This is a genomic window from Thalassospira sp. MCCC 1A01148 (assembly GCF_001613795.1).
Lineage (GTDB): Bacteria > Pseudomonadota > Alphaproteobacteria > Rhodospirillales > Thalassospiraceae > Thalassospira.
In genome coordinates this window covers 57672-115342 of sequence record NZ_LPVZ01000013.1, presented here as the reverse complement: position 1 = coordinate 115342, position 57671 = coordinate 57672, and the positions used below count along the sequence as shown (strand labels likewise).

Here is a 57671-nt window from a genome sequence, read left to right as displayed (position 1 = left end):
AGCGGCGCCAAACGCCAGCTCGCAAGCAACATGGTATAGGCATCGGACTGCGGATCGACATAGTGCAAAACGTCAAGTCCAAGCCCCGAAATCACCCGTGCGGAATGCAATGGATCAAGGGGCAAGGGCACGACAAGATCGGCATGTTCGTCAATACGTGCGGTAATATCATCTTCACCCGTGGGTGGGCGAATAATGGTCACATCAAAGCGGTCACGATCAATCGCATCGGCAAGACCGGCAATCCATCGCCCGATACCATTTTCACACATATTGGCAGACACAATGCCAAGGCGGGTTTTCCCGCCCGTACGCGATGCGCCCGCGCTGACTTCCGGGACATCGTAACCTGATACAAGGCGTTCCCAGTAATGCCCGACCGCACGCAACTGTTTGTCGCCTTCGGGACGCAATGCCGCGCGCCAGACCGGTGGGAACCGCGTCAGAACAATCGGATCAATCCGCTCAGAACCAACAAATTCAAGGTCGGGCTCCAAGGCGTCTTCATCAAGCGTATCATCCAGAAGATCGCGGACTACCTCGTCATTTTGGGCGGCCAGATCGGTCGGAACAGGCGCAAACAGCAATCTGCGCGCAGTACGGAACAAGGCGGTGTTTTCACCGGCAGCAATTTTGCGATCAATGCCGTTTTGCAGTACGGACTGGGCCGATCCGGTATCACCCTCTTCAGCCAGTTCAAGCGCAAGGCGGAAAACGGCATCATCACCCCCGCCCGCCCCGATAGCAGCGCCGAACCTTTCAACGGCTTCGCCATGGCGACCAACAAGGCTCAAGGCCTCGCCCATCATCAGCAGCAATTGCGGATCATCGGGCGATTGCGCCAAAAGCGGCTCTAGCGCGCCGATCGCTTCTGTGCCCTGCCCGACACGAAGATTGAGCAGCGCAAGTGTACGGCGCGCCTTGGCGTCGTCGGGATCAAGGGCAAGAACCTGCCGCAGACAGTGTTGCGCACCCGCAAACTGCCCCAATCGAAACAGGGCATCACCATAGGCGGTCAAGGCACGCGGGTTCCCCTGATCCAACGATAATGCACGGCGCAGCGGCTCACTTGCCGAAACAGTTCGTCCCTGATCCAATCTGATCTGGCCAATCAGGACCAGCGCATTAACGATGTCATCGCGCATCTTGAGCGCCGTCAAACAGGATGTTTCAGCCCCGTCAATATCACCCATCGCATACTGGCAGGCTGCATAATTGGCATGGATTTCGGCAACATCGGGTGCCAGTTCAAGCGCGTACTCGTAATTTTCGCGTGCGGCCTCAAGCTCGTCCAACTGACGATAAGTATTGGCAATATTGCAATAAAGGGCCGGCGCATCCGGACACAGCCGAATGGCGCGCTTGAAAGCCCCCACCGCATCACGCAGCTTGCCAATCGCCTTAAGCGCCTGCGCGTGGTCATGCTGAATTTCTGCACTATTGGCATCTGCAATTGCGGCCCGCCCCATGCGTTCTGCCGCCAATGTCTGGTTTCCGTGTGCCATTGCAACGAGCCCTGCCAGATGCATTGCCTCTGCGGCCTGCGGGAATGACCGGATCATTCTCTGACAGGTTTCTTCTGCCTCTGCGTACCGACCTGCTTCATACAGGTTCAATGCAGAATGGTAGATGTCAGCAAAATCAGACAAGAAATACCTATTACCCAAGAGAAACCGAATTTGATCCCACCATAAGAGCCAAGCGTTAACAAACCACGTCTTTGCCACAAATTTTCAGGGCAATCCACGTCTGCAAAAACATGACGTTTCTGATCCGCAAAGAGTGCCGCCTAATCTGAAAACTACGGTCAGGTTTCATCAGGTAATAGCTTGAAATAACGAAAAACCCTCTGAAGAAACGCCTCCAGAGGGTTTGATGTTCAAGACGTCATTCGGACTTGATCAGATGCGATCAGGCCGGCTTTCCGAAATATCGCCCGAAACGATTCTGCAAAAAGTCTTCCAATCGAACTTCTTCCTGCCGCACATATCCCTGGCTTGGCAGTTTTCCCGTAAGAACCATGTCCATCACGGCGCACAAGCCCGCAGACGTCGTGATTTGGATCGCTGACCAGTCAATCCCGCCGACTTGCGTACCGTGCACCTTGCGAATGAAACTTTCCTCACACAGTTCGCCACGTCTGGTCCCGATTGCATCGGCAAAGATGACGATGACGTCTTGCTTGGTGATCGGCAGGGCGTTTTCAAAGATTTCCTTCATCATATCCGGACGTTCCCCCAAACGCAGATCTTCAATCAGGATTTTCAGGATTTCCTGATGGCCCGGATATCGCACTGTTTTATAGTCAAGATTATCAACCTTGCCTTCAAGCATGTCGCACAATGCCCCGACACCACCGGAAGTGTTGAAGGCCTCATACTCTGTCCCGTCGATGGTAAACCGCTCATACCCCTCAAGCGGCAAAACCTCGACGCGTTTCCCATTAAGAATCGCCTCGCACGGGTTGAGATATTCGTTGATCAGTCCGTCTGTGGACCAGGTCAGATTGTATTTCAGGCGGTTGGTCGGGTTTTGCGGCAAGGCGCCGACGCGCAATCTCAGTTTGTTGACATGGTCAAACCGCTTAAACAGGTCATGTGCAGCGATTGAAATAAAGCCCGGCGCCAATCCGCATTGCGGGACAAATGCGCTGTCTGCGCCTTTGGATATTTCACGAATGGCGCGCGTCGTTTCGACGTCTTCTGTTACATCGAAATAAGATGCACCGACAGCGCGCGCCACACGCGCAATCGCAACATTCAAAAAGAACGGACAGGTCGACAGAATCGCATCATGCCCCTTGGCGACATCTTTCAGTGCGGCTTCATCGGTGACATCGACCTTTATCAGCGTTGCGGCATCGTCCTTGGCGCAGATTTCGAGCATATCCCCACTCGCATCCGCCAGAGTTACCGCGTAATCCCCACTTTCCTTAAGCATCACAGCAGCGATACGACCGATTTTCCCGGCCCCGAGGATCAAAATCTTTTTCATTTTCTCTAACTCCCAAACAAGCAGGCTCCATCACCGTCGATGTTGCACCTGCCCTGATCATGTTTTGTTGTTGCCTGATAATGCTCAGCCTCTGGACGAACGCTTACAACCCGGCAATACTGTCAAAAGGAAACAAAAACCCGTCATTTTAATGGGCTCAACCGATGAAACGTCATATTGATGAAGTTGACCGTCAACTGATCGCACGATTGCAGGAAAATGCGCGAATCCCGACAGCTGCCTTGGCCCGTGGTGTCGGACTATCTCGAAGTGCGGTTCAGGAACGCCTTGAACGGCTTGAAAAGTCCAACATTATAACGGGATACACCGTTCAACTGGGCGATTCCGCAAGGCCGGTATTGTTGGCCGAAGTCATGATTCAGCTTGAACAAAAGCAATCAGCCGGTGTGGTCGGTGCCTTGCAAAAAATCCCGCATTGCATCCGCTGTCTTGCTGTTTCGGGCGAGTATGACCTGATCGCTGAAGTCGCCGCCAACACGCCCGAGGAACTCGACGGGGTGCTGGACCGGATTGGCGAAATGTCTGGAATAAAACGCACATCAAGTTCGATCATACTTTCAACCAAATTCGATCGCCGTTAAGATGACTTCGGGGTTGGGGAAAACCTCTTTTCTGGAAGAAACCGCGTGACGAAGAAACGCAGATATTCGGTCCTTTCTGTCCTGCTTGCCGGTTTTATCGCGACCAGTGTTTTTGGTGTCGGACTATCCCTGTATGTCGGTCTTGGAGCCGCCTACGAGAACACCCGAAATCTGTGGGTAATGCTTGCTGATATTGACCTGACATCGGTTCAGCGCACCATGCAAGAACGCATGAACGAGGTCGACAAACGCTCTGACTGGGTGGCTGAACAGGTATCAACCGGTGCCCTTGACCCAAGCTTCCAATATGGCTGGCGAAACGCCATGCGCGCGTTGGCAGCGGCCGACATGGACGTCATGGCTTATGGGCTGGTTACGGGTGATCGCCAATTCATTGGGTTTAGCCCCGCAGATATGAGCGAAATTCGCAGAACTCTGCCAGCTGACGACATACTGTTTTCCGAACTGTCCCAGATTCGGGGTCCGACCAAGAACAAAACGGGCTATCCGCGCTGGGATCCCTATTTCAATCGTACCGTCCTGACAAGCTGGGTGCCCCTGTTTTATGAGGGCCACTATCTTGGCACCTTTATTCAGTATCTTTCACTGTCCAGCCTGTCGGAAAGCCTGATCCGCGGGCGCGAAGACCTGCCCGGAACACCGTTCATCCTGATCGGGGGCAACCGCGTCATGGCGCATCCGCAATTGCGCCACTGGGGCGAAAACACGGCAAATGAACTGATTAATGGCGCAGACATCGCGCGCAGCCCAATTCCGTTGCCGACAATCCATGATATCGGCGATCCGGTTCTGGCCAATATTGGCAAATCGGAAAACATCCCGCTTGATCCAAATGACGAGCGCCACAATAGCGGCATCCGGCTGGCGGGCCTTGACTACAATGATCGCTACCACCTGATTGTATCGCGCCAGATCCTGACCGCACCAATTTCGCCAGTCATTATCGGTATGTATTTTGACGAAGAACTGTTCAATGATGAATGGAACCGCCTGGTTCTGGCATCCGTTTTGGGCGGCGGCGTTTTCATTTTGTCGGTGATTGTGGCCATCATCCTTTCCCGACAATTCACCAAGCCCATCCGGCGGTTTGCCAGTGCAGCGCGCGCCTTTGAGGACGAAGACATTGCGTCAATCGACGTACCGCAACTCAAGGGCAGTCGTATTCGCGAATACGATGATGCCGCGCGTTCGTTCAATCACATGATGATGGCAGTCCATGACAGAGAACGCATCACCAGCTTGTTTGGTAAGTTCGTCCCGCAATCCATTGCCAAAAAGCTTCTGGCATCAGGCAATGATTCCGGCGTTCTGCCCCCGCAACAAACCGAGGCAACCGTTCTTTTCATTGATATTGTCGGCTTCACATCCATGTGTGAAAGCCTTGATCCCAAACAGATCATCGCGATGCTCAATGACTATTTCGACTGTGCCACCCAGATTATCGAACATCATGGCGGCATCATCACCCAGTTCCAGGGCGATGCGATCCTTGCGGTCTATAACGTGTTTGATGATCTGGCAGAGCACGCCGACGCGGCAGTGGACAGTGCCATTGCCCTGCAAAAGGAAGTCAAGAAACGCACGTTTGAGGGCCTTGAGTTAAAGGTGCGCTGTGGTGTCAATACCGGCTCTATGGTGGCGGGCAATGTCGGTGCAAAGGCGCGGCTGTCCTTTACGGTGCATGGGGATGCGGTCAATACGGCCTCTCGGCTGGAACAGGAGAACAAGATATTGGGAACCCACATCCTGATTTCGGAATCCACCCGTAAACTGATGGCCAACCCTGATCGCGTCAGCAAAGCCGGGGATGTTCTGTTACGGGGTCGTCACAGCAAGACAGAGCTGTTTACAACGCTAACCGACATTTAATCACAGATCGGCGAAGGCACGTCAGGTGCCTGAACACTAAACAACAAAAACGCCGCATTGGAATAACCAATGCGGCGTTTTGTAAAACCTTAGAACAAGGTACCGGGAATTAACCCTGGCGCGCCTTGAAACGCGGGTTCTTTTTATTGATCACGTATACGCGGCCACGGCGGCGCACGATACGGCAGCCTTTTTCCCGCAGCTTCGCGGATTTCAATGAGTTCCGGATCTTCATAATCTTAAACCTTAGAAACTTGGCCCCTTCGAGGAAGCCGGAAAATAGAAGTACGACATGCCCCTGTCAACACTTAAAACAGGTTGCGGCGACAGAAAGTGGCATAAACCCGCTCCATGTCGCCAGCAGCAGTCTCGCGTCAGGACCGAGGACCCGAGCGATCAGTTGATTGTTGCGTAGAACCGATAAAAGGCCAGGCTTCCATTTTCAAGCATTTTTACACGATTCATCCACATTTCCATCTCTGGCTCCAGATAATCCATCATATCGGTGTCCAAACCAGAGCTTTGAATGTCGGACAACATGGTCATCCATGCCAGCTTGATATGCTTGAGATGCGTTTCTGACTCATCCTTTGCAATGCGGATATCAAATTTCAACTCGCCCAGTCGCGATTTATATTCCTGCGCGGTCCAAGGGAACAGTTCTTCGTCCTCAAGCTTTGCCCAGTTTTCCAGTTCCTTGTCATCAAGGTCGCGTGTCAGAACATAATCCGTCACCAGAAGCTGACCATGTTCTCGAAGGGTTTCTGCCAGCGCCTGCAGGAACGTATTCTTTTCCGGAATCTTGAACAGTTCGCCATAGGAGTAGACGACGTTGAAATATCCCTTGCGGAAATCTGGCTGCAACGGATCAAATGCCTGTACAGGGACTTTCTTTTGCACACCGGCTTGAACGGATCGCTCCATGCCCAAAAGTGCAAGTTCGCCATCAGGCTCAAGGGCGGTAACCCAAACGCCAAGCCTGTCTGCAAGAACGCGTGCAACACCGCCAAGTCTTGCGCCGATTTCAAGGCAACTGAGCGTCTCGTCAAGCGCAAGCGGCTTGGCCAGTTCGAGCGCATATTCATGCCCGCCGGGCATCATGATGCCATGATCAAACAGCTTGTCGTAAAGACGGATACGATCTGGCGGCCAACGGCCGATTTCTTCATCAAGATCAAGCTCGGCGAGCTCCGGCTCGACAGGTCGCGACAGCCAGATCCGCATCTTGCGCAACCAGTCGGCATAGGCGTCAATCTCAAGCTGCAAAAGGTAGTATTCGACCGGATCGTCGTAACCTTCCCACTTGGCACGCAACCGTGTTCCAAGACCAAGATGATGCCCGGGCGGCATTTCGAATTCCGGCGCCTCCTCTTCGGCGACGCCCGCGGACATTGCGTCCTCATCGGACATATCGTCATCCGCTTTGGACTTGCGTTGCCAGAATTTCAGTTTCAAGGCGACTACCTGTTTGTTCGCATTCGGTGCTCAAGTGATTCTTGAAAATATGGCAATTAGTCAAAAGTGACAACGTGTTAAGATTTCACCCCTATGATTGCACCGCGAAATGTTATCGATAAAAATGTAATTTACTGAATTCCCGCGCCGGGAAGCATGTCTGACAGGAACTTTCTCGCATCATGAACACCGACCAGCTCGGCATCTATTATCGCATGCTGAACATTGCGCCCGGCGCGAGCGCAAAGGAAATCAAGCTCGCCTATCGCAAGCTGGCCTTTGAATTTCACCCTGACCGCAATACCGACCCGGACTCGGAAGACAAATTCAAGGACATCACCGAAGCCTATGAAATCCTGATTGGCGAACGCAAACCGCCAAAACAGACCGGCAGCACATCGAGCGCGCAAAAACCTGCGGGTGGCGCCAAGCAAAACGGCACCACCACATCAAATGCCTATGGTCCGAATGCCGCGGGTGCGCAAAATGCCAACCGCGAGAAACAGGGCTTTGCCGGTGCCGGACGCAAACAGGAAAAGGCCCGCGAAACGACGGAAGAAAAAGTTGCACGCGCCAATCAGGCCTACCGGGAACAACAGGCCAAAACCAATGCGCGAAAAAGCAATATTCATCCTGGTGCCCGTCGCCATAAAAACAAGAATACCGAATCCAATGCACAGGGGTTCATCCAGTGTGCGATTACCGGCGTTGTATCGGCCCAACCAAGGCAGGTTCAATTCAAAGTCGTCCGCGGCTTTCTGAATTCCTGCAACATCGAAACCATCACCGCAAATCTTGCCCCCAAGGGCGCGAAGCGCATGGCACTAAAAGCCAGTTTCAAAACATGGTTACGTGGATTCTGGAGCTGGAAGAGTTTCTTGCCAGCATGGAAAGCTATTCTTGGCAACATGCGCGGCGGCACCTTCCCGCCCGAAGGCAATGCCAAAATGCTGTTTACGCAGGCCAATGCCTTTGAGCGAACCGGAAACAAGCCGCTTGCACGCGCCGTATTGATACAGGCGCTTGATTTTATCGGCACCAACCGATCTGTCCTTGCCGAACAGGTGCGTGCAAGTCAGCGCCGCCTTGATGATGGGCAACCTGCAAGGCGCGTCCGGGATGAATGGAAACGTGCCGGGATGATGGATGCGCTGATGCATCTCAGCCCTCTGTTTTTAATCATCTTTCTTGGCCTGATTGCTTTTGGCCCCGGACAGGGTTTTGTGACGCGCGACATTCCGGAACTTGTTGCCAAACAAGGCTCCGAAATCACACGACAGGTCAAAGACCTTATTGGCGAAGAACGTGACCCTTATTATGTGGACCGTGAACTTCTGAACCTGCGGGATGGTCCAAGCGTGAATGACGACATCATTCGCCGCCTGACCCGCTTTGAAACGGTCTATGTCGCGGGCGACAGTCAGGGGTTCTGGATCGAAGTCGAAACCAGCATCGGCGAAACAGGTTTTGTGAATCTTGATGCACTGGTGCCCGGCAACGGGGCTGATGCCCGCGATGCTTGGTGTGCAGAAAACAAATGCGACTGACCGGTTCCCCGATCAGTCGCATCTGACGATCTTTATCTGGTGGCGATCTTACTTGGCGGGGATCGCCTTAAGCGCGGCAAGCAAATAATCCCAGAATCGCGCAACACTTGGCACATGAACACACTCATCCGGGCTGTGCGCACGTTTGATGGTCGGGCCAAACGACACCATATCCCAATGCGGGTATTTCGAGCCCAGCACACCACATTCAAGACCGGCGTGAATGACACGAATTTCCGGCTCCTTGCCAAACATGTCCTTGTGAACAGACTTCATCAGGCTGACCACTTCGCTGTTGGCATCAGGCTTCCACCCCGGATAGGCATCACCCCAGGCAACAGACGCCCCGATATTTTCAAACACGGCGGTCGCGACTTCGCGCATGGCATCACGGGCAGAATTGATCGAACTGCGCGCCGACAAAGTGACGTCGGCCTCACCATCTGCAAGTTTGATAATGGCAAGATTGATCGACGTCTCGACAACACCTTCAACCGATGTACTCATGGCCTGAACACCATTCGGTGCACCTACGCAAGCATTGTTGAACGCAGCAGAATCTTTTGCGCTCATGGCCTTTGCCGGAACTGCCGCGTCGGTTGCCCGGATGGCAAAGTTGGGTTCAATTGCACCGATTTCGTCTTTGACCTCGCTTGCAAATGCGTCAAGGGCGGCTTCAAATCCGGACACCTTGCCTTCCGGCAGAATGATCGTCGCAAACGACTCACGCGGGATGGCGTTGCGCGCAGTACCGGCATTGATCTGAACGATACGCGCATCAAAATCGCGGATTGCTGTGCGCAGGAAACGCGCCATCAGCTTGTTAGCATTGCCAAGGCCAAGGATAATATCAATGCCCGAATGACCCCCTTTCAAACCGGTCAGCGCAATATCACGGGCCACCTGCCCGGCGCCAACAGCTTCTTCGCTATATTTATAGCTTGCGACCAGATCACCACCGCCAGCACAACCAACACAAAGCTCGTACTCGTCTTCGGTATCAAGGTTCAGAAGGATTTCACCCTTAAGGCGGCCCGGCTCCAGATTCATGGCACCAGTCAGACCACGCTCTTCGTCAACGGTGAACAGAAGTTCAAGCGGACCGTGCTCAAGACCGTCTTCAGTCATGAAGCCCATCATGGCCGCTGCGCCAATACCGTTATCGGCACCAAGCGTGGTGTTATCGGCTGTAATCCATTCCCCATCCATCACCATGCGGATCGGGTCGGTATCGAAATCGTGGGTCGACCCGGAATTGGCCTGCGTAACCATGTCCACATGGGCCTGCAGAATGACCATCTTGCGGCCTTCAAATCCTGCCGTTGCCGGGATGGATATAACAAGGTTTCCGCCGCTATCGCGGAAATGTGCAGCCCCCTTGTCGTCGGCCATCTTTTCCAAAAGCTGCAAGACAGCTTCTTCCTTGTTTGACGGACGCGGGGTATCGCAAAGCTTCTGGAAATTCTCCCAGATTGCGACTGGCGCAATTTTACGGATCTCGTTCACGGTGGCGCTCCTGGCAAATTTTGGTCTACGGGTTCTCACTTACCCAGACCTGTTGATTACCCTATTGCCGCACGAATTTAAAGCATACCCGGGGTGATTTCGACCAAGCCACATGCAAATTCGAAAAAACAGCAGATCAAACGCAGTTATCGCGATCAAAGCCCCGATACGCGCAACATGATTTTACGTTAATCGACACCAACCACCTGACTGCGGCGTTGCAACAGCATGACATCACGCCACTGACCGGCCATCGGCCCATAGGCCATCCGCCCCAAGCCCCGCTTGCGACCGACCGTCTCGAAGCCCAGTGCATGATGCAGGGCCAGACTGGCTTCGTTTTCCGGAAAGATACCCGCTTCCAAAGACCAGATACCTTGCGCTTCACTGGCCTTGATCAACGCTGCCAGAAGCAGTCTTCCAACACCCTGCCCCTGACAATCCGGGTCGACATAGACCGATATCTCGGCAATGCCGCGATAGACGCAACGATTGGACACGCCCGACAAGCCGGCCCAACCAACGACGAAATCCTGATCGTCACACGCCACCAGTCGGCATTCGGCCAAATGCCCCTGATCCCAGCTTTCCCAAGTACCGGCATCTTCCTGAAAGGTCGCGTGGCCCGATTTGATTGCCTGACCATAGATTGCGATCACGCGACTGGCATCGGAATCGGTCATGGAACGCAAGCGCATTACGGCCTCATACAATATCTTGGCAAAGGTTTGCGGATGAACAACTCACCAACGGGAATTGGAAGGTGATAATAGTCAAAGATCAACCAATCAGCTATCGGCTTCTTGTCCCGGAAAACGGAAAACGAGCTGATCGCGTCCAGCATCCTTGGCGGCATACATTGCCTCGTCTGCGGCATTCATGGCGTCTGACAGTTCGATGAACTTCTGGCGCCCCTCTCCACCGACGGTCGCACCAAAACTCGCTGTGATCTGGACGTATTCCTCGCCAGCTTTATCGATGGGGACCTTGATTTCGCGGATCATATTTGCCAACCGCTCGCCGATGCGTTTCGTCACGGCGGCAGTCGCAGACGGCAGCAAGACAGCAAACTCCTCCCCCCCCAAACGGACAACGAGGTCATCATCACGCAATGCCTGACGCAAGGTATCGGCAACCTTTTCAAGAAGACGGTCCCCGACCGCATGCCCATGGGTGTCGTTGACCTTCTTGAAATAATCAAGATCAAGAACGATCAGACCGAAGACCCAGCTTTTATCCTTCAGATGGCGAATCTCGCGCAGCCTGCTCACGGCACTTTCAAAACCGCGGCGGTTCAGAGCCCGTGTCAACGCATCGGTCGATGCCAGCGTATCAAGCATCTGCTCCTTGCGCTTGTGGTCAGTGATATCAGTTGCCGACACCATCACCCCACCGTCATCCATCATGTTCATTCGGATATCGGCCAGACGGCCCGACGGGGTTTGCATTTCATCAATATTGGCGTGGCCATGGCCATTTCGCATCATTTCTGCGCAGCATTCATGTAACGCCGATATGTCAAATTCTGCTGCCGACCCTTGCGTTTTTTCGACACCAAACAGTCGTGAAAATTCGTGATTGAAATGAATGACTTCAAGCTCATCATTCAGCATTGCAACGGCGGACGGAACCATTCGGATGACTTCGGTCACAGCCTGTTCCAGACTGGCCTTGGCACGGACCAGTTGCTGATGCATTTCAACTTCATCACGGACATCATGTGCCGTTGTCAAAATGGCGGGCTTGCCATCATGCCATAGAATGCGTTCATCGGTCAGATCACGCCAGACGAAACTCCCGTCATCAAGGATATCACGCACACGATGGCGGTCCCCACGACGCTCCCCATTGAGGATGGCTGCAACATGCTTGATCGCGCGCGGTCGGTTCTCTTCGGGGATAAAGCGCAGAATATGGGGATTCTCCATGAATGCGCTGGCGCTTTCCGCACCCATTAGGCGGGCGAAGCTTTCATTGACGTAAAGCGCAGTCATATGGCGATGCACCATCACACCAATGAATGACCGGCCCAGCATATGATCGACTTGCATCGCAGTGGTGCCGTTGTCAATCATCTGGGCTGTGGTCAGGACGGCATTGCCATCCTCCCATTCGACGGTCTCGTCACTGATCTCCATCCAGACCGGGGTACCGTCGGTTCGGATGTTATAAACTTTTTTCCAACCGTGGAATCCGCTACTGTTTTGGTAGTTTTCCGCGAGCTTGTCTGCCTCGTGATGGAAGCTTGGCGGGATATACTGGTGCATGTCCGGGTCGCTCATGAAGTCCGACACATCGCGACGGCCCACCATTTTCGCATAGGCATCGTTGACATACACAGCTTCGAGATCCTTGTGTACAACAACCCCGACCCGTGATCGCCCATACAGACGTGCGATTTCCGTTGGTTCGAACCGCATCAACGCCCTGTATCCCCCGAGATACCTAAACCCTGAATTAAGGCACAGTCAGTTACGACCTAATTCTATTCGCGCCATATCCAAAAGGTTACACCAGTTCTAATATAATTGAAACCAGCGGATGCCAGTCCTATCCCGATACACGACGCTATCAAACAAAAGGCTGCATCATTAATCGAAAACCAATTAACCCCTTAATACATAATCATAATCAAATATTGACGGCAATGACAAACCCGCATCGCAGCGTAAAATCAACCCGGCCCAAGAGAAACACTGTGAAGAACATGAACTTTAAAATAATTGACCGAACCCGCACATGGGACGGCTACTGCAAGATTGACGTCTATCAGCTGCAACATGACAGATTTGATGGCACTCAAAGCACCATTGTCGAGCGCGAAATTCTGGAACGTGGTCACGCTGTTGCGGTTTTGCCCTATGACCCTGTCCGCGATGAAGTCGTCCTGATTGAACAGTTTCGCCCCGGCACCATATCAGTAAATGCAGATAATCCCGCCATGCCTGTCTGGCTGACAGAAATTGTCGCAGGGATCATTGAAGACGGTGAAAGTGCCGAAGACGTCGCGCGTCGCGAAACGATGGAGGAAGCCGGATGTAAAATCGTCGGACCACTCGAACTGATTTCGCATTACTACGTGACCCCGGGCTGTTCAAGCGAGACGGTCACGCTTTATTACGGGCAGGTTGACGCGGCCCATGCTGGCGGGTTGCATGGCCTTGACGAGGAAGGTGAAGATATTCGCGTCTTTACTGTGTCTGCCGAGGAATGCATTGCGATGTTGCAAAATGGACAACTCTGCAATGCAATGACCACCATAGCCGTTCAGTGGCTGATCCTTAACCGGGACCGACTGCGGCAGAACTGCGGGGTTTGAGCGAATTGGTTCGATATGCAGAAAAGACAATAATCACACAATATTTACGTTGTATATTTTAAACTGCCTTGACTTTTGTGTGCAAAAAGACCAATCAACAATCAATCTAATTGAAAACCACCATGTTTGGAGTCTGTCATGGACATTCGCAATGGCACCATCGAAGCCATTGGCCGCACCCCTCTCGTGAAGCTTAAAAAGGTTTCCGAGCTGACGGGCTGCACCATTCTTGGCAAGGCGGAATACGCAAACCCGGGCGGGTCGGTCAAGGACCGTGCTGCCCTTGCCATCATTCGCGACGCCGAAGCGCGCGGTCTGTTGAAGCCGGGCGGCGTTATCGTTGAAGGGACCGCTGGTAATACCGGCATCGGCCTTGCCACTGTCGGCAATGCTTTGGGCTATCGCACCGTGATTGTCATCCCGGAAACCCAGAGCCAGGAAAAGAAAGACCTGCTGCGTCTTCTCGGCGCGGATTTGCGCGAAGTACCTGCTGTTCCCTATCGCGATGAAAACAACTATGTGCATGTGTCGCGCCGTCTGGCCGAAGAACTTGCGCAGTCTGAACCCAATGGTGCGATCTGGGCCAACCAGTTTGACAACGTCGCCAACCGTCAGGGTCACATTGACACCACCGCACCCGAAATCTGGGAACAGACCGACGGGAAGGTTGACGGATTTATCTGTGCGGTTGGTACCGGCGGCACACTTGCCGGTGTTTCCATGGCGCTTAAGGATCGCAACAAAGACGTCCAGATCGGCCTTGCCGATCCGATGGGTGCGGCCCTTTACAGCCACTACAAATTCGGTGAACTGAAATCCGAAGGCAGCTCGATCTCAGAGGGGATCGGTCAGGGTCGTATCACCGCCAACCTTGAAGGTGTTGAGATCGATCACCCGTTCCAGATCTCGGACGAGGAAATGCTGCCGATCGTCTTTGACCTGCTCAAGGAAGAAGGTCTGTGCATGGGTGGCTCGACCGGTATCAACGTCGCCGGTGCCGTACGCCTTGCCCGTGAACTCGGTCCGGGCAAAACCATCGTCACCATTCTTTGTGACCTTGGCACCCGTTATCAGAGCAAGCTTTGGAACCCGGCCTTCCTCAAGGAAAAAGGCCTTCCGACGCCTGATTGGCTCTAGGCCGGACACAAAGCCATCCTAAAAGATAAAACCCCCGTCCATCATGGCGGGGGTTTTTGTTTTGATCAGGCCGTTCTGGCAACCCGGGTTTGTGACTGGCGCACAATCTTTACCGCACGCCCCCAAAGGTAAAGCCCGCATAACAGCGCGCAAAGCAACAGAGATCCGGCAAAGCCCGCAACCGCGTTCCATCCGCCCTGATCCCAGAACCAGCCACCCACCGATCCCATGATGCTTGATCCCAGATAATAGGCCAGAAGATACAGCGACGACGCATGGCCCTTGGCCGTTTCGGCAAGCCGCCCGACCCAGCCACTGGCAATCGAATGAGCAACGAAGAAACCGCTGGTCAGGATGACAATCCCGCCAATGATTACTGGCAGGCTGTCAAATACGGTCAGTCCGACACCAAGGGCGGCCAGGATCAGCCCCACGACCAGCACCGGACCACGCCCGATTTTGTCTGATAGCGCACCGGCGATGGATGACGTCACTGACCCACACAAATAGACAACAAAGATCAACCCAATCTGGCTTTGTGACAGGCCATAGGGCGCATCGGAAAGTCGGAAACCGACATAGTTGAACACCGTCACGAAGCAGCCCATGGCAAAAGCGCCAATCAGGAACACAAATGGCAAGCCTGCATTTTTCAGATGCCCGCCCCAGGCCCGCAGGTGATACCCAACCTGAAATCCCGGACGTCTTACAAAGTTCCGTGATGCCGGCAACAGAACAGCAAACCCAAGGGCAGCAATCAGACCCAAGCCCCCCATCGCGCCGAGCGCAACGTGCCAACCAAAAAGATCAGTCAGGAAACCGATCACGACACGACCACTCAAGCCGCCGATCGCGGTCCCGCTGATGTAGATGCCCATCGCCATACCAAGGCCCTTGGGATCTATTTCCTCGGCCAGATAGGCCATGGCAACAGCAGGAACCCCGCCGAGCACTAATCCTTCAAGCGCGCGGACAACAAGAAAGGCGTGCCAGTCGGACAGAAATGGCGCGATCAGATTCAAAACCGAAGCCACACAAATAGAAATCAGCATCAATTGCTTGCGCCCGACGGCCTCTGACACCGCACCTGCCAGCAAGATGGCAAAGGCCAAAAACCCTGTGGTCAAAGACAACGCAAGCGAGCTTTCAGCTGGCCCAACCACAAAGTGCCTTGAAAGTTCCGGCAACAGCGGCTGCACACAGTAAATCAGTGAAAAGGTCGCGTAGCCTGCCAAAAACAGTGCAATGCTGATACGGCGAAATGCGGCCGATCCCGGTTTGATCCAAACCGGATCGGCAGACGCATTTGCGTTGGTGGACGCGAGCGGGCTTTGCGAACGCATGGGGGGCGTTGCATCAGATGACGCCGTATCAGCAGCACGAACAGAATGTTGTTCTGGGTCATTGTCCCGGGGAACAGCCATTTGCGACCTCTTTTGGAATATCTCGTGGGGTGATGCTTATGATTGCACTATCGCATCTATCCGTCCAATATATGGAAGTGTCTTCTATGATATGTTTTAGGTATATCAACGATGGAACTGCGCCATATCCGCTACTTCCTTGCCGTCGCCCGCGAAGGCAACTTTACCCGTGCGGCAGCACGTATCGGCATCGGGCAACCCCCGCTTAGTCAGCAAATCCGCGATCTGGAAAATGAAATCGGCACGGCCCTGTTTCATCGCGTACCCCATGGCGCCGAACTGACCGAGGCAGGCACGGCGTTTCTTGAGGTGGTTGCGCCGTTCCCCGATCTGGCAGAGCGCGCCATTCGCGCCGCCCAGCGCGCCGGGCGCGGCGAAGTCGGATCGATCCGGGTGGGTTTCACGGCGTCCGCCGCCTTCAGCCCGTCTGTCCCGCGCGTATTCCGTGATTTCCGGCGCAGTTATCCCGGCGTTGAAATGACACTTGAAGAAGCCAACTCGGCCCAGCTTGTCGCCGGTCTGCGCGATGAACGTCTTGATGCTGTATTTCTGCGGCAAGATACGATTGCGGGCGATGGCATTCGCCTGCATGTGATTTCCAGCGAACCGATGGTGCTTGTGCTTCCATCCGGTCACCCCGCAGCACAACGTGAAAAAGTCGCCCTTTCCGAACTGCGCGACGAAGCCCTGATCCTGACCCCGCGCGCGGTCGGCCCAACCCATTACGACAAGGTCGTCAGCGCCTGTCGGGACAGCGGGTTTGAACCGCAAATGGGTCAGATCGCGCCACAGCTTGGGTCCGTGATCAATTTCGTTGCCGCCGAGCTTGGCTTTTCGCTGGTTCCCAAACCGATGACGCAGCTTCAGGCAAAGGGTGTCGCCTATCGCGAGATCGAAGGCGAAGTGCCGATTGCACAGCTTTCACTGGCTTATCGCAGCAATGATATCTCGACCGCATTGCGTAATTTCGTCAGCCGCACCCTTGCCGCCCATCAAAGCTGACAGGATCAACTGATCTGGTTCTCGGGGCTGGCATCCGGGCAATTTCACGCTAGATTAATGCCAACTGTGAAATCAGGCGCGCCGCAAACCTGTAACTTCTGTGATGTCCGCGCCAAATCGAAAGTCTGGCTATGCTAAGATATTCCCTTCTTGATCTTTGCCCGGTGAATGCAGGCGAACACCCCTCTGACGCATTGCGCAATACGCTTGCACTCGCCCAACATGCTGAAAAGCTTGGCTATCATCGCTATTGGCTGGCTGAACATCACAATATGCCTGGCATTGCCAGTGCCGCGACGTCTGTGGTTATGGCCCATGTGGCAGCGGGTACCAAAACCATTCGCGTTGGGTCAGGTGGCGTCATGCTGCCCAACCATGCACCGTTGGTAATTGCCGAACAGTTCGGCACCCTTGAAGCCCTTCATCCCGGTCGTATTGATCTGGGCATTGGCCGCGCACCAGGCACGGACCAACGCACCGCCGCCGCCCTTCGCCGTGACATGCATGGTTCCGAAGAACGCTTTATTCAGGACGTTCTGCAAGTGCAGGCATTCCTTGCCCCGCTTGAAGGCAATCCACCGATCCGGGCTGTACCGGGCTATGGATCGCAGGTTCCAATGTGGCTTCTGGGCAGCAGCCTGTTTTCTGCTGACCTTGCCGCACGCCTTGGCCTGCCCTTTGCCTTTGCATCGCACTTTGCACCCGACATGCTGATGGATGCGCTGACCCTTTATCGCAACCGGTTTGAGCCAAGCGAAGCGCTTGATAAGCCCTACGCGATTGCGGCGATGGGTTTCTTTGCCGCCGATACCGACGAGGAAGGTGAATATCTGGCAACCTCGATGCAACAGCAGTTCCTTAATTTGCGGCGCGGCACACCGGGCCAATTGCCAAAACCTGTCAAGGATATGAGCGAAGTCTGGAACCGGGTTGAAAAGGCCGGGGTTGACCACGCCATGCGCTATGCAGCCATCGGCGGCCGTGACACGGTGCGCAAGAAACTGCGCGAGTTTGCCTATATGACCAAGGCCGACGAAATCATGGTAACGGCCAACATTTTTGATCAGTCGGCACGCCTGAAGTCATTTGAAATTGCAGCCGAGCTATTTGGCGAAATGAACGCAAAGTCCGAGAACAAAGACTGCGCCTAAGGCCAAGCGACACCTTATTTTTTGCAAATGCCGGGTTCTTCGTGAATCCGGCATTTTGCTTTCATCATACGAAATACCAGAACACACCACTTGCGCTTGCATCATTGGTCGGACAATATGCGCTTCCCGTTGAAGACTTCAACGATAGCCCCTTGTTTCAAAAGGTTATGGTGCGCCCTTCATGACCGACTTCCTGCTGGCAGCCCTGCCAATCGCAAGCATTCTGTTTCTGATGATCAAGGCGAACTGGGGTGCCGCGCGCGCCGGTGCCGCCGCCTGGTTTGTTACGGTTATCCTTGCCGTCTTCTTCTTTGGCGCCCCCCCCGGCATGCTAATCATCGCCCAGGCCAAGGGCGTGATGCTGGCCCTTTATATCCTTTATATCGTCTGGGCGGCATTGATCCTTTATTTCGCGGCCGAAGAAGCAGGTGCAATCAAAACCATCGGGCGCGCCATTCGGTCGCTGACCGATGATCGCCCTCTACAGCTTCTGATACTGGGTTACGTCTTTGCCAGCTTCTTGCAGGGGGTCGCAGGCTTTGGCGTACCTATTGCCGTTGTTGCGCCGCTTCTGCTTGGCATGGGTTTCTCGCCAGTGCTGGCCGTTGCTGCCCCAATGATCGGTCATAGCTGGTCGGTTCTGTTTGGCAACATGGCAACATCGTTTGAAGCATTGATAGGTGTTACCGGCATTCCGGGGACTGAATTGACCCATTATTCCGCGATCCTTTTGGGTCTGTCGGGCTTCATGTGCGGGGCGGCGGTTTTGTGGCTGGATGGCGGGTTCCGCACCATTCGCCGCCGCGTGGCACCGCTGATCCTGATTTCCGGCGTGATGGGCGTCGTACAGTATTTCATGGCCAACTATGGTGTCTGGACACTGGGTGGCCTGACGGCGGGGATTGCCGGGCTTGTTACATCGATCATTGTGACCCGGTTCTGGAAACCCCATCCCGATGATGTTGCCGAACAGGTTGCCGATGATCATCACCACATGCCATTGATCGAAGCACTCACACCCTATCTGGTTTTCATCTTGCTGGTCACGCTTGCCACCTTTGTCCCGGCGATCGAGATGCTGCTTGGCAAGATCCGCTTCACGCTTGAGTTCCCGGAAACGGCCACCGCAAGCGGTTGGGTGATCGAAGCAGAAAGTGCCAAGGCCATCGCGATCTTTGGCCATCCGGGCGCACTGCTGCTTTACACGGCTGCCATCAGCTTTACCTTCTTCAAGCTGCGCGGTCATTACGATAACGGGATTGGCAAACGTATCTGGCAACGCACGCTTAAAAGCGGCCTTCCGACCAGCATCGGCATGGTGCCTGTGATCGGCCTTGCCATCATCATGGATCATGCAGGCATGACCTATGCCCTGGCCGAAGGCGGGGCTGCTGTCTTTTCCGGGGCGTTTGCCGTCGCCTATCCGGTGATTTCACCGGCGATTGGTGCGCTTGGCGCCTTCATGACCGGCAGCACGAACAATTCCAACGTCGTCTTTGGCATGTTCCAGCGTCACACCGCCGAACTTTCCGGCCTTTCAACCGCCCTTGTTCTGGCAGCACAGGCAACGGGCGCATCACTTGGCAGCATGCTGGCACCGTCGAAAATTCTGGTTGGCTGTTCCACAGTCGGTCTGTCGGGAAAGGAAGGACCAGTGCTGTCGGTTGTTCTTAAAACCGGTGTCATCCTGACCGCACTTTGCGGCTTCATGGCACTCGGGATACTTTTGATCACGACGATGAACGGGGGCGCATAAGATGAAACAGAAACTGTTTAACCCGGTCTTTCTCGTCCTGACCTCGATCATCCTGCCGATTGCCGCGTTTGAGGCACTGGTAACAGGCAATATCGCTGCAAGCGACATCCTGTTTGCCCTGTTTTGTGCCGTCATGGCCCTGATTGTGGTGCGAAAATGAAAAGCCCGCCGACCAATCTGGCCGACGGGCTTATCAGAATATCTTTGGCGGGATTTATGGGCGAAGGGCTGCCAGCTTGACGCCAAAGGCAATGAACACTGCCCCGGTGGTTGCCTTGAGCGCGCGTTGGAAACGACCACTCCCGGCAAGGCGCGTCAACCGTGCCATTAACATCACCATTGCCCCGAACCATACCGCGTTGATCGCCCCGTGCAGACACACCAGCATAAAGGCCGATGTCACCGCCCCCTCTCCTACCGGGATGAATTGCGGGAAGGCTGCCAAGTAAAACATCGACGTCTTGGGGTTAAGGGCATTGGTCAAGAACCCCTCGCCATAGGCATTGATTAACGTGCGTTTGCGCTTGGCCGGTGAAACTGCGCCAACCGTTTTCACCCCGCGCCACGCATCACGCAGCGCCTTGAACCCGATCCAGCACAAATAGGCCGCCCCCAAAAACTTCACGATCATGAAGGCCTGTGCGGATTGCACGAGGATGACCGAAATACCAAGGATCGACAAAGTCCCGTGCAGGTAAAAGGCCGTCACAAATCCGGCAACATTGGCCATACCGGCCAGACGTCCTGATGTCGGCACCGTCTTGGCAACCAGAACACCATTGGGCCCCGGCGACATGACAAGCAACGACGCAACCAGCGCAAAACTCAAAACCTGTGACCAATCCATGGGGCGATCCTTTGCAAATGATCAAACGGTGCGCATTGACTGATGACGTTTCGCACCTTGCCTTGACTATATCCCGCCTTAATCAACCAACAAGAAAATCATTGTGACCATACATTTTCCTTGCCCGGTCCGGTCAGCCTGCCGGGATCAGGAAAATGATAACTTCTGCCAAAATGATAAAGAATAGAAGTGGCCGTCAGGATCAGGCGGCACTACGGTCGTTACGACAAAATCAATATGGCAAAAGCCATGCGACGGCGGGGCACGAAACTCCCCACGAGCAAAATCTCCTGATGTCTTGGCAATGTGCCTGCCCGCGCAGGCGCAATGTGAGCCCTGCTGACTAGGTTAAACATGCACGTTACCCGATCCATCCGCTCCATCGCCCTTTGCGCCCCCTTCCTACTTGCCTCCACGCTTGGTAACGCCGAAACGGCTCCTACGGGACCGAAATGGGGTTCCCATATAGACCTGGAAGGCAAAGGCGGCACAGATCGTAACCTTGGCGAGACGGATCTGTTCATTCCGCTTTGGCAGGATGAGGACACATTGACCTTCACCAGCCTGCGCGCCCGGATGGATGACAATAACAGCCACGAAGGGAACTTCGGTCTTGGCATCCGTCAGATGCTTGATTCGGGATGGAACATTGGCGGCTATGGTTACTTTGACCGCCGCCACAGCCCCTATGGCAACAAATTCAACCAATTGACCTTCGGCGCAGAGGCCCTGTCACTTGATTGGGATTTTCGCGCCAATGCCTATGTCCCGATCGGCACGACACAATACTTCGAGGACAGTCTGAGTACTGTTGATGTAAGCGGTACCACCTTAATGTACAATCAGGGTGAAGAACGCGCATTACGTGGCTTTGACGGGGAAATTGGCTGGCGCATTCCGTTATTTGAGGCTGATGCCGGACAGCAACTCCGTGCCTATGCCGGTGGCTATCGCTTTACGGAAGACGATGTTGATACGGTACAGGGTCCGCGTGGGCGACTGGACCTGACCTTTGATGAAGTCCCCTTTTTGTGGGAAGGGTCGCGCTTTTCGCTCGGGGCGGAAATTCAGCATGACAGCCCACGGGGCACGCAGGGCTTTGCCAGCTTCCGCCTTCGTATCCCGTTGCAGGGCTTTGGCGATACTCCGAAACCCCGCCTGAGCGCGATGGAACGGCGCATGACCGATCCCATCATTCGCGACATTGATGTGGTCAGTCAGGCCGGACAGTTTTCAGAAGCAACTGAAATCACCCAGACTGCCGACGGGGAAACGATCACAGTTCTGAACAGCAACTCGACATCGGCGGCGAACTTTGCCACTGACATTGCCAATGCAGGTGCCAATTCAACCGTGATCCTGAGCGGCAATTACACCGCAATCAATTCCGTAACAACGGTTCAGAATGGACAAACAATTGTCGGGGGTGGCGAACTCGACATCAAAACCCCGACAGGACGGTCGGTTACGGTCACCATTCCGGATGCATCGATCTCGGGCACCGGCAGCAATGGCGGCGCCGGCGGTGGTGCACGTCTCTTTAACATGGCCGATAACAGCAGTCTGGTTGGTGTGACCGCGAACGTTAACACGACCGGGTCAGCATACATCGTCCACATCGAAGGAAAGCAAAATGTTACCATTCGGAACAACAACCTGACAACGCAGAACGGCACCTCAACCGCAGGCGCTATCATAATCAGAGACAGCCAGGATGTTACGATCAAGAATAATGTTTCATCCGTTACCTCCAATGCAAATGGTGCCCGATTCCTGGCGATTATCGGCAACAATTCCAACATCAGCATCGATGACAACAAGCTTTCCGTGAGCGGAGCAGGCTTCGACAAGCGATTTGTATTCTTCGCCAATTCATCAACCATAAACAACCTGTCAGGGACAGGTAACACCACCAATAACCTCAACCCATGTGGTGACGGCGGCGGAACCCTTCCCACCGTTACTGGCTCAGTCACGGTAGACGGCACCGCGGTAGACGGCAGCGCCTGTCCATAACGTGATGCTGTAAAAATTTGGACATATCGGCTTTGGCTTGAATGTTCTTCTTTTGTTCTTTATTGTGAGCGTATGAAGAACAATATCAGCCAACCCCATGCCCACGCCCACGCCCACGCCCGCGCTGTCATTTTTGATGATGGATGGTCAAACGCGAAATGTGATCTGAACATCTTGCCCGCCCGCGGACAAAAGGGACGCGGTGCGGTGTCCAATATTGACGGGCGATTTGAACGTCATATCCATCAGGCGGTTGATGATGGATGGTTGGGCACATTGATGGAAGATCAGGACGCCCCGCGCACCAAAACCACCCTTGGTATCGATGGGGCGCGTTCTGTGATCACCCGCAATCAAAGCCCGGATGTCCCGTTTGATCGGTCAATCAATCCCTATCGCGGGTGTGAACATGGCTGTGTGTATTGTTTTGCCCGCCCGACACATGCCTACCTGGGCTTGTCCCCCGGCCTTGATTTTGAAACCAGACTGTTCTGGAAACCGGAAGCCGCCGAGCTTTTGCGCAAGCAACTGTCATCCAAGGCATACCAACCCGCCCCGATCGTGATTGGCACAAGTACCGATCCCTATCAACCGGTCGACCGTGACAAGAAGCTGACGCGATCCATCATCGAAGTCCTGTCAGACTGTCAGCATCCCTTTTCGCTGATCACCAAAAGCGCGCTGGTCACCCGCGACATCGACCTGATTGCGCCGATGGCTGTCAAAAACAGGGCATCGGTGGCCGTATCCGTCACAAGCCTTGATCATCGCCTCTCTAACCTTCTGGAACCACGTGCCTCTGCCCCGCACCGTCGGCTTGACACCATCCGACAGCTTTCAGACGCAGGCATTCCGGTCACTGTCCTTTGTGCACCGATCATTCCGGGCCTCGATGACATGGAAATCGAAAAGATCGTGGCTGCCTGCAAGGAAGCCGGGGCGCAATCGATCAGTCATATTGTCTTGCGACTACCGCTCGAAATCGCGGACCTTTTCGAAGAATGGCTTGATGCCCATTACCCGGACCGCAAGGCCAAAGTGATGTCCCTGATCCGTCAGATGCGCGATGGTGAAACCTATCAATCGGAATTTGGCACCCGCATGCGTGGCACGGGGCCGATTGCCGATCTGATCGCCAAACGCTTTGATGCTGCCCGCAAAAAGCAGGGCCTGATCAACAGATCCCTCAACCTTGATTGCAGCGGCTTCAAACGCCCCAGCGCGAACGGGCAAATGTCGCTGTTCTGACATCACCAGCAACATCGCCCCTATCTCGCGACCGACACGCCATCTAGCTTAATCTGCGCGCCGGATCAGCATTGTGCTTTTGCCCCCAACGGTCAGGTGAAGCACCTCACCATCGTCAAAGGCGTAGCTCAGGATATGATGGTCGGGATCGGTAATCTGTTTGTCTTCGATCCGGACTGCGCCGCTTGCGACAAGCTCGCTTGCGGCCATACTGGTATCAGCAAAGCCTGCCATCAGAATAAGCGGCACCACCCCGACCCCGTCTTTCAGGGCGTTGGGTGTGAAATCAAGTGTCGGCATGCGATCGGCAATAGAGATATGGGTCATTTTCCGGTTTCCTTGTTGGTGGGGCCACCTCGGGCAAACCGGTTTATGGAAAAAACAAAGGCCGCCCTGGGGCAGCCGGTCTTGGTTTAATTTACAAACACATCAACAGGCGCCGCGCTATGTGCACGACGTAAAATAGGCGTTCTGATGTGTGACAATGTTTTCCATGCTTTTATGCATATGGCGCTTTTTTCGATTGGTCAAGCTGCTTGTTCGGCACACCTCCGGCAAAGCAAAACACCCGCCAGCAGAACGGGCGGGTGCAATGAATAACTGGTTGCGTGACTGGTCAGCTGAATGCCTTAGCTGACAACGCGATATCGCGCATGTGCTGCCGGTTCATTGATGATCACCGGATCAATCATGGCATTGATGGCATCCTGCGCTTCGCTGGCAGCGACACCTTCGCGGTCTTTGGAGGTTACATTGCCATCTTTGGAAAGGGCTCTGGCGCGTGCGTTTTCAAAGAAACGCAGACCGCGTTTTTCCATGACATAAAGGGTTTCGCCACCCCATTCACCGGTCCAGACAAGGCCCGACAAACCGGCCATTTCGGACTCAATCCGGGTCGGAGAAATCGGCATTCCAAGGCAGGTGGTCAGAAGGAATGAAAGTTCAGCTGCCGTTACGCCGTCTTCGCAGCATTCCTCTGCCAGAACCGACATCACGGCCATGGTTACAACCCGAAGCGAAACCTTATCGGTTTCAAGTCCGGGGAAACGGTTTTGCTTCAGCTCGACAATGTCATTGGCAATACGGTCAACGTCACCCCGAATGACATACCGCCCACGCCACACGCGGCAGCTGCTTCTGACTTCCCATTCGCTCATGATCCTGGTCCCACCCGTTTTTGTTTGTCCCTGCAAAAAGATACATTATACATACATTTCGTCAATATATTTTTCGACTATTTGTACTATTTTGTACACTCTTTGCGGAACCAGATGAAACCATCACTTGCAACGGTATATCCGTCCTCGTTCTCGACCTCTTCCAGGTAACCACGCGCCACGGCAGCATGGAAATCCCGGCTGAAATTTCGCGGCATTCGCAAATGAACCTGACGACGCAAAAGTCGACGGATATCGCCCCGTGTCACAAAGTTCCTGCCATCACGATATTGCAGCCAGATCGCAGCCAGCAATATTATTTCGGCAAACCCGCGTGGCTGCAAACGACCGACCAGATCCCCGAAACTGCCGACAAAGCCTGTAATGAACATCCCCGGATCGACCGCATTTGAACCGACAGCGATCCCTTCATCTGCAACGACATTGGCATTAGTCAGTCCTGCCGCAGTCAGTCCTGCCGCTCCCTGCGCCGACAAATCTTCCCCAGACGCGGTATCCGCACGGTGCACATCCTGACTGGCATTGGCAGATATTTCGGTGTTCCCGGCTACAGCCGCCCCTGCGGCCAAACGACCATGCGCCATAACTGCACCGGATTGGGCCGAACCGAACAGTGCCGCCATGACCACAGGCAAACGTGCGGGCGGGATCGCACATTCGAGATCCACCGGTCCGAAGTCCCCCTCACCGGAAAGTTTGACATGAATAACGGCTGGCACGGCTGCTGCACTCCTGAATTACACGGCACCAATACCATACATTTCGTAACTTTTTCAACATGTATATTACATTTATGTACACTTACATACAAAACGCGCATGAGTTCTTTGGCAATTTTGGCCTCGACAATCGCCCGGCCCCCACCGCACCATGCGCTCAACGAAACAGTTATCTGCACCTGTCGCAAACAGCCTGACAGCAAGGCGGATGACCAGACAAAGAACGCCACCACACGGGAAGGAAGAAAAATGACACGCCTAATGTTTCGCGAAGACGCCTATGCCCAAAACTGTGCCGCAACCGTCACCAGCGTTTCAGATCGCGGTATCGAGCTTGACCAGACGGTGTTTTACGCAACCGCAGGCGGTCAGTCAGGCGACATTGGCACGCTCACACTTGGCGATGGCACCTCCCTGCCCGTCGCCACGACAGTCAAGGACCGCGAAACAGGACGCATCCTGCACATCATTGCCGATGATCACCCCCTGCCTGCGGTTGGCGACACGGTCACGGCTGAGCTTGATTGGGACAATCGCCACAAGCTGATGCGCTTCCATACCTGCCTGCATCTTCTGTGCGCGGTCGTCGAGGGCGATGTAACCGGCGGCAACATCGCCGCCCACAAGGCGCGACTTGATTTCAATCTGCCCGACGCGACGCTTGATAAGGATGAGATCAGCGAGAAACTCAATGAACTGATCGCGCGCAACGCGGATGTTTATGACGGTGAGATCACGGTGGCCGAACTCAAAGCCAATCCAGAACTTGTTCGCACCATGTCCGTGCAGCCCCCGATGGACGGACATTCGATCCGGACCGTCACCATCGAAGGCATTGATTTCCAGCCATGCGGCGGCACACATGTGCGCACCACCGGCGAAATCGGCAAGGTCATGGTTTCGAAGATCGAAAAGAAAGGCCGCCAGAACCGGCGGATCAATATTGTCTTCGCGGACTAGGCAAGTTTGAAAGCATCACCAAGGCAGGCACGCGAATGCCCCACCATTCACACAGCCTGCCGGTTGCCAGAGAACGGCAGGACAGTTACAAATTTAGACTTAAACTCAGGACCAATTTAAAATGATCCCGGACCCAACCGGAATCCCACCATTGCCAATCGGAGCTTGTCCATGACCAACCCACTTTCCGACGCCCTTGTGTCCACCCAATGGCTTGCGGATCATCTTGATGCACCGGACGTGCGCGTCGTCGATGCCAGCTGGTATATGCCAGCCGAAAACAAGAATGCCCGCGAATTCTATGATGCCGAACACATTCCGGGCGCGGTTTTCTTTGATATCGATGATATTGCCGCCGATGACAGCGCACCGCTGCCGCACATGATGCCCGACGCGATCAAGTTTTCCGCCAAGGTCCGCAAGCTTGGCCTTGGCGATGGTGTGCGTGTGGTTGTCTATAGCCAAAAGGGCTCTGCCCTTGCGGCCTGCCGGGCATGGTGGATGCTGCGTCATTTTGGCCACCACGATGTCGTCGTTCTGGATGGCGGCCTGCCCAAATGGCTTGCCGAGGGGCGGCCAGTCACCGATGCGCCAACCCCGCCGCGCGAACGCCACTTCACCGCGCGCGCCAACAGCTTTTTGCTGCGCGAGTTTGATCAGGTTCTTTCAAACGTCAAAACCAAGCGCGAACAGCTGGTTGATGCCCGCGCAGGCGAACGGTTCCGTGGCGAGGTCGATGATCCCTGGGGCAAATCCGGCCACGTGCCGGGCTCTTATAACCTGCCCTTTACCGAACTTCTGAATTCGGATGGCACTTTCAAGTCTGCCACCGAGATCAAGACCGCATTTGATAGTGCCGGCGTGGATCTTACCAAACCAGTCGTCGCAAGCTGCGGCTCTGGCGTGACCGCCTGTGTGCTGGCGATGGGGGCCTATATTTGCGGCCACAAACAAGTCGCGGTCTATGACGGTTCATGGGCAGAATGGGCCACCACCGAAGACAGCCCGGTTGCCACCGGCCCGGCTTGACAGCCCGGCCCAGATACCCCTGCAACCCATGACATGAGAAATCCGATGCCCGCCCCATCTTCCTTTGGTCAAGGCTTGGCCAACAGCACCACCGATGGCGCGGGCATCAAACTTGAACAGCTTAAAGCACCCTCAAACGAAGACATCGCCGCGATCACCCGGCTTTGGATCGACACCGGCCTGATCCCTGCAATCCGCGATGCCCGGCAGGATATCGAAAATTGCATTACCGCGCGTAACGGCAGCCTCATCGTCGCCCGTATGCCCGAAGATCAACAGATCTTTGCCACGATGATGACCGGACATGACGATGTCTTTGGCTGGATTCATTATCTGGCAATTGCCGAACACGCTCAGGGGTCCGGCATTGGCAGTGAATTGGTGGCGCTGGCCGAAGATATCCTGCGCCTTTCCCGGCTTGGTGAAATCCGGGTCACAATTGAAAACGCCGCAGCGGGTGATTTTTACGCCAAACTCGGCTATGACTTTATTGGAAGCGTCACCGATCAGGATCAACCTGATCCGCCCCAAAACAAAATAATGCGCAAGAGTTTAGACCAATGACCCCATCAAATCCGCGCAAGCTGGAAGTTGTCATCAGCTTCCTTGAAATGCAAAGCCCGCCCGACCGCGCACCTGCCATCGTGCCGCCGGGCAAGGTTGCCATTGTCCGGGCCGAAGAGCCCACCCTGTCATTTTATCGCTACCTTTATAATACAGTTGGCGAGCCGTGGCTGTGGTGGGAACGCCGCCTGATGAGCGACGAGGAACTGGCCCCAATCCTTGCCAAGCCGGAAACCCATGTTTACGTGCTCTATGTCGCTGGCGTGCCTGCCGGTTTCGCCGAGCTTGAACTGGCGTCACTGGAATCCGATGGCGTAATCGATCTGCATTATATGGGTCTGATGCCCGAGTTCATCGGCAAGGGCCTTGGCAAATACCTGCTTGACTGGGCGATTGATACCGCCTGGAGCTTCAAACCCGCGCGCCTGACAGTAAATACCTGCACACTTGATCATCCAAGTGCACTTGGGGCTTATCAAAAGGCAGGTTTTGCGATATACGACCAGCGAACCGATATTGTTGACGATCCGCGCGATACAGGGCTGATCCCGCAAATTGATCATCATGTTGATCATGATGGTCATTCTGGTGGTGAAGCGCCAGATCGCAAAAGTGACACGGAAAATGCAAATAATGCAGATTCCGACACTTTGATCGTTGACTTTCCCGACCGCGCACGGTAACAAGCGCGCCTGAGTTTACCCAAGCCAGAGGATGATGACCCATGGCAGTGCCAAAGAAAAAAGTGACCAAGTCCCGTCAGGGCATGCGTCGCTCGCATGACAAGCTCGCCAAGGGCTCGTACCGCGAAGACAAAGAGACCGGCGAACTGCATCGCCCGCACCACATTGACCTGAACACCGGTATGTACCGTGGTCGTCAGGTGGTCGAGCCGAAGATGTAATTCCGCACCGGAGAGCTTTTGCTCTTTGGCGGTTTGCGACGCTATATATTTCCGCGCCAGTCCATTTGGACTGGCGTCTGGTTTAAAAAGGGATGAAACCGTTTGGTTTCATCCCTTTTTATTCACCCCTACTCAAATCCGTCCGTTCCAGTACCACAGACAATCACACCGACCCGCCCCGGGCTTTTTTCCCCAAGACGGTCGTTCATGACGGCTGCGATCCCGGCCGCCGCCGAAAGCTCGACGGAAATACCAAACTCCTTCCAAAGCCACTTGGCAGATTTTTGCATTTCCTCGTCACTGACAAGTGCAATGCGATCAACATTCTTGCCAATCAGATCGACATTAAGCGCGGATGACTGACGCGGAGCCAGACTGGTGGCTGCTGTATTCACACTCGGCAATGTCACGACTTCGTTGGCCTTGAGGCTTTCAAACAGGGTTGCCGCCCCGGTCGGCTCCACGCCGATCACCCGGATCGACGGGCGCAGCAACCGGGCTGCGGTCGCCACACCGGCAATCAGCCCGCCGCCACCAATCGCGACGACCAGCGTATCAAGGTCTGGTTGCTGTTCCAGAAGCTCAAGCGCGATGGTTCCCTGCCCCGCAATCACCTTCGGATCGGCGAACGGGTGGATATAGGCCATACCGCTTTCATGTGCGTGTTCCATCGCGGCACGGTTGGCATCATCCCAAACAGCTCCGACCAAAGCCACGTCGACACCCTGCGCACGCAGTTTTTTGACCTTGGGCTGCGGGGTATTGGTCGGCAGGAAGATTTTCACCGGCACACCCAGTGTGCGGGCCGCATTGATAACACCCATGCCGTGATTGCCACCCGATGCCGTGCACAGACCGGCAGATCTTTGTGCGGGATCAAGGGCAAGCGCGGCATTCATTGCCCCGCGCGCCTTGAAGGATCCGCTGACCTGCATGTTTTCAAGCTTAAGGAACATCTCGGGGATATGATCCCGGTTCGCAAAGCACGATGTGTCACCAAAATTGCTGACTTCGAAGAGCGGGGTTAGACGGACATGATCCGAAATGGCACGGCGTGCGGCACGAAAATCCTGAAGTTCAATCACAAGGCCCCCTTGATGTTTTCTTGATATTTTTTCGCGGTTATCGCTCGTAAGAAATAGCCCGATGACAGGGTTTGACAATGGCTTTGTCGCAAAAAGCCTTGAATGCATGCCGCCAAGGTGGTTTGTCTTTGAACCATAAGACGTCGCGCCCAAGGAGAACCGCCTGATATGTCATCTCAAAGCCCCAAACATACCGAAACCAAACTGGTCCACGCTGGCCGCCGTTCCAGCCAGTATCACGGCGTGGTCAACCCGCCGGTGTTGCATGCCTCGACCATCCTGTTTGACAGTCTGGCAGAGCTTGAAAAGGCTGGCGCCTCAACACCTGGCAAAGTGACCTATGGCCGCCACGGCACGCCGACCCGCTTTTTGCTGGAAGAAGCCGTTGCCGAACTTGAAGGCGGCTATGGCACGCTTTGCGTTTCCTCGGGCGTTTCGGCCATCACCAATGCCATCCTCGCCTTTCTGAAGCCCGGGGATCATATTCTCGTCACTGACAGCGCCTATTTCCCGACTCGCAACCTGTGCAATACCTTCCTCAAGAAGTTCGGGGTCGAGACGGAATATTATGACCCGACGCTTGGTGGCGATATTGCAGGCCTTATTCGCGATAATACCGCCCTTGTCTGGTGTGAAAGTCCGGGGTCGCTGACCTTTGAAATGCAGGATATCCCGGCAATCGCCAAGGCTGCGCACGCGCGTGATGTTAAGGTCTTGCTTGATAACACCTGGGCTTCCCCGATCCTGTGCCGCCCGTTTGAACTGGGTGTTGATGTGTCGGTCCAGGCGGGCACCAAATACATTGTCGGCCATTCGGACGTCATGCTGGGCACCATCACCACCGCGACCGAGGCAGACCTGCTCACCATCAAGAAGCAGATCCTGATTTCGGGAGACGCCGTTGGTCCGGATGATTGCTACCTTGCCCAGCGTGGCCTGCGCACCCTTGCCGTGCGCCTTAAACAACATCATGAAAGCGGGCTTAAGGTCGCGAAATGGCTGGAAACCCGATCAGAAGTCAAACGCGTGCTGCATCCCGGCCTGCCTGATGATCCGGGGCATGCCATCTGGAAACGCGATTTCAGCGGCGCAAGCGGCCTGTTTTCCTTTGTCATGGAGCCGGTCGAGAAAGCCCAACTCGCCAATATGGTCGATCACATGGAACTGTTTGGCATGGGCTTTAGCTGGGGCGGCTTTGAAAGCCTGATCCTGCCATCCGACCCGACCAAAATCCGCACCGCCACCAATTGGGACGAAGACGGCCAACTGATCCGCCTCCATGTCGGCCTTGAAGATCCCGATGACCTGATTGCGGATCTTGAAGCCGGGTTTGAGCGACTTAAAATGGCCTGAACCCGAAAAACATACCCGAAAAATTATTAAGGGCGCTAAGAGTTCAGCGCCCTTTTTCCGTTCAAACCTGCGAACCGGCGCGACGTCACAGCCACGCAAATAACAGCGATGCAATCACAATCACCGACAGAATGACCCGCAAGTTACCATACCATGATGGGAACTGCACGCTTTTGACAGTCTGCAAGTCAATCAGCAGCATGGCCGCAAAACATGCCGCCAGAACAGGCAAACCAATTGCCATGGGCACAAGCAGTGCCAACCATCCGAACAATGATGGCACCACACTGATGCCAAGCGAAACCCACAAGAACTTGTCGGCAAAAGCGCCCTTATCCAAGGCCGAGATCGCCCTTCCCCAATGCACACCACCCAGAAATGACAAAATCACCGCGCCATAGGCGACAAGGGTAAAATAGGCCAATGACTGATGCGCCGCGGACAAGAAGGCCCCGCCAATCGACAAAGCAACAAACGGGATCGCCCCCGTTAGTCCGAACCAACGCGCCGGCACTGGAATTGACGCAAAGAAATGCTCATCTCCATCAGGGCCAGACGCTGATTGCGGTTTGGTATCTGTTGGTGATTGCTGCTGCACGCCGATGTCCTCTGAAACGGTTCTATCTGCGCTTTACGGAATCGGGCGTCAGGCTGATCACTGTTTTTGATTACGAAAAGTCGCTATCCGCCGCCTTGCACGTGATCTTCCCCGGACATAAGCATACCAAGCAGAGTACATAAATGCTGAGCCGATTAAGCCGAGGCTGTACATAATCGGAATTGAAATCCGTAGATCAGAAAGCAGGAAAATTGCTGTTCCAGACAAAGTAATGCAGCCACCTATAAACATTTTGGCGGCATGCTCGAACCTTGACACCCGATAACCATAAATGGCGAGCGTGCCAATACCGACATATCGTCCAAAGCGATAGCCATGATATACACCGGCGACCCACAAAATCGTTGCAAGCGAATGAGCAAACTGACCGTCAAACACAAAGTAGCCATCAAAGCGTGCGTCAATAAGCCCCAGCAGTCCCGGCCCTATGAAGCCGAGAAAAAGCAGATGCGGTGTTAGCATCCACTTCTTTAACTGCCTCACACAGCTGCTCAAAGGTATGTGCATCTTACCTATATCACTGTTTCGGACTTAAATTGATGATCAAGCGCCCGATGTCAACTTTCGCATCACCGGCGCAAAGCCTGCGGACAGGATAAAGATCGCCGCAGCCGAAATCACGATGCTCGGCCCTGCGGGCGTATCAACGTGCCATGAGAGGGCAATCCCCGCCAGCACAGATGCCGCGCCAAACAGCCCGGCACCAATCGCCATTTGTTCAGGTGTCCGGGCAAAGAAGCGCGCACTGGCAGCCGGGACGATCAAAAGGGCTGTAATCAGCAAAACCCCGACAATCTTGATCGCCATGCCGATCACAAGCGCCATCAGCAGCATGAAAACAAGGCGCAACCGTTCGACCGGAATGCCTTCAGCAGCAGCAATTTCCGGGCTGACTGTCAGGGCAAGCAGTGGCCGCCACATCCAGGCCAGCACGCAAAAGGCAAAAGCCCCGCCGACAGCCAGAAGCAATATGTCCCCGGTATTGATCGCAAGAATATCACCAAACAGATAGGCCATCAGATCAACCGCGACCCCTTGCACGAAGGCCAGCGCGACCATGCCCAGCGCAAGGGTTGAATGGGCAAGCATACCGAGCACCGTGTCACTGCCGATGCGTGCCTGGCGCTGCCCATAGGATAAAAGCAGCGCCGCAACAAGACAGGTCGCGATCATACCGATCCGGATATCGACCCCGATCAACAGACCAAGAGCCACACCCAGCAATGCCGTATGGGCCAACATGTCGCCAAAGAACGCCATGCGCCGCCAGACAATAAAGGCCCCAAACGGCCCGCAGACAACGGCCAGCAAAACACCGCCCAAAATCGCACGGAACAGGAAATCGTCCATCATTGATTTGTTTCCGCCCCTTCTTTGACGGTCGTAACATGGTCATGTGCATGATGGTGATGGTCATGCGAATGATCGTGACCACATCCCGCCACAACATGACGCGACAGATCATGTTCGTGATCATGTTCGTGGGTGTAGATGCCAATCGCATCCGCCTCGCGCACGCCAAACAGCGACCGGTATTCCGGGTGCTGGCGCACGGTTTCGGGCTGTCCATGGCAACAGACATGCCGATTGAAACACACCACCTGATTGGTCTTGGCCATCACAAGATGCAAATCATGTGAAATCATCAGAACGGCGCAATCAAGTTCGTGACGGATTTCATCGATCAGACGATAAAGCTCTGCCTGCCCCGAAACATCCACGCCCTGTGTGGGTTCATCAAGCACAAGCAAATGCGGACGCAGCAAAAGGGTGCGCGCCAGCATGACGCGCTGTGTCTCGCCACCTGAAAGCTGGCTCATCTGCGCATCAATCACATGCCCTGCCCCGACCTGCGCCAGAACGCCTTCGCACTCCGCGCGGCTGACGGACCGGGTCAGGGTCAGGAATCGCTTTACGGTCATCGGCAAAACCTGATCAATGGCAAGCTTCTGGGGCACATAGCCGATCGTTAGTCCCTGCTTGCGCACGACTTCACCGCTGTCAGGCTTCTGCAACCCCAACAATGTTTTGACCAGTGTGGATTTGCCAGCCCCATTCGGCCCGATCAGGGTAATGATCTCGCCCGGATGAATGGCAAGCGACACCTGATCAAGAACTCGCTCATTGCCAAAGGAAAGAACAAGGTCACGGCCTTCAATGAGTGGCGCAGTCATGGCACAGCCCCTTGATCTCGACCGTGGTCGCCTGAATGGTAAAACCGACACTGCGGGCCGCCTTGCGCACCGCGTTGCTCATGTCCTCGTTCACGGCCTCGGCCACGCGGCCACAATCAGTACAGATGAAATACTGCCCCAGATGTTCGCAATCGGGCCGGTCACAGCCGAAATAGGCATTAAGCGACTCAATTCTGTGCACCAGTCCAAGCTCGGTCAGGAATTCCAGCGCGCGATAAACCGTTGGCGGCTGCACCCGCTGCCCCTCGGCAGTCAGCGCATCAAGCAGCTCATAGGCCGTGACCGCCTTGTGCGATTGCCAGATCAGGGTAAAAACCTTGCGGCGCATGTCGGTAAAGCGCGCATTTTCGCTGTCACAGACTTTCTCTGCCTGCGCAAGTGCGCTATGCACACATCTGTCGTGATCATGGCCCTTTTTGGGGAAAAGATCGCTCATAGCTGAATATCTCGTATCGACGGCGTTCTGATTTTGGCGGCTTTGGCCCAACCGATTTCAAAAAACCGTGGCATCTGATGAAATGTTATAATATATCATTTTCTGACGTGCGAAACGTTAAAAGTCAACCACCATCGACCGGAGCTTCCCCATGACGGGCTCAAATGCACAGATTGCCGACAAACTGAAATTCAACGAAAATGGCCTGATTCCGGCAATCGCCCAGCAACATGACAGTGGCGAAGTCCTGATGATGGCGTGGATGAACCGCGATGCGGTGCTTGAAACGCTTGAAACCGGCCGGGTATGCTATTTCTCGCGCTCGCGCGGGAAACTCTGGCGCAAGGGTGAAAGCTCCGGCCAGGTGCAGAAACTGGTCGATTTCCGCTATGACTGTGACATGGACACCATTCTGGTCGAAGTCGATCAGATCGGGGTGGCCTGCCACACCGGACGGCGCAACTGTTTCTATTTCGCCGCCCGTGATGGCAAGGAAGTCGCGATTTCCGAACCGGAAATATCGACCGAAGAACTTTACGGCAAGAAATAGCCCCCGCCCCAAATCCCACGCCCAGCGCAAAAGACCTGATTGATCATGGCCCTTTCCAACGAACAGTTTGACCGCATCGCCACCACCGTCATTACCGGCTTTCTGGGCAGTGGCAAGACCACGCTGCTGAATGCCCTGCTGACACAGGATGGCATGGATAAGACGGCGGTCCTGATCAACGAGTTCGGCGAAATCGGGCTGGATCATTTGCTGGTGCGTGAAGTTTCCGAAGATGTGGTGTTGCTCAATTCAGGCTGTATTTGCTGTTCGGTGCGCGGTGATCTGATTTCGGGTCTGCGTGACTTGTTTGTCAAACGCACGCGCGGTGAAATCCCGGAATTTGACCGGGTGATCATTGAAACCACCGGCCTTGCAGATCCGGCCCCGATCCTGCACACCCTGATGACCGACCCGCTTCTGACCACCAAGTTCCGCCTGGATAGCGTGGTGACCACGGTCGACGCGCTTCATGGTGCAGGCCAGCTTGATAATCACCCCGAAAGCGTCAAGCAGGCCGCTGTTGCCGACCGCATCCTGATGACCAAGGCCGATCTGGCCGATGACGCGACGCGCACCACACTTGAAAGCCGCCTGCGTGCCCTCAACCCCGCCGCCCCGATCTATCCGGTGATCAATGGCGATATTGCGGTTTCAAAACTGTTCAATGCCGGTCTGTATGATCCGGCGACCAAAAGCATGGATGTGCAAAAATGGCTACGCGACGAAGCCTATGAGCATCATGGCGACGAGCATCATCATGATGCTCATGACCACGGACACGGACATGAGCACGGTCATTCCCACGATCACGAACACCACCATAATCACAGCCACGACGTGAACCGTCATGACGACCACATCCGGTCATTTTGCATCACCTTTGATGAACCGATCCACTGGGATGCCTTTGTCACCTGGGCCGAAATCTTTACCCAGATGCGCGGCGAAAGCCTGTTGCGGGTAAAGGGCATCCTTAATCTGGTCGGCGAAGACGCCCCGGTGGCCATTCACGCCGTGCAGCATGTTTTCCATCCACCGGCATCCCTGCCCGCATGGCCAAGCGATGATCATCGGTCCAAAATCGTCTTCATCACAAGGGATCTTGGCCCGCAGGTGATCCGTGAATCCCTTTATCATCTTAATGCCGCGGCTAGCGAAACCGCAGATGGCAACACGCCGGAATAATAATCCACCGCGTTTGAGCCACATCAAGGATCACCCCCGGCAGATGGGGCAATCTCTGCCTTGGCTTGATACAGCCTCACTCTAAGTCCTGAACTTCGGGCGACCCATTATCCTCGGTCGCCCTTTTTCTTTGCCCGAACACCGCCATCGGCAATCGACAAACAGCACACCTTCCCCCATTGCACAGCGCCAGTCATCCTGATGTACAGGTTGCACAAAGCGACATGTGGACTAAATCAGGGTCAAATCGGGCAAACTGAAACCGGATCGTCATTTGCGCATGATACCGGAAAGCCCCACAATCAGAACAAACACAACAAACAAAAGGCATAGGGGGTAAACCAGCATGATTTACCGAAACTGGCAGGGCATTGAAATCCCGGCCCTTGGCTTTGGCACCTACGAGCTCAATAACGACGAAGCCGCCGAGATGATCGCAGAGGCCGCAAAGATCGGCTATCGTCATTTCGATACCGCCCAGATGTATCACAACGAAGAAGGTGTCGGTCGCGGCCTTAAGGCATCCGGCCTTGCGCGCGACGACTATTTTGTCACCACCAAGATCTGGTATGACAAATTCCAAAGTGGTGATTTGCAGACATCTGTGGTCGAAAGCGCACGCAAGCTCGATCTGGACCATGTTGACCTGCTGCTTCTGCACTGGCCAAATGATGACGTTCCGCTCGAAGAAACCATGGCGGCCTTGAACGAGGTCAAAAACCTCGGAATGACGCGCCTGATCGGGATTTCAAACTTCCCGACAGCCCTGATCGAAAAGGCCGTGTCGCTGACCGATGCGCCGCTTACAGTCAATCAGGTCGAATATCACCCCTATCTTGACCAGTCCAAGGTGCTCGAAAGTGTTCGGGCGCATGACATGCTGCTGACCGCCTATTGCCCGATTGCGCGCGGCAACGTCATGAAGGATGCGACGCTCAAGGCCATCGGCGAAAAATACGGCAAGTCGCCGGTGCAAGTAACCCTGCGCTGGTTGCTGCAACAAGACAGTGTCATGGCGATCCCGAAATCGGGCTCCCCCAAAAATGCCGCGGCCAATTTCGATATCTTTGATTTCGAGCTTTCGGAAAACGACATGGACGCAATCCATGATCTTGCCAATCCGAACGGTCGTCTGATTGATCCATCCTTTGCCCCCAAATGGGATAAAGCCGCCTGATCGCGGGCACCCCAACAGGCGCAAACACGCATGAATTTACCAAGACCGGCCCCTTTCGGGTCGGTCTTTTGCGTTTGAAGGTAAAGGCACACCAAAAACGCGCAATTTACGCCCCCTCCTTGCGCACAGCTTGTTTCGCACCTGCGAAAAGCGTATTTTTATCAAGGAACAAGACCTGATCTGATCAACCAATTGGCAGCAATTTGCTTATGAGCACCGAAAACACAACCGATACAGCAACCACCACCAGCACACCGAAAAAGGACGATATCGCTCATCGCCCGTATGAGGATGTTCTGGCCCTGTTGCTGGGCACCATGGTGGTGTCACTTGGTGTGACACTCTATAGCGAAAGCATCCTTGTCACCGGCAGCACCGCCGGCGCTGCCCTTCTGATCGAACATGCCACGGGACTGTCGTTTGGCGTGATCTTCTTTCTGATCAACCTGCCCTTTTACTGGCTGGCTTTCAAACGCATGGGCAAGGCATTCACCATCAAGACCTTCATCGCCGTTGGTCTGGTCTCGGCCTTCTCGAAACTGACCCCGATGCTGGTGGCGTTCGACACGCTCAACCCGGTATATGCCGCCGTTGCCGGGGGTGCGCTGATGGGCATTGGCTTGCTCATGCTGTTTCGCCATCGCGCGGGCCTTGGCGGGATTAATATCCTCGCCCTCTACCTTCAGGAAAACTTCAACATCCGCGCTGGTTACTTCCAGCTCGCCGTCGATATGGTGATCCTCGTCTGCGCCTTCCTGACCCTGCCCTTCGACAAGGTCCTGCTCTCCATCCTCGGCGCAGTCGTGTTGAACCTGATCATCGCTCTCAACCACCGTCCGGGTCGGTATTTCTCAGCGCGGTAACTAGGCGAGTTCTCAGGAGGCATTATCGTTGACAGGCTGCTTCCCGCGGCAAACGCGAGTACCCATCACATCACTTCAAAACGCTAGGCCCTGCAAAACATTGTCAAACTGAAATCGCCCTAATTCACAATTAAATATTCATTTTACATATACCAAAACTCTATAAATCGAAGTCTCGCCGATCTAAATAATCCCAAAAAATTGAACATCCATTGCCGATAATCCAAATTACAGCGGAAGAAAACAAAATAAACCCATCACTTATATAAAAAAATATTAGAAAACACACAGAAACAGCCAAATATAACGGATACTTATAAATATTGTCTCTCCTTAATTTCATTTCCTCTCTTTTTGATAAACTGATTTTCTTATAAAAATTAACCCACCGGAAAAATGAATCTATTGCATTCAAAAACCCCACAGAATACGCTATAGTAAACGACAACATAAAATTAACTTCAATATATCCATTTACATCAAAAATAGCCAATATAAGAACGAAAACAAGAGAAGCCCTAAGAAATACACACCATTTTATTCCAAAGTATTTTCTATAGACAATTGCTAAATTCGCCATCCACCCCTCTCCATCTCTTATTCCAATACTCGCACTAGGTATCACACGTGTCGTGTCACTGCTCCAGCGTTGACTTTCGAATCCCTAGAAGCACAAATATCAGATTGCAGAAAGCACCTTGAGGAGTTTCTCAAAGAAAAGGAGAATATTACACTTATTTGAGCGACCTCTGAGAGAACCAGACAGTTAGCGCTGATTTTGGAAAAATGGCGATCCCTGCAGGACTCGAACCTGCAACCTACAGATTAGAAGTCTGTTGCTCTATCCAGTTGAGCTAAGGGACCGCTGGGTGGGGTGGTTACGAACCCCGGGGCATGGCATTGGGCGCCTGCCCGACTGTGTTCACAGGATTTAACGTCCCCTGTCAGACGAAACGGGGCGGAAATCCGCCCCGAGAATTGGTCAGATGCCAGTGGCAACTTTCAGATCAGACAACGCGTTTGAACGCGAAGTTATCAGCATAGGTCTTGATCTGCATTTTGCGCGGTTTCGGCATTTCGATGTCCGCGGTCAGCTTGTGCTTGGCGGCAAAGGCCTGCGCTTCTTCGAGGGTTTCGAAATACATGCGGACCTGACCACGGGTATCAGTAGATCCGATCCAGCCCATCAGCTGATCGGCAATCTTTTTCGCACCCGGTTCAAATTCCATCACCCAGTGCTTGGTCGCAGCCTGACCGGACTGCATGGCGTTCTTGGCAGGTTTGTAAACACGGACCTTCATCGGGACCCTCGTCTTGACCTTCGGGATAAGATGATGATGGCAGTTAAACGGGTCTCTCTAACCCCTGCTATCTCTTCATCTTTTACACCTTTTATCGTTACTTGGAAATCCCGTTGGGCGTCCGAAAAACAATAAAAGGGGAAATGGTCGGGAAGGCGAGATTCGAACTCGCGACCCCCTGCTCCCAAAGCAGGTACGCTACCAGACTGCGCTACTCCCCGACGCGGATGTGGATTTAGCACCATCTTGCTGGGTGGGCAAGACCGCATTATGCGTTTTTGTCGAAAAATTGACCCAAGCAGCAATTCAAAAACCAAAGGCCGCAGATATCATCTGCGGCCTTGCTATTGCTGATTGATCTTTTGCCATGTGGCGCAAAGCGGCCTGCCCGGATTATCGCGGCAGGCCTTCGACCTTTTCGCCAACCTCGAACCCCATCCGGTCCGAAGACCCGCCATTCAGCTCAAGCACAAAGCGCACAGGCCTTGGCGACGGAATGATGGTTTCTGATTGTGGCACCGTGCGTTTTTCAATGCCGACAATTGTGCCATCGGCCTTGATGAACAGCATATCAAGCGAAATGAAGGTGTTTTTCATCCACATCGAAATGTCACGTGGACCGCCGAAGTCAAACAGCATTCCGGCATCATCAGCCATTTCGGTGCGATACATCAGGCCGCGCGAGCGTTCTTCGGGTGTGATGGCCAGTTCAACATTGAAGACTTCGCCATCAACAAGAAGACGCGACCGTTCAAATCCGGTTGCCTTTGCATTCAGCCCGGCAACAACCGCCGCGCTGATAAAGCACACAACCAAAGTCATCTGAAAGAACGACTTCATACCCCATATCCTCTTAGTCTTTTGACGCGATCCCGGACCTCGTCCCGGATGGCGCCACCCCGCCATGGATCCGCAAGTGTTGTAAACAACTCACTTGCCGGCTGTCTGCCACGACTATGCGACCATTTTATGACACGCAGGATATTTTCCGCTGTGATGGGTAACACATCAGGTATTTCGATCCCGTTAATGGTTGCCCACACCCCGGACCAACAGCGCGCAACGCCATATGGACTATATCCTCCGCCTCCCAGAACAAGACTTCGGGGCGCCAATCGGGTCATCGCCCCCACGACTTCCCAGATCGACTGGTTGCCCAAAAGCTGTCTGGACAGTGGATCTTCAGCAAGAGTATCACATCCACATTGTAAAACAATAGCTTGGGGCGCAAAACTTAATCCAAGAGGAATCAAATATTCAAACAGGACATAGCGCATCTCGTCATCATGCATGCCGCCGGGCACCGGCAAATTACGCGCCAAACCACCCGCAATATCATCAATCGCGCCGGTTTTCGGCCACAGGTCTTCCTGATGCATTGATACGGTCAAAACCCGCTCATCCTCGGCAAAGGCATACTGCACGCCGTCCCCGTGATGGGCATCAATATCGACATACAAGACCCGATCCAGCCCGGAATCGAGCAAGGCATAAATGCCCAGAACCGGGTCATTGAAGTAACAAAAGCCCGATGCCCGGTCTTTGAGCCCATGATGAGTCCCGCCAGCCGGATGATGAATGATGCCGCCATCCTTGATCAGGTTGGCTGCCATCACCGATGATCCGGCAGCAGTCGCCGGACGCCGGAAAATTTCCGGATAGATCGGATTGCCATTCTTGCCCAGACCGAACCGCTCCATCATTTCCGGCGGCAAGGATTGATCGCGCTCGGCCTGCATGACGGCTGCGATATAATCCGGGTCATGAAAGCGCGCGAGTTGGTCGGGCGTTGCAACGGGCCCGGTCAAATAGGTGGCCTCATCCACCCAGCCCAGCGCATGCACCATATCGACCACCAGCGACACACGCGGGATCGCCAATGGATGCTTCGGCCCATAGCTTGAGCCACGATAAATCTCGGCCGCGATCATGCGCGGGGCGGGATCGACAATACGATGGCCAGGTATCTCGTCAGAAAGGATCACAATGGCACGCGGGGCAGATTTGGTTGCGGTGCCAAAAGCATTGACCGTTTCACGATGCTCTTTCAAGTTCTGTTTTGTGCAGTCCCGGGCGCGGCACCTATTAATTTGGTTTGAATGGCTCACCGGATTTCATCGGCATAAGCGGCTTCAAGGCGATTGACGGACACTGTGACTTCCCGCAAGCTTTGACCATCGCCAAACACCTTGCTGCCGCCAACCTGAAAGGCTGTGCCGTGCCATCGCCCCGCCGCATTCGTTACCGCCGCCTTGTCAGGGTGGCGTTTATTCTGTTGGTGCTGCTTGTTGCTGTTCCCGGAAGTCTCGCACTTATCGGATTGTCTGACTTTGATATCAGCAACCGCCCGACTGAACAGATCAGCTTTGCACACGATGGTGCTGTTCTGTCTGGTAGCCTGATCTTGCCTGGTGCGCAGCACACAGGCCCGATTGCCCTTCTGGTTCACGGCGATGGTCCGCAGGACCGCTTTGCGGACGATGGCTATTTACCCCTGATCAATGCCCTGCTTGATCGCGGGATCGGTATTTACAGCTGGGACAAGGCCGGGGTCGGCGAAAGTACGGGAAACTGGCTTTCGCAATCCATGAATGATCGCGCAAACGAAGCCGTTGCGGCATATAAGGCAATCAAAACCGCCCATCCCGACAGCGGGCAAAAAATCGGCTTTATCGGCTTTTCTCAGGCTGGCTGGGTGATCCCCAAGGCATCGCGAATGATCCCGGACAATGCTTTTAATGTCATCATTGGCGGGGCCGTGAACTGGCAAAACCAGGGCGATTTTTATACACGCCAACGCCTGTTGGCCGATGGTACAACACAAGCAGAGATTAATGATCAAATCGAACGCAACCACGTCCGTGACGCCGTGATCTTTGCACCTGACGCAACGTATGAAACCTACCTTGCAAATATCGATGATCAGCATCCGATGCCATACGGCAGGTTCGAGTTTGTCAAACGCAACATCACATCTGACGCAACGGCGGACCTTGGATTGCTTGAAACACCGACGCTTGCCATGTGGGGGCGCGATGATCTGAATGTGGATGCGAAAACCGATGCTGCGATCTATCGCGATATCCTGATCGGCCGACATCCTGAAAATGAGGTAATTGTCATCCCCGATGCCACGCACGCGTTGCTCAGAAGCAATCTGTTTAACTATCAGCTAAGCAGTGAAATGCCGACTTCCCGGCAGATGCTGTATGTTGCCCTTGGGCGGTATGCCTATGTGCCCGGCACGTTCGACAAGATTGCTGACTGGATCAAACAGGTTGTTGCGCGCACTTAGTTCAAAGCGCGCAGGTCAAGATGCATGGTCGTTGAAGCTTCGAACCCGAACAGGTGGCGCAAGGGGCCGATGTCACTGGTTTCAATCGCGCGATAGCCACAACGTTCATAAAGGGCGCGAGCACGCGGATTGATATCGATAACATCAAGACGAACTGTACCAAGCCCCTGATCGCGCGCCGTCCGCGCCACCGCATCCAGAAGTGCGGTACCGACACCCTGCCCGCGCGCTTCTGGAGCAACGAAGATACCATCCATCAACAAAACGTCATCGACAAGGGCGCGCTCAAGCAATTGCAGCAATATGCCACGCCATAGCCCACCCCACGATCCATAAATGGCGCAAAGGTCTTCAAGCGTTCCGCCGACAAAGGCACCTTTTGGTGTCTTGAACCCGGCAACACCCAGCAACCTGCCATCACTGTCTATTGCGCAGATCGCGTGATCGGACCTGATGACACGCCGGACAAATGCCAGTGCCTTGTCTTCCGGGGCCATAAGTTTTGAAAGCTTCTGCCGGAAGGCCTCCCAGAACAAAGAACAGGCCTGTTCCTTGTGCTGCTCTGCCAACCCCGACTGGATGATAAATCCCTGACGATCCATATCTTTTATTCCGACACACTGGCACGTGGGCAAATGATCTTGCCACTTTTGCGCTGTTCAAACAAATGGGCGATCCAGCCCGACGCATTGCCTTTCCGGTCAACATTGCGGGAACACCACACCGTTGGGATCATCCAGCAGGAAAGCTGCACCGTCATGGTGCGCAATGGTAAGCTGTGATCCGGATCAAGTCCAAGAACTGTTACAAAACTTGACGGCGGCGATTTGTCTGCGCATAGTCGCGTCATCTCCGGGGGGGCCGATCGTGAATCGGCTGAGAGGTTCGGTGTTGCCGAACGACCCTTTGAACCTGAACCGGTTAAGACCGGCGTAGGAAGGATCGTATGCGCAATACAGCACAAGCGCCCCAGACAGCGCAAAATCTCACCAAATTTGATGTCGCCCTGCGTGGCGGAAGCGTTGCCTTTAACGGCACGGACATCTTCCATGACCTTGACCTGACATTGCGCGCAGGCAGCTTTACCTGTTTGCTGGGGCCAAGTGGTGTCGGGAAAAGCACGCTTCTGCGTTATTTTGCCGGGCTGGTCGAAGGTGATGTTAGCGGTACCATCACGTGCTCTGACAACACCCCGCTTGCCGGGCGTGTCGCCTATATGGCGCAGCAGGACCTGCTTTTGCCATGGCGCAGCGTTCTTGAAAATGTGGTCCTGGGCGCGGTTTTGCGCGGTGAGAAGCCCGAACATGACAAAGCCTCACAATTGATTACCGAGGTCGGCCTGGCTGAGGCCGCCCATCTTCGCCCGGCTGAGCTATCGGGCGGCATGAAACAGCGCGCTGCCCTTGCCCGCACCCTGATGGAAGACCGTCCGGTTGTGTTAATGGACGAACCGTTTTCCGCGCTTGATCCGCTCAATCGTCTGCGCCTGCAGGAACTGGCCGCACGGGTTCTGCGCGGCAAAACGGTCTTGCTTGTGACCCACGATCCGCTTGAAGCGCTGCGTCTGGGCGATCATGTCCATGTTCTGTCTGGCAGCCCGGCACGCTTGCAAGACGCTATCACGCCCAAGGGCCAAAGCCCGCGCAACATCGCCGATCCGGGAATTCTGGCACAACAGGCCGAACTCCTTGGCCAGCTTGGCGCTGATCTGTCGGGGGGTACGGCATGAGCAAGCAAAACAATCCTCATACAAATAGAAAAGCACTGTCGGAGCGCCGCTGGCTGGTCCTGGCCCGGCCGCTGATCATTATCGTTGCCCTGATCATCACCTGGCAGATGCTGGTGATTGTGACCGGTGCGCCGAAATACATGCTGCCGACGCCCGCCGATGTCTGGGCCACGTTGATCGCGCGCCATGATGTGCTGTTCGATCATGCGCAATATACCATTGCTGAAACCGTGATCGGTCTGTTTGCCGGCGCAGCCCTTGGCACGCTGGCCGCCATTCCGATGGCGTTGTTTTCGCCGGTGCGTTTCTGGTTGATGCCGATCCTTCTGGTATCGCAGGCCATTCCGTTCTTTGCCCTGGCGCCGCTTCTGGTGCTGTGGTTGGGCTTTGGTCTGGCGTCCAAAATCGCCATGGCCGCATTGATCATCTTCTTCCCGGTCACCGTCGCCTTTTTCGATGGCCTGTCACGCACCGAAACCGGTTGGCTTGATCTGGCACGTACCATGGGGGCCAGTCGTTGGCGGCTTTTGACCCATATTCGATTGCCCGCCGCCCTGCCCGCCTTTGCATCGGGTTTCCGCGTTGCCACCGCCGTTGCTCCGATCGGGGCGGTGATTGGCGAATGGGTCGGGTCCAGTCACGGGCTGGGTTATCTGATGCTGCATGCCAATGCGCGGGTTCAGATCGATATGGTTTTTGCCTGTCTTCTGATCCTGTGCGCGTTTTCGATCACGCAATATTTCATTGTTGATCGCGTGCTGCGCGCAGCCCTGCCATGGCAACCCGACAGTCTGAAACCTGCACGATAAAATGATTAACGCCACCTGATGGGCGGCAAAAACATTCATCATACAATTAACGCACGGCGCACAAATACGGAGGTTCTTCCATGTCTCGCCTGAAATCCATGATTACCGCGGCCACCCTTGGTGCTGCTCTTCTGGGCGCATCCAGCACGGCCTTTGCGGCGGACAAGCTGGTCATTCTTCTTGATTGGTTTGTGAACCCCGATCACGCACCGCTGATCGTTGCCAAGGAAAAGGGCTTCTTTGCCAATCATGATCTGGAGGTCGAGCTGATCGAACCATCCGATCCGTCCGCCCCGCCGCGTCTTGTTGCCGCCGGTCAGGGGGATGTCGCGGTGAACTATCAGCCGCAGCTCCATGTTCAGGCGGCCGAAGGTCTGCCGTTGACCCGTATCGGCACCCTTGTCGCCACCCCGCTTAACAGCCTGATTGTCCTTAAAGACGGTCCGATCAAGGAAATCGCCGATCTCAAGGGCAAGAAAATCGGCTATTCCCTGGCGGGATTTGAGGATGCGCTTCTTGGCACCATGCTGGGTAACCATGGTGTTTCAATGGATGATGTTGAGCTGATCAATGTGAACTTCTCGCTTTCGCCGTCGCTTTATTCCGGTCAGGTCGATGCGATCATTGGCGGCTATCGCAATTTCGAGCTCAACCAGATGGAAATCGAAGGCAAGCCGGGCAAGGCATTTTATGTCGAGGAAGAAGGCGTTCCGCCCTATGACGAACTGATCCTCACGGTGCGCAACGACAAGGTCGATGACCCGCGTTATGCCCGCATGCTGGCTGCCCTTGAAGAAGGTGTACAGTACCTGATCAACCATCCCGATGACAGCTGGCAGGCCTTTATTTCCGCCTATCCGAACCTTGATGATGAACTCAACATCAAGGCATGGGCCGATACCCTGCCGCGCTTTGCACTGCGACCGGCAGCCCTTGATAAGTCGCGCTATGCCCGGTTTGCCGATTACATGGTCAAACAGGGCCTGATCGAAGAAAGCCCGGCGCTTGAGACCTATGCGACCGTAATCGAATAAAATTCAGTCCCCCCTGCTTTCGCAACCTGTGTCCCAGTCGTTGCGAAAGCATTGGTCTGCCCCCCGCATGGGCAGACCACCAAGAAAGGTCGGAATGTGCCCCGCATTCCGGCCTTTCCCTTGCGCCGGTTGAATTGCCCGTTACCTTATAATGGGTCGTATCAAGACAATCAGGGCGGTTACGCCAAAACCGGAGCAGGACATCAAAGTGCAGCAAAAAACAAAACCCGCCCATCATACCGATACCGGCTTTGAAAACCGTCACCCCCTGCCCGATCCGGTCAAACGGTCGTTTTGGCGCTTTTTGCGCAGACGCTATTTTGGTGATGACGATTGGCCCAAGGCCAAACATCAGATCGGCAAAATCCCGACCGAAACACCCGACCATGACGCCATCCACAATCCGGATCCGAGCCGCCTTCAGGTCACCTGGGTCGGCCATGCCACGGTCTTGGTACAATATGGCGGGCTGAACATCCTGACAGATCCGGTCTTTTCCAAACGTGCATCGCCCTTCAAGCGCCTTGGACCGAAACGCTATACCCAACCGGGTCTTGCCATTGAACAGTTACCCAAGCTTGATGTGGTAGTGCTTTCACATAACCACTATGACCATTTCGATCTTGCCAGCCTGACGCAGCTTGGCAACGAGCCGCGCTATGTCTTGCCGCTAAAAAACGGTCCGCTTCTGGAAAAGGCCGGCATTCGCGCGGATCGCTATGTCGAGCTTGATTGGGATGAAAGCCATCATCACGATGATCTGAAAATCACCCATGTACCATCAAACCACTGGTCAAGCCGCACTACCAAGGACCGCAAGGAAATGCTGTGGGGCGGTTATGTTCTTGAATTCGCTGACGGCTACCGGTTCTATTTTGTTGGCGACACCGGCTGGAACGAAGCCCTGTTTACCGAAATGGGCGCAATCCATGGCGGGATTGATTTCGGCTTGATCCCCATCGGGGCCTATGACCCGCGCGACTTCATGCGCAATTCGCACTGCAATCCCGAAGAAGCCATTCAGATCATGCAGAAAATGCGCGTCAAACAGGCACTTGCCATTCACTGGGGCACTTTCGTGCTGACGGCCGAACCGGTGGACGAGCCGCCCGTCCGATTGGCATCCGCACGCAAAAGCAACGGCATTGCAGATGGCGATTTCATTGCCCCGCCAATCGGCGCCACCCGTTCCTTTGATGGCAAAGCCGCGGCCGCATCGACAACCGCGCAAAAGGTCGAGCATACGGCGTCCGGCTCATAGCTGCCCATTCAAGTTCGGTTTGGTGGTTTTTCAAGCTGCGTGCTAAGCATCAATGATTGCGTCACAAAACCGTAACATTGATTGCCCCACAATGAGTCTGACTGTCTTTCTTGCCGTAATGGGTGCTGCCCTGATGCATGCCGTGTGGAATGCATTGGTCAAGGGCGGCTCGGACAAACTGATGAACATGACGGCAATCGTGCTGGGTCATACGCCGATTGTTCTGATCCTGTTGCCGTTTGTTGACCTTCCGGCACCGGAAAGCTGGCCGTATTTGATCGGCTCCATCGGGCTTCATATTGGCTATCAGCTGTTTCTGATCCTGGCGTATCGTTTGGGCGATCTGAGCCAGGTTTATCCGATTGCGCGCGGATCTTCGCCGTTGATTGTCGCGGCTGTTTCGGTCCTGATCATGGGGGTTACCCTGCATGTCAGTGAATGGCTTGCGATTGTTGTCATCGGGGTTGGCATCATCAGCATGTGCATCACCCGTCAAGCCGATGGCCTGCGTAACCGCAACGCTGCCCTTGCTGCCATTATCACCGGTTGTTTCATCAGCAGCTATTCACTGGTCGATGGCACAGGTGCAAGGCTGGCAGGAACCGCTCTTGGCTATTACAGCTATCAGACCATCGGAAATATCGTCATCTTTGCTGTAATCGTGACCTTTATGCGACGCCGCATGCTGGTCGATATTGCGCAAAGGGGCAAAAAGGTCTTTGTCGTTGGCGGCACCGCATCCTTTGCCGCCTATGCCACGGTCATGTGGGCATTTACACAGGCCCCGATCCCGCTTGTCGTCGCCTTGCGTGAAACGGGCATTGTCTTTGCCCTTTTGATCGGCGTGTTCTTCATGGGCGAGAAGCTTAATCTTGTGAAGCTGTCCTCGACCATGATGACACTGGGCGGGGCGATTATCCTGCGCCTGGCGCGCAGCCTTTAACCACCCCGACCCGATTTCAGTTTCAGGACACGTGATCAGACCCGTGTCCGCGGAACACGGCGGGTGCCATCCTCGAACCGGTTAAGCTCCATACCCTCAAGCGTGATGGATGGTTCGCCGGTGGTGATCCAGTCTGCCAGCACCTTGCCAACGACGGGCCCCATGGCAAATCCATGGCCAGAAAAGCCCGACGCGACAAAGAAATGCTTGGGATTGTCGAACTGATCAATCACCGGCACGGCATCCGGGGTGACATCGATATCGCCCGCCCATGTGTCGGCAATGCCCACTTTCTTTATCTGCGGCAGCACCTTTTGCAGATTGCGCATGGCGTTTTTCACACGCACCTCATAGGGTTCCGCCTGATTGGTGCGCCGCCCGATCATCGGTTGTTTTGAGGCGTCCGACCCAGGAACACGATCGACCAGATCATCAAAGAACCGCTTGTTGAAGTGGAACTTGAAGGTCGCCCAGTTATCAAACAGACCCGGCATGAAGTCGCGGGCGAATTTCAAACGGCCCATGGTCAAATCAATGTCGGTCATGAATTCATCGGCGATGTTCATCGACCCATCTGCACGCTGACGAAACGCCAGCCCGGCGGCCAAAGTCCCGGCGGCTGAGATATCCGGCACCGGGGTGGTGCGAATAACCGTCCCGCGCGTGGTTTGTTGCGGCAGGCGTCTGCCGAACTTGGCAACGAATTTATGCGTCGCAGCCCCGGCTGCACAGATCACGTATTTGCATTTGACCTCGCCCTGTTCGGAAACGACAGAACTGATCGCGCCTGCTTCGGTCTCGATCGACAGTGCGCCGCATCCCTCGGCGATTACTGCGCCCATCTCACTTGCACGTTTGGCAATGGCGGGTGCGGCCTTTTTCGGTTCGGCCTGTCCATCAGACGGAGTGTAAATACCGCCAACACCCGGCGTCGTGATGCCGGGAATCATTTTCGCGACACCCTTGGGGTCAAGGACCCGGGTTTCGATGCCAAAATGTTTGGTGTCGTCGAGCCAGCCTTCAAACTGAGACATTTCCTTGTCATCGCGCGCGACGAACAAAACCCCGCCCTGACGCCATTCCAGATCGGCATTCAGTTCCTTTTCAAGGCCTTGCCAGATCTTGTTGCCTTCCATCATCAGCGGCAGTTCAAGCGGATCACGCCCCTGCTGGCGGACAAAACCCCAAGCACGACCCGATTGATGTGATGCAATCGTGTCTTTTTCCAGAAGGACGACTTTCATTCCCGCCTTGGTCAGGTAATAGGCGCAAGATGACCCATGAATGCCGCCGCCGATCACAACGACGTCGCATTCTTTGGGCAGGGTGATTTTCGGGTAATTCGTCATGTGGGGGCCTAAAATCAAGATTGGTGGCAATTCAATTTGGTGTGTGGCGTGAACCACGTTATGTTGCGCGGCAATAAATCTCAACCAAATCAGGTGCCACCATGTCTGATCATGCAAAAAAACAGTCCCCCGCCACCGTAAGTGCACAGGCGCTTGGCTGGGTCGATGAAGCTACCAAGTCCGTCACACCGCCGCTTTATCCTTCAACCACGTTCGAACGTAATACGGATCTGAGCTATCATGACGGACGCTGCTATACGCGCGCAGACAACCCGACCTATGATCAGGCCTGCGCAGTTCTGAATGAACTCGAAGGCGGTTCCGAAACCCGCCTGTTTGCATCGGGCATGGCCGCAGCGGTTGCTGTTTTGCATGCGCTTAACCCGGGCGATCATGTTGTCGCGCCCAAGGTAATGTATTGGGCGCTTCGCGCCTTCATGCTCGATAGTGGCGTACGTGCAGGCCTCAGTTTTGATTTCGTTGATAACGCCGACATCGCCGATTGGGACAAGCACATTGTTGCCGGTAAAACCAAGCTGGTCTGGCTTGAAACCCCGGCCAACCCGGACTGGCAGATCACTGATATTGCCGCCGTTGCCAAGCTGGCCCATGCCGCAGGCGCAGTTGTTGCCGTTGATAATACGGTTGCCACCCCGCTTCTGACGCGCCCGATTGAATTTGGCGCCGATATCGTTATGCACTCGGCGACAAAATATCTGAATGGCCACAGTGACGTACTTGCGGGATCGCTGACCACAGCCTCGGATAGCGAATTCTGGCAGCGTGTTTGTAAACAGCATGCATCCGGTGGTTCGGTTCTGGGCGTGTTTGAAACGTGGCTGTTGCTGCGTGGCATGCGCACACTTTCCATCCGCGTCGAACGCGCCAGTGCCAATGCCATGGCGATTGCCAAACATTTCGAAAACCACCCGGAAATCGAACAGGTCCAGTACCCTGGCCTTGAAAGCCATCTTGGTCACGACATCGCCAAAAAGCAGATGCAAGGTGGCTTTGGCGGTATGCTGTCGCTGCGCGTCAAGGGCGGTGAAAAGCGTGCGGTTGAATTCCACAACCAATGCAAACTGTTTAAACGCGCCACATCGCTTGGCGGGGTTGAAAGCCTGATCGAACATCGTTCCTCGGTCGAAGGACCGACCAGTCCCGTCCCGGCAGACCTTTTGCGCTTGTCGGTGGGGATTGAAGATTGCGACGATCTTGTTAACGACCTTGAAACGTCACTGCGCTTAAGCAAATAGGCAGCACAGGTTTTCAATCTGGAAACAAACAAGCAATGCCCAAGTCGGTGCCAGGACATAACAAACGCAAGACACATGCACGCAGCTTTACGCGTGCGGCTTCTGCGCTGGTTTTGGCATCGACTGTTATCGCCGCCATCATCACCAAACAGTCTTCAGCGCATGACACTGAAAATGCCAATGGTGGACTTACCGATGTCAATGCCCTGCCCCCGGCTCCGGGCCTGATTTTTGACGTGCAGGCGGGCGAATACATCCTGTTTGATGCATTGGTCGACCGCCTTGCCGAGCGCAAATACGTTCTGATCGGCGAAAAGCACGACAATCCCATCCATCACCATCATCAGGCCCAACTGGTCGACGCGCTGAGCAAAGAAGACAAACGCGAACGTGCCATAGTCTGGGAGATGTTTACCCGTGACCAGCAAACATCCCTTGACCACAATTGGCAGGATTTACCGATTTCGGAACTGGGACCGGCCATGGCGTGGGAAGACCGGGGCTGGCCGTCATGGCATGATTATGCGCCGATTGCGCAGGCCGCACGCGACAATGGTTTGATGATGGTGGCTGGCAACCTGCCCGACGCCATCCTGCGCCCGATGATCACCAAGGGGAATTCCGCCATACCAGATGAACTGGCGACCCAGCTTGATCTTCCCGCCATCCCGACCGGGGTTCTGGAACGGTTTAACGTCGAAATTGCCGAAGGGCATTGCAATATGCTGCCCGAGAGCATGCTGGGCGGCTTTTCCGCCGTGCAGTTTGCCCGTGACGCATCACTTGCGCAGGCCATGAGCAAGACGGCAAACATTGACGGTATTGATGGGGCATTCCTGATTGCCGGGGCCATGCATGTCCGTCAGACCATCGCCGTCCCGTGGCATCTGCGCCGCTATGAACCGGAGCTGCCGGAGGCCGAGATTGCTGTGGTCAGCCTGATCGAGGCGGATGATCCGGGCCCGGAACCATCACAGATCGAAGATTACGCCATGCGGTTTGGTGCATCGGATGATATCGATTTCATGTGGTTTACCACTGATATTGAACGCAGTGACCCCTGCGATCAGATGCGCTCAGAGCAATAAGCTCACCCTTGGCTATTTACCAAACCCTATTTGATCTTGCGCGGCAGCCAGTCTGTTGTCGCAACCGGCTTGCCCTTGTGTGATCGCATGACACGCGGGCGCACGACCTCCTTTGCCTCTGGCGTGGTCGCGCTTTTGCGGACCGAGGCATAGAATTCTACCAGTTCCGTGAACGGGATGACCGTCCCCACCCCTTCCTTATAGGCCTTGGTAAAGGGCGGGTGATTGCGCACGGTCATGCTGAGATGTTCGACCGTGTGGTGACCGAACTGCGACCAGATGCTTTCAAGGAAGTGAACCGTTTTCGGATCAACCGGTTTCAGGCGTACATCCGGTCGGGATTCTTCCATCACCGCATAAAGGTTCGGCTCAATCGGTCCGAATTCCTCTGCGACAAAAATGGCGGGCATCAACATGTTGCCGTGATAGTTTGCGCCATAATACGCCTGCGCCAGATACAGCAGACGATGCAGTTTTTGCGGCTGCAGGTATTCGTTGTCATTGAGTGCGAGGTCAATGAACCTGAATGCGGCTTCAAATACCGTATTAAGAACCGGCTTGTTCTTCATGCTGGGCCCGATGGTCGTGCAAAATGATCATGTCGTTTGTTTGGGGATCATAAAGTCTATGGCGGGCACCAACAAGCACCACCGGCAGGTTTTTCAATTTTCGGGAATATACCGCATCTGATCAGGTTTTGGTCGCGTATGCCTGCTGCCCACGAGGGCCGCGAACAGCCCCCTAGACCGTCGCATCCAGATGCGTACCGCGTACACCAACCCCGTGCGTCACGGCATTGACCACCTGATAAAAGGACGTTCCGCTGTTGACCGAAAGATCAAACGGGATCGACGGATCAAGCAAGCTTGCGAAATCAATTTCGCTTTCCAAATCGACCGCGCCTTCGCGATCACTGGCACGGCGCGCGGCTGACAGATTGCGCTGCTCGGTGCGCTGATCACTTTTTTCGCCACTATTGCCCTGTCCTGACTGGCGTTTGTCTTTGCCATCGACATAAGCATTGAACAATATGCCGTCGTCATCAGGGTCATAGGTATAGTTCTGAGAGGACGCCTCAACCTGGCTATCACGATCCACTGTTGCCAGTCCGCGCGCACCAGCAGGCGCAAGTCGGCCATATTGGCCAACCTGTGAAACTGTCTGTGCGTTATGGACCGGTGCGATCATTTTCCTCTGCCCTAGCGTAAAGCGGACTGTCGAGCAAACCTAATTCAACTCATGCATTATACATGAATATATAGTGATACGGCAGGAAATTCGCAATTCCTGCCGTTCACCTCAGTTTCCAAGCGTCTTAATCGCCTTCGAATTCGACCAAGTGGAACTCTTCAACACCGCGATCACGGATTTTCTGTGCGCCGCCAAGGTCGGGCAAATCAATGATAAAGGCACAGCCTGCGACCTCTGCGCCGATCTTTTCAACCAAATCAATCGCGGCCAGTGCCGTACCGCCCGTCGCAATCAGGTCATCCATGATCAAAACGCGACTACCGGGTTTAACCGCATCCTTGTGGATCTCGATCACGTCGGAACCGTATTCAAGTTCATATTCGACACCGACTGTCTCGGCGGGAAGTTTGCCCTGTTTACGGATGGTGACAAACCCGACACCCAGGGCAACAGCAACCGCCGGGCCGATGACAAAGCCACGGGCTTCAATACCCGCGATCATGTCGATCTTCTTGTCCTGAAATTCGGCGGCAAAACTGTCGATCACTTCGCTCAGACCATAGGGGTCCTCAAACAGCGTCGTGATATCCCGAAACATAATGCCCTTTTTCGGGTAATCGGGAATGGTACGGATCAACGACTTGATCGACATGGGGTACTCCGGCCAGATATCAGGAAATGATCAAATGCAGATCACCAGCCGTGAAAATCACAGCCAGATCACATACGGCGACCCTGAGGGTCTGAAACAGACCCTAGATGCCTGAAACCGACCGGATTGGCAAGGCACATCCGGTGGAGCGTGCCTTGACGCAGCGGTTTGTCGGAATGGAAACCTGATCCTCAGGCCGCATGTGGCACTGAGGTGCCCGGTGCTGTGCGCGTGGCGGGCGTTGCGGCCGCAACGAAGTCGTTGGCTAGCTTCTTGCTGATTTCCGCGCGCGTGCCCCGTGGCAGGCCGGTTTGGGCGGCCTGACGGTTGCCCCACACTGCCCGATAAAGGCGATAGTCATGATCATTGATCTGACCGAATACTTTTTCGACTTCCATCAGAGTCTGGACGTAACTCTTTTTCATGTCAGCCATCCTGTTGCTCGTTGGGGTTTCAACGGTTTTGCCCGTCGAAATTCGGCGCACCTTTTTGGGGATGCGTCATTTACAGCAGCCATATAGTCCGATCTTCATGGCCTCTCAACTGCAGCACGGTGACAAGATCGGGAAGAATTTGTGACAGCGCGCCCAATTCTTCCAAACGCCTCGCAAAAGCCTTCGCTGATATTAGAAGATTTGTGCCAGTTTGCCTGATGATGGGCACATGAAAACGGCCTGCCTTCAAAATCGAAGACAGGCCGTAAAAATTTTCAGATTTGCGCGGACGCGACCGCTCAAAACCTAGTTAAGCTTTCTGGCCGTTTCTGCCTGTTTGGCTTCTTCATCAATCTGCTTTTGCAGGGCATCACCATACTCCCCATAGATCCGTCCCTCCAAGGACAGCTCCAGAAAGCGGATATAGTCGTTCTGATCAGTGATCTTGGCACGTGCCACTTCGATCACGTCAAACGGGCTTGCCGCATCAAGATCATATTTCCGGATCAGCACCAGCATTTCTGCGGTGATCTGATCAAGCTTCTTGCGGGTGTCGCTGTAGGAAAGCGTCATCGGACAATCCTGTAAATCAGATGTGTTTTCTGGCCTGCTTATGCCTGCTTGACGCATGGCTGGCAAGCCCCGCGCCAATCAAAACATCCCTGCGCGTATTGCGAACTGTATAGATTCAATTCAAACCACTTGAGGCAAATCAAAGCACTTTCTGCGCGAACATGCATGTTTCATCCACCCATAATCTGGATCGTTGAACCCTGCTTCATCGGGTTCCTTGAAGTCTTCGTCACCGGGGAATAACCATGTCAATTCTGTCCGCTTTCAACGCCATGAGCATCCGAAAACGCTTTATGTGGGCGTCTGCATTTGGCGTCTCGTCCACGGTGATCATTGCGCTTTTGATGATGACAATCGTCGAAGAAAAAGCGATGGATCAGAAGCTTCATCAGCTCAGCGAGAACGAACTGACATCCCTGCACGCGCTCATTGTCAATGTCATGGCTGCGCGCCCGGAAGATGTTGATGACATCGGCATTCAGGTTTTCAACAACTGGTTTGACAGCCGCAATGGTGATTATCCGGGCGAACTTTGGTCGGCATGGGGGCCAACGACACTTTCCTATATGGAAGAATTTGGTGACAAGCCGCTTAAAACCCCGCGCGACGAGATTGATATCGAAGCCATCGAAACCGGCCAGATGATCGGACGCTACACCGACAACGGCACCTATCGCCTTTCGATGCCGATTGTTCTGGGTGAAACCAGTGGCGCGGATCGCGAAGTATGTTTCAGTTGTCATGGCGCGATGGAAGCCGATACCGGTGACGTGATTGCTGTTCTGTCGTCAAGCCTGTCGGTCGCCCCGGAACAGGAAAAGACCAACCGTATTCTGATCGGCATTATTCTGGGTGGGCTGGCCATTGCAGTTGCCACCATCCTTGGCATGCGAATTTTGCTGTCGCGCATTGTCACAGGGCCGCTTTCCGACCTTGGTCACGACATGAATGCGCTTGCCGAAGGCAATACCAACTTTGAAATCAACACCCTGTCGCGCCGCGACGAAATCGGTGAAATGGCAAAATCGGTGGATGTTTTCCGCACCAACGCCATTGCCAAAAAGCAAATGGAAGCCGAACAGGAAGTTGAATCCCGACGCCGGGAAGAGCGCATGCAAAGCCTTGAACGCCATATTGGCAGCTTTGAAGGGGTGATCGCGCAGATTGTCGGCGCGGTTTCGACATCAGCCGAACGCATGCAAACCACCGCACGCGGGCTTGTTGAGTCCGCAGATCGCGCAAGCAAAAGCGCAACCACGGTTGCCGCCGCCTCAGAAGAAGCCACTGTAAATGTGCGTACCGTAGCAGACGCCGCCGATCACCTGTCTGAATCCATTTCCCAGATTGGCGAACAGGCCCAGCAATCCACCCAGATTGCCGCCGAAGCATCCCGCGAAGCTGCACAATCCTCTGACACCGTGCAGGGCCTTTCCGAAGTCGCCAACCGAATTGGTGAAATTGTTGAATTGATCAGCGACATTGCCGGTCAAACCAACCTTCTCGCACTCAACGCGACGATTGAGGCGGCCCGCGCTGGTGAAGCCGGCAAAGGATTTGCCGTCGTCGCGGCAGAAGTCAAAAACCTCGCCAACCAGACGGCGCGCGCGACCAACGAAATCGCCGAACAAATCACGGCAATTCAGGAAGAAACCGGTAAAACGGTCAACTCCATTGGCGACATCTCGGACGTGATCAGCCGCATTACCGAAATGGTCAACACTATCTCGGCTGCTGTCGGAGAACAGTCTGATGCGACCGGCGAAATTGCCCAGAATGTTGAACAGGCCGCCATCGGCACGCAGGAAGTCAGCAGCAACATTGAACGGGTAAGCAATACCGTGGCCGATACCGATCAGGCCGCCCACCTTGTTCTTGATGTTGCTGAAGAACTCGGAACGCTTTCAAATGACCTGCGCGCACAGGTCGATCAGTTCCTTACCGATATTCGAAGCAGCTGACGCAACACATAGACCAAAACAAAGACCGAAATCGCGATCAAACACCCCGGCGGCAAAACAGTTGTTTTGCCGCCGGTCTTGTATTTG

58 protein-coding genes, 2 tRNA genes and 1 riboswitch (1 of these 61 only partly in view) are annotated in these 57671 nt (G+C 54.5%); of the genes, 30 read left to right on the top strand and 30 right to left on the bottom strand.

Translation table 11 applies throughout. From position 1 onward, the window contains the following. Positions 1-1616, bottom strand: the 5' portion of a protein-coding gene (locus AUQ43_RS06090; protein WP_255356107.1) for a tetratricopeptide repeat protein. The gene continues 790 nt to the left of window position 1, outside the view; the window shows 1616 of its 2406 coding nt (coding positions 1-1616); it begins with the start codon at positions 1614-1616; its stop codon lies beyond the left edge, outside the window. Positions 1617-1911: 295 nt separating this feature from the next. Beyond that, complete coding sequence (locus tag AUQ43_RS06085; RefSeq protein WP_062955372.1) at positions 1912-2994, bottom strand: saccharopine dehydrogenase family protein; 1083 nt, start codon at positions 2992-2994, stop codon at positions 1912-1914. A 164-nt stretch (positions 2995-3158) separates the two neighbouring features. Between AUQ43_RS06085 and AUQ43_RS06080 the strand changes: the two genes are divergently transcribed. After that, complete coding sequence (locus tag AUQ43_RS06080) at positions 3159-3596, top strand: Lrp/AsnC family transcriptional regulator (RefSeq protein ID WP_062955371.1); 438 nt, start codon at positions 3159-3161, stop codon at positions 3594-3596. A 45-nt stretch (positions 3597-3641) separates the two neighbouring features. After that, positions 3642-5486, top strand: coding sequence for an adenylate/guanylate cyclase domain-containing protein (locus AUQ43_RS06075; protein WP_062955370.1), 1845 nt, complete (start codon positions 3642-3644; stop codon positions 5484-5486). 109 nt (positions 5487-5595) lie between these two features. On the opposite strand, the gene ykgO is transcribed toward AUQ43_RS06075, so the two are convergent. Both ykgO and AUQ43_RS06065 read right to left on the bottom strand, forming a co-directional pair. Beyond that, positions 5596-5721: a type B 50S ribosomal protein L36 gene (gene ykgO, locus AUQ43_RS06070; RefSeq protein ID WP_007090004.1), complete on the bottom strand. Its 126-nt coding sequence runs from the start codon at positions 5719-5721 to the stop codon at positions 5596-5598. A gap of 161 nt (positions 5722-5882) precedes the next feature. Beyond that, positions 5883-6941, bottom strand: coding sequence for a methyltransferase domain-containing protein (locus AUQ43_RS06065; RefSeq protein ID WP_062955369.1), 1059 nt, complete (start codon positions 6939-6941; stop codon positions 5883-5885). 182 nt (positions 6942-7123) lie between these two features. On the opposite strand from AUQ43_RS06065, the gene AUQ43_RS06060 reads away from it, so the two are divergent. Next, positions 7124-8488 carry a DnaJ domain-containing protein gene (locus tag AUQ43_RS06060; protein ID WP_062955368.1) on the top strand — a complete coding sequence of 455 codons (1365 nt, stop codon included), beginning with the start codon at positions 7124-7126 and terminating at the stop codon, positions 8486-8488. Positions 8489-8536: 48 nt separating this feature from the next. Here AUQ43_RS06060 and AUQ43_RS06055 read toward each other — a convergent pair whose 3' ends face one another. The 3 genes from AUQ43_RS06055 to AUQ43_RS06045 form a co-directional block, all read right to left on the bottom strand. Then, positions 8537-9994 carry an aminoacyl-histidine dipeptidase gene (locus tag AUQ43_RS06055; RefSeq protein ID WP_062955367.1) on the bottom strand — a complete coding sequence of 486 codons (1458 nt, stop codon included), beginning with the start codon at positions 9992-9994 and terminating at the stop codon, positions 8537-8539. Positions 9995-10182: 188 nt separating this feature from the next. Further along, the gene (locus AUQ43_RS06050) at positions 10183-10692 is read right to left on the bottom strand and encodes a GNAT family N-acetyltransferase (protein WP_062955366.1); all 510 of its coding nucleotides are present in this window, start codon (positions 10690-10692) and stop codon (positions 10183-10185) included. Positions 10693-10782: 90 nt separating this feature from the next. Continuing rightward, entirely contained in the window at positions 10783-12414 is a 1632-nt protein-coding gene (locus AUQ43_RS06045) for a diguanylate cyclase domain-containing protein (protein ID WP_062955365.1), read from the bottom strand. A 287-nt stretch (positions 12415-12701) separates the two neighbouring features. On the opposite strand from AUQ43_RS06045, the gene AUQ43_RS06040 reads away from it, so the two are divergent. Together AUQ43_RS06040 and AUQ43_RS06035 are read left to right on the top strand one after the other, a co-directional pair. Further along, positions 12702-13313, top strand: coding sequence for an NUDIX domain-containing protein (locus AUQ43_RS06040; protein ID WP_062955364.1), 612 nt, complete (start codon positions 12702-12704; stop codon positions 13311-13313). Positions 13314-13451: 138 nt separating this feature from the next. Then, on the top strand, positions 13452-14450 hold the full coding sequence (locus AUQ43_RS06035; RefSeq protein WP_062955363.1) for a cysteine synthase A: 999 nt from the start codon (positions 13452-13454) through the stop codon (positions 14448-14450). A gap of 65 nt (positions 14451-14515) precedes the next feature. Here AUQ43_RS06035 and AUQ43_RS06030 read toward each other — a convergent pair whose 3' ends face one another. Next, on the bottom strand, positions 14516-15874 hold the full coding sequence (locus AUQ43_RS06030) for an MFS transporter (protein WP_114129823.1): 1359 nt from the start codon (positions 15872-15874) through the stop codon (positions 14516-14518). Positions 15875-15985: 111 nt separating this feature from the next. Here AUQ43_RS06030 and AUQ43_RS06025 point away from each other — a divergent pair, with 111 nt between their 5' ends. The 4 genes from AUQ43_RS06025 to AUQ43_RS20235 all read left to right on the top strand — a co-directional run bounded on the left by AUQ43_RS06025 (position 15986) and on the right by AUQ43_RS20235 (position 19943). Continuing rightward, a complete protein-coding gene (locus tag AUQ43_RS06025) occupies positions 15986-16876 on the top strand; it encodes a LysR family transcriptional regulator (protein WP_062955362.1) in 891 nt (296 codons plus the stop codon). 131 nt (positions 16877-17007) lie between these two features. After that, positions 17008-18027, top strand: a complete 1020-nt coding sequence (locus tag AUQ43_RS06020) for an LLM class flavin-dependent oxidoreductase (RefSeq protein WP_062955361.1) — start codon at positions 17008-17010, stop codon at positions 18025-18027. 181 nt (positions 18028-18208) lie between these two features. Continuing rightward, positions 18209-19783 carry an L-lactate permease gene (locus tag AUQ43_RS06015; protein WP_062955360.1) on the top strand — a complete coding sequence of 525 codons (1575 nt, stop codon included), beginning with the start codon at positions 18209-18211 and terminating at the stop codon, positions 19781-19783. Between the two features lies 1 nt (position 19784). Then, positions 19785-19943, top strand: a complete 159-nt coding sequence (locus AUQ43_RS20235; protein WP_157088438.1) for a hypothetical protein — start codon at positions 19785-19787, stop codon at positions 19941-19943. Positions 19944-19997: 54 nt separating this feature from the next. Here the strand turns inward: AUQ43_RS20235 and AUQ43_RS06010 are convergent, their stop codons facing one another. Further along, positions 19998-20630, bottom strand: a complete 633-nt coding sequence (locus tag AUQ43_RS06010) for a LysE family translocator (RefSeq protein ID WP_062955359.1) — start codon at positions 20628-20630, stop codon at positions 19998-20000. A 354-nt stretch (positions 20631-20984) separates the two neighbouring features. Between AUQ43_RS06010 and AUQ43_RS06005 the strand changes: the two genes are divergently transcribed. Then, the gene (locus AUQ43_RS06005) at positions 20985-22646 is read left to right on the top strand and encodes an inverse autotransporter beta domain-containing protein (protein ID WP_062955358.1); all 1662 of its coding nucleotides are present in this window, start codon (positions 20985-20987) and stop codon (positions 22644-22646) included. 72 nt (positions 22647-22718) lie between these two features. Further along, positions 22719-23894, top strand: coding sequence for a PA0069 family radical SAM protein (locus tag AUQ43_RS06000; RefSeq protein WP_062955357.1), 1176 nt, complete (start codon positions 22719-22721; stop codon positions 23892-23894). 48 nt (positions 23895-23942) lie between these two features. Here AUQ43_RS06000 and AUQ43_RS05995 read toward each other — a convergent pair whose 3' ends face one another. The 3 genes from AUQ43_RS05995 to AUQ43_RS05985 all read right to left on the bottom strand — a co-directional run bounded on the left by AUQ43_RS05995 (position 23943) and on the right by AUQ43_RS05985 (position 25791). Next, a complete protein-coding gene (locus AUQ43_RS05995) occupies positions 23943-24221 on the bottom strand; it encodes a hypothetical protein (RefSeq protein ID WP_062955356.1) in 279 nt (92 codons plus the stop codon). Positions 24222-24523: 302 nt separating this feature from the next. Then, entirely contained in the window at positions 24524-25051 is a 528-nt protein-coding gene (locus tag AUQ43_RS05990) for a hypothetical protein (RefSeq protein WP_062955355.1), read from the bottom strand. Between the two features lie 86 nt (positions 25052-25137). Then, positions 25138-25791, bottom strand: a complete 654-nt coding sequence (locus tag AUQ43_RS05985; RefSeq protein WP_062955354.1) for a hypothetical protein — start codon at positions 25789-25791, stop codon at positions 25138-25140. 249 nt (positions 25792-26040) lie between these two features. On the opposite strand from AUQ43_RS05985, the gene AUQ43_RS05980 reads away from it, so the two are divergent. The 5 genes from AUQ43_RS05980 (at position 26041) to rpmF (ending at position 29248) form a co-directional block, all read left to right on the top strand. Then, entirely contained in the window at positions 26041-26751 is a 711-nt protein-coding gene (locus AUQ43_RS05980; protein WP_062955401.1) for an alanyl-tRNA editing protein, read from the top strand. 171 nt (positions 26752-26922) lie between these two features. Continuing rightward, positions 26923-27780: a 3-mercaptopyruvate sulfurtransferase gene (gene sseA / locus AUQ43_RS05975; RefSeq protein ID WP_062955353.1), complete on the top strand. Its 858-nt coding sequence runs from the start codon at positions 26923-26925 to the stop codon at positions 27778-27780. Between the two features lie 45 nt (positions 27781-27825). Next, positions 27826-28344, top strand: a complete 519-nt coding sequence (locus AUQ43_RS05970) for a GNAT family N-acetyltransferase (RefSeq protein ID WP_181838546.1) — start codon at positions 27826-27828, stop codon at positions 28342-28344. Beyond that, entirely contained in the window at positions 28341-29027 is a 687-nt protein-coding gene (locus tag AUQ43_RS05965; protein WP_062955351.1) for a GNAT family N-acetyltransferase, read from the top strand. Before AUQ43_RS05970 ends, AUQ43_RS05965 begins: the two co-directional genes overlap by 4 nt. A gap of 41 nt (positions 29028-29068) precedes the next feature. After that, positions 29069-29248: a 50S ribosomal protein L32 gene (gene rpmF / locus AUQ43_RS05960; RefSeq protein ID WP_062951864.1), complete on the top strand. Its 180-nt coding sequence runs from the start codon at positions 29069-29071 to the stop codon at positions 29246-29248. A 128-nt stretch (positions 29249-29376) separates the two neighbouring features. Here rpmF and AUQ43_RS05955 read toward each other — a convergent pair whose 3' ends face one another. Then, positions 29377-30333 (bottom strand): threonine/serine dehydratase, encoded by a 957-nt coding sequence (locus tag AUQ43_RS05955; protein ID WP_062955400.1) that lies wholly within the window; start codon positions 30331-30333, stop codon positions 29377-29379. 168 nt (positions 30334-30501) lie between these two features. On the opposite strand from AUQ43_RS05955, the gene metC reads away from it, so the two are divergent. Then, entirely contained in the window at positions 30502-31686 is a 1185-nt protein-coding gene (metC, locus tag AUQ43_RS05950) for a cystathionine beta-lyase (protein ID WP_062955350.1), read from the top strand. An 85-nt stretch (positions 31687-31771) separates the two neighbouring features. On the opposite strand, the gene AUQ43_RS05945 is transcribed toward metC, so the two are convergent. The 5 genes from AUQ43_RS05945 to AUQ43_RS05925 form a co-directional block, all read right to left on the bottom strand. Further along, positions 31772-32284, bottom strand: coding sequence for a DUF3429 domain-containing protein (locus tag AUQ43_RS05945; protein ID WP_062955349.1), 513 nt, complete (start codon positions 32282-32284; stop codon positions 31772-31774). Between the two features lie 57 nt (positions 32285-32341). Then, positions 32342-32767: a hypothetical protein gene (locus tag AUQ43_RS05940; RefSeq protein WP_114129824.1), complete on the bottom strand. Its 426-nt coding sequence runs from the start codon at positions 32765-32767 to the stop codon at positions 32342-32344. A gap of 81 nt (positions 32768-32848) precedes the next feature. Next, the gene (locus AUQ43_RS05935) at positions 32849-33658 is read right to left on the bottom strand and encodes an iron chelate uptake ABC transporter family permease subunit (RefSeq protein WP_198157153.1); all 810 of its coding nucleotides are present in this window, start codon (positions 33656-33658) and stop codon (positions 32849-32851) included. After that, on the bottom strand, positions 33655-34479 hold the full coding sequence (gene znuC / locus AUQ43_RS05930) for a zinc ABC transporter ATP-binding protein ZnuC (RefSeq protein ID WP_062955346.1): 825 nt from the start codon (positions 34477-34479) through the stop codon (positions 33655-33657). Before znuC ends, AUQ43_RS05935 begins: the two co-directional genes overlap by 4 nt. After that, positions 34460-34936: a Fur family transcriptional regulator gene (locus AUQ43_RS05925; RefSeq protein ID WP_008890884.1), complete on the bottom strand. Its 477-nt coding sequence runs from the start codon at positions 34934-34936 to the stop codon at positions 34460-34462. The genes znuC and AUQ43_RS05925 overlap by 20 nt, the downstream gene beginning before the upstream one ends. Before the next feature lie 151 nt (positions 34937-35087). On the opposite strand from AUQ43_RS05925, the gene hisI reads away from it, so the two are divergent. From hisI to AUQ43_RS05905, 4 genes are all read left to right on the top strand, one after another. After that, complete coding sequence (gene hisI, locus AUQ43_RS05920; protein ID WP_062955345.1) at positions 35088-35486, top strand: phosphoribosyl-AMP cyclohydrolase; 399 nt, start codon at positions 35088-35090, stop codon at positions 35484-35486. Positions 35487-35531: 45 nt separating this feature from the next. Then, a complete protein-coding gene (locus tag AUQ43_RS05915; RefSeq protein WP_062955344.1) occupies positions 35532-36671 on the top strand; it encodes a GTP-binding protein in 1140 nt (379 codons plus the stop codon). Positions 36672-37017: 346 nt separating this feature from the next. Next, positions 37018-37848 (top strand): aldo/keto reductase, encoded by an 831-nt coding sequence (locus tag AUQ43_RS05910; RefSeq protein WP_062955343.1) that lies wholly within the window; start codon positions 37018-37020, stop codon positions 37846-37848. Between the two features lie 209 nt (positions 37849-38057). Continuing rightward, the gene (locus AUQ43_RS05905) at positions 38058-38711 is read left to right on the top strand and encodes a YitT family protein (protein WP_062955342.1); all 654 of its coding nucleotides are present in this window, start codon (positions 38058-38060) and stop codon (positions 38709-38711) included. A 787-nt stretch (positions 38712-39498) separates the two neighbouring features. On the opposite strand, the gene AUQ43_RS05895 is transcribed toward AUQ43_RS05905, so the two are convergent. The 5 genes from AUQ43_RS05895 to AUQ43_RS05875 all read right to left on the bottom strand — a co-directional run bounded on the left by AUQ43_RS05895 (position 39499) and on the right by AUQ43_RS05875 (position 42063). Beyond that, positions 39499-39575, bottom strand: a tRNA-Arg gene (locus AUQ43_RS05895). Between the two features lie 143 nt (positions 39576-39718). Next, complete coding sequence (locus tag AUQ43_RS05890; protein WP_062955340.1) at positions 39719-40012, bottom strand: ETC complex I subunit; 294 nt, start codon at positions 40010-40012, stop codon at positions 39719-39721. Between the two features lie 144 nt (positions 40013-40156). After that, a tRNA-Pro gene (locus tag AUQ43_RS05885) sits at positions 40157-40233 on the bottom strand. A 172-nt stretch (positions 40234-40405) separates the two neighbouring features. Beyond that, positions 40406-40852: a DUF192 domain-containing protein gene (locus AUQ43_RS05880; RefSeq protein WP_062955339.1), complete on the bottom strand. Its 447-nt coding sequence runs from the start codon at positions 40850-40852 to the stop codon at positions 40406-40408. Continuing rightward, a complete protein-coding gene (locus AUQ43_RS05875; RefSeq protein ID WP_084272006.1) occupies positions 40849-42063 on the bottom strand; it encodes an acetoin utilization protein AcuC in 1215 nt (404 codons plus the stop codon). The genes AUQ43_RS05880 and AUQ43_RS05875 overlap by 4 nt, the downstream gene beginning before the upstream one ends. A gap of 44 nt (positions 42064-42107) precedes the next feature. Between AUQ43_RS05875 and AUQ43_RS05870 the strand changes: the two genes are divergently transcribed. After that, positions 42108-43307 (top strand): S9 family peptidase, encoded by a 1200-nt coding sequence (locus tag AUQ43_RS05870; RefSeq protein WP_232310600.1) that lies wholly within the window; start codon positions 42108-42110, stop codon positions 43305-43307. Here AUQ43_RS05870 and AUQ43_RS05865 read toward each other — a convergent pair. Next, positions 43304-43909: a GNAT family N-acetyltransferase gene (locus AUQ43_RS05865; protein WP_062955338.1), complete on the bottom strand. Its 606-nt coding sequence runs from the start codon at positions 43907-43909 to the stop codon at positions 43304-43306. The two genes, AUQ43_RS05870 and AUQ43_RS05865, sit on opposite strands and share 4 nt — an antisense overlap. A 242-nt stretch (positions 43910-44151) precedes the next feature. Next, positions 44152-44263, top strand: a riboswitch (TPP riboswitch). Here AUQ43_RS05865 and AUQ43_RS05860 point away from each other — a divergent pair. From AUQ43_RS05860 to AUQ43_RS05840, 5 genes are all read left to right on the top strand, one after another. Next, a complete protein-coding gene (locus AUQ43_RS05860) occupies positions 44254-45036 on the top strand; it encodes an ABC transporter ATP-binding protein (RefSeq protein ID WP_062955397.1) in 783 nt (260 codons plus the stop codon). Its footprint overlaps the riboswitch before it by 10 nt. Next, positions 45033-45845: an ABC transporter permease gene (locus AUQ43_RS05855; RefSeq protein WP_062955337.1), complete on the top strand. Its 813-nt coding sequence runs from the start codon at positions 45033-45035 to the stop codon at positions 45843-45845. Before AUQ43_RS05860 ends, AUQ43_RS05855 begins: the two co-directional genes overlap by 4 nt. Positions 45846-45925: 80 nt before the next feature. Beyond that, positions 45926-46879 carry an ABC transporter substrate-binding protein gene (locus AUQ43_RS05850; RefSeq protein ID WP_062955336.1) on the top strand — a complete coding sequence of 318 codons (954 nt, stop codon included), beginning with the start codon at positions 45926-45928 and terminating at the stop codon, positions 46877-46879. A 208-nt stretch (positions 46880-47087) separates the two neighbouring features. Next, complete coding sequence (locus AUQ43_RS05845; RefSeq protein ID WP_232310599.1) at positions 47088-48140, top strand: MBL fold metallo-hydrolase; 1053 nt, start codon at positions 47088-47090, stop codon at positions 48138-48140. A gap of 91 nt (positions 48141-48231) precedes the next feature. Then, complete coding sequence (locus AUQ43_RS05840; protein ID WP_062955334.1) at positions 48232-49083, top strand: hypothetical protein; 852 nt, start codon at positions 48232-48234, stop codon at positions 49081-49083. Positions 49084-49118: 35 nt separating this feature from the next. Here AUQ43_RS05840 and AUQ43_RS05835 read toward each other — a convergent pair whose 3' ends face one another. After that, positions 49119-50432, bottom strand: a complete 1314-nt coding sequence (locus AUQ43_RS05835; protein WP_062955333.1) for an FAD-binding oxidoreductase — start codon at positions 50430-50432, stop codon at positions 49119-49121. Between the two features lie 101 nt (positions 50433-50533). On the opposite strand from AUQ43_RS05835, the gene AUQ43_RS05830 reads away from it, so the two are divergent. Both AUQ43_RS05830 and AUQ43_RS05825 read left to right on the top strand, forming a co-directional pair. Next, complete coding sequence (locus AUQ43_RS05830; RefSeq protein WP_062955332.1) at positions 50534-51688, top strand: PLP-dependent aspartate aminotransferase family protein; 1155 nt, start codon at positions 50534-50536, stop codon at positions 51686-51688. Positions 51689-51723: 35 nt separating this feature from the next. Continuing rightward, on the top strand, positions 51724-52776 hold the full coding sequence (locus AUQ43_RS05825; RefSeq protein ID WP_062955331.1) for a ChaN family lipoprotein: 1053 nt from the start codon (positions 51724-51726) through the stop codon (positions 52774-52776). A gap of 26 nt (positions 52777-52802) precedes the next feature. Here the strand turns inward: AUQ43_RS05825 and AUQ43_RS05820 are convergent, their stop codons facing one another. The 5 genes from AUQ43_RS05820 to AUQ43_RS05800 form a co-directional block, all read right to left on the bottom strand. Continuing rightward, on the bottom strand, positions 52803-53345 hold the full coding sequence (locus AUQ43_RS05820) for a Panacea domain-containing protein (RefSeq protein ID WP_062955330.1): 543 nt from the start codon (positions 53343-53345) through the stop codon (positions 52803-52805). 172 nt (positions 53346-53517) lie between these two features. Continuing rightward, positions 53518-53964: a hypothetical protein gene (locus AUQ43_RS05815; RefSeq protein ID WP_062955329.1), complete on the bottom strand. Its 447-nt coding sequence runs from the start codon at positions 53962-53964 to the stop codon at positions 53518-53520. A 127-nt stretch (positions 53965-54091) separates the two neighbouring features. Then, positions 54092-54619: an adenine phosphoribosyltransferase gene (locus AUQ43_RS05810; RefSeq protein WP_062955328.1), complete on the bottom strand. Its 528-nt coding sequence runs from the start codon at positions 54617-54619 to the stop codon at positions 54092-54094. 191 nt (positions 54620-54810) lie between these two features. Beyond that, positions 54811-55044 (bottom strand): hypothetical protein, encoded by a 234-nt coding sequence (locus AUQ43_RS05805; RefSeq protein ID WP_062955327.1) that lies wholly within the window; start codon positions 55042-55044, stop codon positions 54811-54813. 315 nt (positions 55045-55359) lie between these two features. After that, entirely contained in the window at positions 55360-55626 is a 267-nt protein-coding gene (locus tag AUQ43_RS05800; RefSeq protein ID WP_062955326.1) for a hypothetical protein, read from the bottom strand. Positions 55627-55871: 245 nt separating this feature from the next. Here AUQ43_RS05800 and AUQ43_RS05795 point away from each other — a divergent pair, with 245 nt between their 5' ends. Further along, positions 55872-57584, top strand: coding sequence for a methyl-accepting chemotaxis protein (locus tag AUQ43_RS05795; protein WP_084272003.1), 1713 nt, complete (start codon positions 55872-55874; stop codon positions 57582-57584). The last annotated feature ends 87 nt before the right edge of the window (positions 57585-57671 follow it).

Bases quoted from the DNA above. Each gene is read 5' to 3' on its own strand.
- AUQ43_RS06085 (WP_062955372.1), bottom strand. From the start codon at position 2,994: ATGAAAAAGATTTTGATCCTCGGGGCCGGGAAAATCGGTCGTATCGCT.
- AUQ43_RS06080 (WP_062955371.1), top strand. From the start codon at position 3,159: ATGAAACGTCATATTGATGAAGTTGACCGTCAACTGATCGCACGATTG.
- ykgO (WP_007090004.1), bottom strand. From the start codon at position 5,721: ATGAAGATCCGGAACTCATTGAAATCCGCGAAGCTGCGGGAAAAAGGC.
- AUQ43_RS06060 (WP_062955368.1), top strand. From the start codon at position 7,124: ATGAACACCGACCAGCTCGGCATCTATTATCGCATGCTGAACATTGCG.
- AUQ43_RS06050 (WP_062955366.1), bottom strand. From the start codon at position 10,692: ATGCGCTTGCGTTCCATGACCGATTCCGATGCCAGTCGCGTGATCGCA.
- AUQ43_RS06045 (WP_062955365.1), bottom strand. From the start codon at position 12,414: ATGCGGTTCGAACCAACGGAAATCGCACGTCTGTATGGGCGATCACGG.
- AUQ43_RS06040 (WP_062955364.1), top strand. From the start codon at position 12,702: ATGAACTTTAAAATAATTGACCGAACCCGCACATGGGACGGCTACTGC.
- AUQ43_RS06035 (WP_062955363.1), top strand. From the start codon at position 13,452: ATGGACATTCGCAATGGCACCATCGAAGCCATTGGCCGCACCCCTCTC.
- AUQ43_RS06030 (WP_114129823.1), bottom strand. From the start codon at position 15,874: ATGGCTGTTCCCCGGGACAATGACCCAGAACAACATTCTGTTCGTGCT.
- AUQ43_RS06025 (WP_062955362.1), top strand. From the start codon at position 15,986: ATGGAACTGCGCCATATCCGCTACTTCCTTGCCGTCGCCCGCGAAGGC.
- AUQ43_RS06020 (WP_062955361.1), top strand. From the start codon at position 17,008: ATGCTAAGATATTCCCTTCTTGATCTTTGCCCGGTGAATGCAGGCGAA.
- AUQ43_RS06015 (WP_062955360.1), top strand. From the start codon at position 18,209: ATGACCGACTTCCTGCTGGCAGCCCTGCCAATCGCAAGCATTCTGTTT.
- AUQ43_RS20235 (WP_157088438.1), top strand. From the start codon at position 19,785: ATGAAACAGAAACTGTTTAACCCGGTCTTTCTCGTCCTGACCTCGATC.
- AUQ43_RS06010 (WP_062955359.1), bottom strand. From the start codon at position 20,630: ATGGATTGGTCACAGGTTTTGAGTTTTGCGCTGGTTGCGTCGTTGCTT.
- AUQ43_RS06005 (WP_062955358.1), top strand. From the start codon at position 20,985: ATGCACGTTACCCGATCCATCCGCTCCATCGCCCTTTGCGCCCCCTTC.
- AUQ43_RS06000 (WP_062955357.1), top strand. From the start codon at position 22,719: ATGAAGAACAATATCAGCCAACCCCATGCCCACGCCCACGCCCACGCC.
- AUQ43_RS05995 (WP_062955356.1), bottom strand. From the start codon at position 24,221: ATGACCCATATCTCTATTGCCGATCGCATGCCGACACTTGATTTCACA.
- AUQ43_RS05990 (WP_062955355.1), bottom strand. From the start codon at position 25,051: ATGAGCGAATGGGAAGTCAGAAGCAGCTGCCGCGTGTGGCGTGGGCGG.
- AUQ43_RS05980 (WP_062955401.1), top strand. From the start codon at position 26,041: ATGACACGCCTAATGTTTCGCGAAGACGCCTATGCCCAAAACTGTGCC.
- sseA (WP_062955353.1), top strand. From the start codon at position 26,923: ATGACCAACCCACTTTCCGACGCCCTTGTGTCCACCCAATGGCTTGCG.
- AUQ43_RS05970 (WP_181838546.1), top strand. From the start codon at position 27,826: ATGCCCGCCCCATCTTCCTTTGGTCAAGGCTTGGCCAACAGCACCACC.
- AUQ43_RS05965 (WP_062955351.1), top strand. From the start codon at position 28,341: ATGACCCCATCAAATCCGCGCAAGCTGGAAGTTGTCATCAGCTTCCTT.
- rpmF (WP_062951864.1), top strand. From the start codon at position 29,069: ATGGCAGTGCCAAAGAAAAAAGTGACCAAGTCCCGTCAGGGCATGCGT.
- metC (WP_062955350.1), top strand. From the start codon at position 30,502: ATGTCATCTCAAAGCCCCAAACATACCGAAACCAAACTGGTCCACGCT.
- AUQ43_RS05940 (WP_114129824.1), bottom strand. From the start codon at position 32,767: ATGCTAACACCGCATCTGCTTTTTCTCGGCTTCATAGGGCCGGGACTG.
- AUQ43_RS05935 (WP_198157153.1), bottom strand. From the start codon at position 33,658: ATGATGGACGATTTCCTGTTCCGTGCGATTTTGGGCGGTGTTTTGCTG.
- znuC (WP_062955346.1), bottom strand. From the start codon at position 34,479: ATGACTGCGCCACTCATTGAAGGCCGTGACCTTGTTCTTTCCTTTGGC.
- AUQ43_RS05925 (WP_008890884.1), bottom strand. From the start codon at position 34,936: ATGAGCGATCTTTTCCCCAAAAAGGGCCATGATCACGACAGATGTGTG.
- hisI (WP_062955345.1), top strand. From the start codon at position 35,088: ATGACGGGCTCAAATGCACAGATTGCCGACAAACTGAAATTCAACGAA.
- AUQ43_RS05915 (WP_062955344.1), top strand. From the start codon at position 35,532: ATGGCCCTTTCCAACGAACAGTTTGACCGCATCGCCACCACCGTCATT.
- AUQ43_RS05910 (WP_062955343.1), top strand. From the start codon at position 37,018: ATGATTTACCGAAACTGGCAGGGCATTGAAATCCCGGCCCTTGGCTTT.
- AUQ43_RS05905 (WP_062955342.1), top strand. From the start codon at position 38,058: ATGAGCACCGAAAACACAACCGATACAGCAACCACCACCAGCACACCG.
- AUQ43_RS05890 (WP_062955340.1), bottom strand. From the start codon at position 40,012: ATGAAGGTCCGTGTTTACAAACCTGCCAAGAACGCCATGCAGTCCGGT.
- AUQ43_RS05880 (WP_062955339.1), bottom strand. From the start codon at position 40,852: ATGAAGTCGTTCTTTCAGATGACTTTGGTTGTGTGCTTTATCAGCGCG.
- AUQ43_RS05865 (WP_062955338.1), bottom strand. From the start codon at position 43,909: ATGGATCGTCAGGGATTTATCATCCAGTCGGGGTTGGCAGAGCAGCAC.
- AUQ43_RS05860 (WP_062955397.1), top strand. From the start codon at position 44,254: ATGCGCAATACAGCACAAGCGCCCCAGACAGCGCAAAATCTCACCAAA.
- AUQ43_RS05855 (WP_062955337.1), top strand. From the start codon at position 45,033: ATGAGCAAGCAAAACAATCCTCATACAAATAGAAAAGCACTGTCGGAG.
- AUQ43_RS05850 (WP_062955336.1), top strand. From the start codon at position 45,926: ATGTCTCGCCTGAAATCCATGATTACCGCGGCCACCCTTGGTGCTGCT.
- AUQ43_RS05840 (WP_062955334.1), top strand. From the start codon at position 48,232: ATGAGTCTGACTGTCTTTCTTGCCGTAATGGGTGCTGCCCTGATGCAT.
- AUQ43_RS05835 (WP_062955333.1), bottom strand. From the start codon at position 50,432: ATGACGAATTACCCGAAAATCACCCTGCCCAAAGAATGCGACGTCGTT.
- AUQ43_RS05830 (WP_062955332.1), top strand. From the start codon at position 50,534: ATGTCTGATCATGCAAAAAAACAGTCCCCCGCCACCGTAAGTGCACAG.
- AUQ43_RS05825 (WP_062955331.1), top strand. From the start codon at position 51,724: ATGCCCAAGTCGGTGCCAGGACATAACAAACGCAAGACACATGCACGC.
- AUQ43_RS05820 (WP_062955330.1), bottom strand. From the start codon at position 53,345: ATGAAGAACAAGCCGGTTCTTAATACGGTATTTGAAGCCGCATTCAGG.
- AUQ43_RS05815 (WP_062955329.1), bottom strand. From the start codon at position 53,964: ATGATCGCACCGGTCCATAACGCACAGACAGTTTCACAGGTTGGCCAA.
- AUQ43_RS05810 (WP_062955328.1), bottom strand. From the start codon at position 54,619: ATGTCGATCAAGTCGTTGATCCGTACCATTCCCGATTACCCGAAAAAG.
- AUQ43_RS05805 (WP_062955327.1), bottom strand. From the start codon at position 55,044: ATGAAAAAGAGTTACGTCCAGACTCTGATGGAAGTCGAAAAAGTATTC.
- AUQ43_RS05800 (WP_062955326.1), bottom strand. From the start codon at position 55,626: ATGACGCTTTCCTACAGCGACACCCGCAAGAAGCTTGATCAGATCACC.
- AUQ43_RS05795 (WP_084272003.1), top strand. From the start codon at position 55,872: ATGTCAATTCTGTCCGCTTTCAACGCCATGAGCATCCGAAAACGCTTT.